The organism is Paraburkholderia sp. RL17-373-BIF-A (assembly GCF_046030175.1).
Lineage (GTDB): Bacteria > Pseudomonadota > Gammaproteobacteria > Burkholderiales > Burkholderiaceae > Paraburkholderia.
Genome location: NZ_JARESO010000028.1, coordinates 55,608 through 113,278, shown reverse-complemented (window position 1 = coordinate 113,278; position 57,671 = coordinate 55,608). Strand labels below are relative to the sequence as shown.

49 protein-coding genes and 2 pseudogenes (1 of these 51 only partly in view) are annotated in these 57,671 nt (G+C 61.0%); 21 read left to right on the top strand and 30 right to left on the bottom strand.

The features are described 5' to 3' along the window. Positions 1 to 128: the 5' end (the start) of a putative glycoside hydrolase gene (locus P0D80_RS29710; RefSeq protein ID WP_408289044.1), read on the bottom strand. 1,129 nt of this gene lie to the left of the window's left edge; the window shows 128 of its 1,257 coding nt (coding positions 1-128); it begins with the start codon at positions 126 to 128; its stop codon lies beyond the left edge, outside the window. Further along, positions 128 to 964, bottom strand: a complete 837-nt coding sequence (locus P0D80_RS29705) for a polysaccharide deacetylase family protein (RefSeq protein WP_408289041.1) — start codon at positions 962 to 964, stop codon at positions 128 to 130. Before P0D80_RS29705 ends, P0D80_RS29710 begins: the two co-directional genes overlap by 1 nt. 601 nt (positions 965 to 1,565) lie before the next feature. On the opposite strand from P0D80_RS29705, the gene P0D80_RS29700 reads away from it, so the two are divergent. The 5 genes from P0D80_RS29700 to P0D80_RS29680 all read left to right on the top strand — a co-directional run bounded on the left by P0D80_RS29700 (position 1,566) and on the right by P0D80_RS29680 (position 6,461). After that, on the top strand, positions 1,566 to 2,519 hold the full coding sequence (locus P0D80_RS29700; RefSeq protein ID WP_408289038.1) for a universal stress protein: 954 nt from the start codon (positions 1,566 to 1,568) through the stop codon (positions 2,517 to 2,519). Between the two features lie 93 nt (positions 2,520 to 2,612). After that, complete coding sequence (locus P0D80_RS29695; protein ID WP_408289035.1) at positions 2,613 to 3,101, top strand: carboxypeptidase-like regulatory domain-containing protein; 489 nt, start codon at positions 2,613 to 2,615, stop codon at positions 3,099 to 3,101. A gap of 2 nt (positions 3,102 to 3,103) precedes the next feature. Next, entirely contained in the window at positions 3,104 to 3,577 is a 474-nt protein-coding gene (locus tag P0D80_RS29690; RefSeq protein WP_408289032.1) for a cation-transporting P-type ATPase, read from the top strand. 132 nt (positions 3,578 to 3,709) lie between these two features. Next, complete coding sequence (locus P0D80_RS29685; RefSeq protein ID WP_494478663.1) at positions 3,710 to 5,611, top strand: HAD-IC family P-type ATPase; 1,902 nt, start codon at positions 3,710 to 3,712, stop codon at positions 5,609 to 5,611. A 199-nt stretch (positions 5,612 to 5,810) separates the two neighbouring features. Continuing rightward, a complete protein-coding gene (locus P0D80_RS29680; protein WP_408289026.1) occupies positions 5,811 to 6,461 on the top strand; it encodes a BON domain-containing protein in 651 nt (216 codons plus the stop codon). A gap of 121 nt (positions 6,462 to 6,582) precedes the next feature. On the opposite strand, the gene P0D80_RS29675 is transcribed toward P0D80_RS29680, so the two are convergent. From P0D80_RS29675 to P0D80_RS29630, 10 genes and pseudogenes are all read right to left on the bottom strand, one after another. Then, complete coding sequence (locus P0D80_RS29675; RefSeq protein ID WP_408289023.1) at positions 6,583 to 7,152, bottom strand: lipocalin family protein; 570 nt, start codon at positions 7,150 to 7,152, stop codon at positions 6,583 to 6,585. Between the two features lie 243 nt (positions 7,153 to 7,395). Continuing rightward, positions 7,396 to 7,823, bottom strand: a pseudogene (locus P0D80_RS29670) (hypothetical protein). A gap of 713 nt (positions 7,824 to 8,536) precedes the next feature. After that, complete coding sequence (locus P0D80_RS51895; RefSeq protein WP_459252764.1) at positions 8,537 to 8,800, bottom strand: hypothetical protein; 264 nt, start codon at positions 8,798 to 8,800, stop codon at positions 8,537 to 8,539. A gap of 61 nt (positions 8,801 to 8,861) precedes the next feature. Then, positions 8,862 to 9,440 (bottom strand): lipid-binding SYLF domain-containing protein, encoded by a 579-nt coding sequence (locus tag P0D80_RS29660; RefSeq protein ID WP_408289020.1) that lies wholly within the window; start codon positions 9,438 to 9,440, stop codon positions 8,862 to 8,864. Positions 9,441 to 9,615: 175 nt separating this feature from the next. Beyond that, entirely contained in the window at positions 9,616 to 10,278 is a 663-nt protein-coding gene (locus P0D80_RS29655) for an ABC-type transport auxiliary lipoprotein family protein (protein ID WP_408289017.1), read from the bottom strand. Next, a complete protein-coding gene (locus tag P0D80_RS29650) occupies positions 10,275 to 11,213 on the bottom strand; it encodes an MlaD family protein (RefSeq protein ID WP_408289012.1) in 939 nt (312 codons plus the stop codon). Before P0D80_RS29650 ends, P0D80_RS29655 begins: the two co-directional genes overlap by 4 nt. Before the next feature lie 123 nt (positions 11,214 to 11,336). Continuing rightward, positions 11,337 to 12,017: an ATP-binding cassette domain-containing protein gene (locus P0D80_RS29645; protein ID WP_459252763.1), complete on the bottom strand. Its 681-nt coding sequence runs from the start codon at positions 12,015 to 12,017 to the stop codon at positions 11,337 to 11,339. Continuing rightward, on the bottom strand, positions 12,011 to 13,141 hold the full coding sequence (locus P0D80_RS29640) for an MlaE family ABC transporter permease (protein ID WP_408289008.1): 1,131 nt from the start codon (positions 13,139 to 13,141) through the stop codon (positions 12,011 to 12,013). Before P0D80_RS29640 ends, P0D80_RS29645 begins: the two co-directional genes overlap by 7 nt. Before the next feature lie 513 nt (positions 13,142 to 13,654). Next, positions 13,655 to 15,022, bottom strand: coding sequence for a polyhydroxyalkanoate depolymerase (locus P0D80_RS29635; protein ID WP_408289005.1), 1,368 nt, complete (start codon positions 15,020 to 15,022; stop codon positions 13,655 to 13,657). 139 nt (positions 15,023 to 15,161) lie between these two features. Next, entirely contained in the window at positions 15,162 to 16,403 is a 1,242-nt protein-coding gene (locus P0D80_RS29630) for an acetate/propionate family kinase (protein WP_408289002.1), read from the bottom strand. Positions 16,404 to 17,586: 1,183 nt separating this feature from the next. Here P0D80_RS29630 and P0D80_RS29625 point away from each other — a divergent pair. The 5 genes from P0D80_RS29625 to P0D80_RS29605 all read left to right on the top strand — a co-directional run bounded on the left by P0D80_RS29625 (position 17,587) and on the right by P0D80_RS29605 (position 21,394). Beyond that, entirely contained in the window at positions 17,587 to 17,838 is a 252-nt protein-coding gene (locus P0D80_RS29625) for a universal stress protein (RefSeq protein ID WP_408288999.1), read from the top strand. 207 nt (positions 17,839 to 18,045) lie between these two features. Further along, entirely contained in the window at positions 18,046 to 18,243 is a 198-nt protein-coding gene (locus P0D80_RS29620) for a hypothetical protein (protein ID WP_408288996.1), read from the top strand. Between the two features lie 319 nt (positions 18,244 to 18,562). After that, on the top strand, positions 18,563 to 19,513 hold the full coding sequence (locus P0D80_RS29615) for a universal stress protein (RefSeq protein ID WP_408288993.1): 951 nt from the start codon (positions 18,563 to 18,565) through the stop codon (positions 19,511 to 19,513). 358 nt (positions 19,514 to 19,871) lie between these two features. Next, complete coding sequence (locus P0D80_RS29610) at positions 19,872 to 20,075, top strand: hypothetical protein (protein WP_408288990.1); 204 nt, start codon at positions 19,872 to 19,874, stop codon at positions 20,073 to 20,075. Positions 20,076 to 20,710: 635 nt separating this feature from the next. After that, positions 20,711 to 21,394, top strand: a complete 684-nt coding sequence (locus P0D80_RS29605; RefSeq protein ID WP_408288987.1) for a response regulator — start codon at positions 20,711 to 20,713, stop codon at positions 21,392 to 21,394. 178 nt (positions 21,395 to 21,572) lie between these two features. Here P0D80_RS29605 and P0D80_RS29600 read toward each other — a convergent pair whose 3' ends face one another. The 9 genes and pseudogenes from P0D80_RS29600 to ald all read right to left on the bottom strand — a co-directional run bounded on the left by P0D80_RS29600 (position 21,573) and on the right by ald (position 30,206). Further along, positions 21,573 to 21,908: a hypothetical protein gene (locus P0D80_RS29600; RefSeq protein WP_408288984.1), complete on the bottom strand. Its 336-nt coding sequence runs from the start codon at positions 21,906 to 21,908 to the stop codon at positions 21,573 to 21,575. Beyond that, the gene (locus tag P0D80_RS29595) at positions 21,905 to 23,281 is read right to left on the bottom strand and encodes an NAD(+) synthase (RefSeq protein ID WP_408288981.1); all 1,377 of its coding nucleotides are present in this window, start codon (positions 23,279 to 23,281) and stop codon (positions 21,905 to 21,907) included. The genes P0D80_RS29600 and P0D80_RS29595 overlap by 4 nt, the downstream gene beginning before the upstream one ends. A 210-nt stretch (positions 23,282 to 23,491) precedes the next feature. Continuing rightward, the gene (locus P0D80_RS29590) at positions 23,492 to 23,752 is read right to left on the bottom strand and encodes an acyl carrier protein (RefSeq protein ID WP_408288979.1); all 261 of its coding nucleotides are present in this window, start codon (positions 23,750 to 23,752) and stop codon (positions 23,492 to 23,494) included. Beyond that, complete coding sequence (locus P0D80_RS29585) at positions 23,749 to 24,330, bottom strand: 2-oxo acid dehydrogenase subunit E2 (RefSeq protein ID WP_408288976.1); 582 nt, start codon at positions 24,328 to 24,330, stop codon at positions 23,749 to 23,751. Before P0D80_RS29585 ends, P0D80_RS29590 begins: the two co-directional genes overlap by 4 nt. Before the next feature lie 178 nt (positions 24,331 to 24,508). Continuing rightward, positions 24,509 to 24,841: pseudogene (locus P0D80_RS29580) on the bottom strand (biotin/lipoyl-containing protein); the annotation flags it as partial. Positions 24,842 to 25,028: 187 nt separating this feature from the next. Continuing rightward, positions 25,029 to 26,003 carry an alpha-ketoacid dehydrogenase subunit beta gene (locus tag P0D80_RS29575; RefSeq protein ID WP_408288973.1) on the bottom strand — a complete coding sequence of 325 codons (975 nt, stop codon included), beginning with the start codon at positions 26,001 to 26,003 and terminating at the stop codon, positions 25,029 to 25,031. Then, the gene (gene pdhA, locus P0D80_RS29570) at positions 26,000 to 27,022 is read right to left on the bottom strand and encodes a pyruvate dehydrogenase (acetyl-transferring) E1 component subunit alpha (protein WP_408288970.1); all 1,023 of its coding nucleotides are present in this window, start codon (positions 27,020 to 27,022) and stop codon (positions 26,000 to 26,002) included. The genes P0D80_RS29575 and pdhA overlap by 4 nt, the downstream gene beginning before the upstream one ends. Next, positions 27,019 to 28,785, bottom strand: a complete 1,767-nt coding sequence (acsA, locus tag P0D80_RS29565) for an acetate--CoA ligase (protein WP_408288967.1) — start codon at positions 28,783 to 28,785, stop codon at positions 27,019 to 27,021. Before acsA ends, pdhA begins: the two co-directional genes overlap by 4 nt. Positions 28,786 to 29,090: 305 nt before the next feature. Then, positions 29,091 to 30,206, bottom strand: coding sequence for an alanine dehydrogenase (gene ald / locus P0D80_RS29560; RefSeq protein WP_408288964.1), 1,116 nt, complete (start codon positions 30,204 to 30,206; stop codon positions 29,091 to 29,093). Between the two features lie 755 nt (positions 30,207 to 30,961). Here ald and P0D80_RS29555 point away from each other — a divergent pair. From P0D80_RS29555 to fdhF, 4 genes are all read left to right on the top strand, one after another. Beyond that, positions 30,962 to 31,480, top strand: coding sequence for a flavodoxin family protein (locus P0D80_RS29555; RefSeq protein ID WP_408288961.1), 519 nt, complete (start codon positions 30,962 to 30,964; stop codon positions 31,478 to 31,480). Between the two features lie 273 nt (positions 31,481 to 31,753). Further along, positions 31,754 to 32,266 (top strand): hypothetical protein, encoded by a 513-nt coding sequence (locus P0D80_RS29550; RefSeq protein WP_408288958.1) that lies wholly within the window; start codon positions 31,754 to 31,756, stop codon positions 32,264 to 32,266. 138 nt (positions 32,267 to 32,404) lie between these two features. Further along, entirely contained in the window at positions 32,405 to 33,856 is a 1,452-nt protein-coding gene (locus tag P0D80_RS29545; RefSeq protein WP_408288955.1) for a complex I 51 kDa subunit family protein, read from the top strand. Then, on the top strand, positions 33,844 to 36,558 hold the full coding sequence (gene fdhF, locus P0D80_RS29540) for a formate dehydrogenase subunit alpha (protein WP_408288952.1): 2,715 nt from the start codon (positions 33,844 to 33,846) through the stop codon (positions 36,556 to 36,558). Before P0D80_RS29545 ends, fdhF begins: the two co-directional genes overlap by 13 nt. 61 nt (positions 36,559 to 36,619) lie before the next feature. On the opposite strand, the gene P0D80_RS29535 is transcribed toward fdhF, so the two are convergent. Together P0D80_RS29535 and P0D80_RS29530 are read right to left on the bottom strand one after the other, a co-directional pair. Beyond that, a complete protein-coding gene (locus P0D80_RS29535; protein ID WP_408288949.1) occupies positions 36,620 to 39,463 on the bottom strand; it encodes an AMP-binding protein in 2,844 nt (947 codons plus the stop codon). Positions 39,464 to 39,597: 134 nt separating this feature from the next. Next, the gene (locus P0D80_RS29530; protein WP_408288946.1) at positions 39,598 to 41,169 is read right to left on the bottom strand and encodes an AMP-binding protein; all 1,572 of its coding nucleotides are present in this window, start codon (positions 41,167 to 41,169) and stop codon (positions 39,598 to 39,600) included. 808 nt (positions 41,170 to 41,977) lie between these two features. Between P0D80_RS29530 and polX the strand changes: the two genes are divergently transcribed. The 3 genes from polX to P0D80_RS29515 are packed head-to-tail and all read left to right on the top strand — an operon-like array spanning position 41,978 to position 46,172. Beyond that, positions 41,978 to 43,720 (top strand): DNA polymerase/3'-5' exonuclease PolX, encoded by a 1,743-nt coding sequence (polX, locus tag P0D80_RS29525; RefSeq protein ID WP_408288943.1) that lies wholly within the window; start codon positions 41,978 to 41,980, stop codon positions 43,718 to 43,720. A gap of 18 nt (positions 43,721 to 43,738) precedes the next feature. Next, positions 43,739 to 45,124 (top strand): nicotinate phosphoribosyltransferase, encoded by a 1,386-nt coding sequence (locus P0D80_RS29520; protein WP_408288940.1) that lies wholly within the window; start codon positions 43,739 to 43,741, stop codon positions 45,122 to 45,124. Beyond that, positions 45,114 to 46,172 (top strand): hypothetical protein, encoded by a 1,059-nt coding sequence (locus P0D80_RS29515; RefSeq protein WP_408288936.1) that lies wholly within the window; start codon positions 45,114 to 45,116, stop codon positions 46,170 to 46,172. The genes P0D80_RS29520 and P0D80_RS29515 overlap by 11 nt, the downstream gene beginning before the upstream one ends. Here the strand turns inward: P0D80_RS29515 and P0D80_RS29510 are convergent. After that, positions 46,150 to 47,136 carry a ribose-phosphate diphosphokinase gene (locus P0D80_RS29510; protein WP_408288933.1) on the bottom strand — a complete coding sequence of 329 codons (987 nt, stop codon included), beginning with the start codon at positions 47,134 to 47,136 and terminating at the stop codon, positions 46,150 to 46,152. The two genes, P0D80_RS29515 and P0D80_RS29510, sit on opposite strands and share 23 nt — an antisense overlap. A 37-nt stretch (positions 47,137 to 47,173) precedes the next feature. On the opposite strand from P0D80_RS29510, the gene P0D80_RS29505 reads away from it, so the two are divergent. Further along, a complete protein-coding gene (locus P0D80_RS29505; RefSeq protein WP_408288929.1) occupies positions 47,174 to 48,184 on the top strand; it encodes an acetyltransferase in 1,011 nt (336 codons plus the stop codon). A 99-nt stretch (positions 48,185 to 48,283) separates the two neighbouring features. Here the strand turns inward: P0D80_RS29505 and P0D80_RS29500 are convergent, their stop codons facing one another. The 3 genes from P0D80_RS29500 to P0D80_RS29490 all read right to left on the bottom strand — a co-directional run bounded on the left by P0D80_RS29500 (position 48,284) and on the right by P0D80_RS29490 (position 50,596). Then, positions 48,284 to 48,859: a DUF1488 family protein gene (locus P0D80_RS29500; RefSeq protein WP_408288924.1), complete on the bottom strand. Its 576-nt coding sequence runs from the start codon at positions 48,857 to 48,859 to the stop codon at positions 48,284 to 48,286. Between the two features lie 44 nt (positions 48,860 to 48,903). Continuing rightward, positions 48,904 to 49,557, bottom strand: coding sequence for a BON domain-containing protein (locus P0D80_RS29495; protein WP_408288921.1), 654 nt, complete (start codon positions 49,555 to 49,557; stop codon positions 48,904 to 48,906). 247 nt (positions 49,558 to 49,804) lie between these two features. After that, complete coding sequence (locus tag P0D80_RS29490; RefSeq protein ID WP_408288918.1) at positions 49,805 to 50,596, bottom strand: CBS domain-containing protein; 792 nt, start codon at positions 50,594 to 50,596, stop codon at positions 49,805 to 49,807. Between the two features lie 676 nt (positions 50,597 to 51,272). On the opposite strand from P0D80_RS29490, the gene P0D80_RS29485 reads away from it, so the two are divergent. From P0D80_RS29485 to P0D80_RS29475, 3 genes are all read left to right on the top strand, one after another. Then, positions 51,273 to 52,201, top strand: a protein-coding gene (locus P0D80_RS29485; protein ID WP_408288915.1) for an IS5 family transposase whose coding sequence is annotated in 2 segments (ribosomal slippage) — positions 51,273 to 51,558 and positions 51,558 to 52,201 — 930 coding nt in all. Because the reading frame shifts where the segments join, the coding sequence is not laid out codon by codon here. A 284-nt stretch (positions 52,202 to 52,485) separates the two neighbouring features. Further along, entirely contained in the window at positions 52,486 to 52,722 is a 237-nt protein-coding gene (locus P0D80_RS29480; RefSeq protein ID WP_408288912.1) for a UDP-glucose 4-epimerase, read from the top strand. 340 nt (positions 52,723 to 53,062) lie between these two features. Continuing rightward, positions 53,063 to 55,315, top strand: a complete 2,253-nt coding sequence (locus tag P0D80_RS29475) for an FAD-dependent oxidoreductase (protein WP_408288909.1) — start codon at positions 53,063 to 53,065, stop codon at positions 55,313 to 55,315. 46 nt (positions 55,316 to 55,361) lie between these two features. Here the strand turns inward: P0D80_RS29475 and phaZ are convergent, their stop codons facing one another. The 3 genes from phaZ to P0D80_RS29460 form a co-directional block, all read right to left on the bottom strand. Continuing rightward, positions 55,362 to 56,597: a polyhydroxyalkanoate depolymerase gene (gene phaZ, locus P0D80_RS29470; protein WP_408288906.1), complete on the bottom strand. Its 1,236-nt coding sequence runs from the start codon at positions 56,595 to 56,597 to the stop codon at positions 55,362 to 55,364. A 348-nt stretch (positions 56,598 to 56,945) separates the two neighbouring features. After that, positions 56,946 to 57,341 carry a TraR/DksA family transcriptional regulator gene (locus tag P0D80_RS29465; protein ID WP_408288903.1) on the bottom strand — a complete coding sequence of 132 codons (396 nt, stop codon included), beginning with the start codon at positions 57,339 to 57,341 and terminating at the stop codon, positions 56,946 to 56,948. Between the two features lie 43 nt (positions 57,342 to 57,384). After that, a complete protein-coding gene (locus P0D80_RS29460; RefSeq protein ID WP_408288900.1) occupies positions 57,385 to 57,588 on the bottom strand; it encodes a dodecin family protein in 204 nt (67 codons plus the stop codon). Positions 57,589 to 57,671 lie beyond the last annotated feature (83 nt).

Below are 57,671 nucleotides of genomic sequence, written 5' to 3'. Positions count from 1 at the left end.
AGCGCTTGCGGGATTGGATTCCCGGTGACTTCATCGATGACAACGCCTGTTGCCGCGCCGCACGGAAGGCTCGCCACGAGAACGGTGAGCGCGATCGCGGCGCGGAGCAGGAAGTGATGGAATGCCATTATCGATTGCCACCGGAGTTGGAGTCTGGCCGCGGAGCCGGTTCGCCGAGCAGAGCGGCAAAGCCCGCAACGCCGTATGAGTCGACCATCAGAAAGCGCGGCAGGGCGAGCATCCGCGAATGCCGATCGACGCTGTGCGCCTCCAATGAAAAGGCAGCGATATAGCCCTCGCCGGCGGCCAGCGCCATTAACTCTTCATCGTAAATGCCGAATGGCCAGGCCAGCAGGTCGACACGGCCGCCCACTTCGGCCTCGATCCGCTGACGCGACATATCGAGCTGCGTCCGCACGAAATGCTGAAAATCCGCGGGCGACCGGCGGCGCCGTTCGATGTTGAAGTTGGGATGCCAGTACGTGTGCGACTGAACGTCAAACAGCCCGCTCTCTTTGAGCGTGCGCAACTGCGTCCACGTCAATGCATAGGAAGCGTTCGAGATCGCAGACGGGTAAATAAAGAGCGTGATTGGCAGGCGTTCGCGCCGAGCGATCGGCAGCAATTCGTCGAAGACCGACCGGTGTCCGTCGTCGACGGTCAGAACAATGGGACGTAGTGGCAGTTTTACGGATGAATCTGTCATCCAGTTTACGACATCCCTGAGCGGCACCACTTCGTAGCCGCGCTCCCTGAGGAATCGCAACTGCGCCTCGAAAGTGGTGACACGTACCGTCATCGAATCGTTTACGGCCGCCGCGAAGCGATGGTAGACCAGAATCGGCACTCGCGTACCCGGCGTTTGCGCGTGTGCTCCGAAAGCGAACCAGCACACGCCAAGAAGCACTGCGCGCCACCATTGGTCGCTGAAGCGGATGCGAAAGCGGGTTGCGGTCAGCGGCATGAATGTCCCATTTCAATGGCCAGGTGGCGCTTCATCTGGCCGTCGCACGGCATTGCGCTCAATCGGCACCGCTGCGCCGTCCAGGACATCGAGTCGGGCCAGTAGCGCTGACGCCCGCGCGGCCACCGGACTCGGTGTGTCGGGCCGCATTGCCACGGATTCAACGCGCGTGCGCCAATACGTTGGCTCAAACACAACGTGCGACGAGGGACGGGCTTCACGTTCGAGTAGTCGTTCGAGCATCCCGATCATGGAAGTGAGATGCGCGAGATCACGTTCATCAAGGTGGATTGGCACCATATATTTGACGGGTCTGATGGTAACTGGGCGGTGTCGTTTGAAGTGATCGCGACGCCACGGCGACATTGCTCTACCTCTATCAGAATAGGGGTGTGCTCAAACGGCCGGTTGATCCCCGTCAAGTGCACGCGATCAAAAGCGCGCGGGCAGTGCAAGGAGGGCCCCGTCTGGGCATTCCGGACGGGCATGCGGACCGCGATGGCGGCCGGTTGACATGCGTCAATTTTTGAAAAGGCGGTGCGAAGAGAATCAAATATCGAAACCAGTGCGCCGAATGTAACGCCTACATGGAGAACGGATCATGAGTACCGTGTCCGCCGACGGTAAAGCAGGTTGCCCCATTAAACGGGTAATCATCGCTGTCGACACGTCGCCAGAGTCGGCGCGTGCGACGGCTTACGTGCGTCACATGATGCTGCCGGGCGCTCGGATCCGGATTGTGAGTGTCGCTGAAAATCCCCGCGTCATTCTGCCCCTCGGGTCGATGACGGATGCCGAACTGCAGCTCGCGCGGAACGAGTTGGCCCGCGATGCCGCCGAAGGCGTGGCGCGTGCAAAAAATATATTCACGAATGCCGGCGTCGACGTGGAATCGGACGTCATAGAAATTTCGAGGCAAGGCGGCTACACCGCGAACGCGTTGATCGACGCCGCGGCTGAATGGAAGGCGGATTTGCTCGTCGTGGGGGCGCGTCAGCATCACGGCATGCTGCGCTGGGTCGAAGGAACCGTGTCGGAATCGGTCACCACGCAGGCGCCGTGTTCCATTCTCATTGTGCCTGCCAGCTACGAAGCCCCGATCGAGACGTCGCCGCAGCGGATACTTTTCGCGCTGGATGGGAGTGCCGCTTCGCAGGACGCGTTGAATTTCGGTTTGCGGCTGGCTACGCCCGAATCCCGCCTTCGTGCGATCTATGTGATAGATCGTGCCGTCCGGCTGACCGATCTCGCGCCGGTGCGTGTCCTCGAAGAGGCCTTCGTCCAGGAAGGAAAAGTGGCTCTGGCGGCGGCAGCGAGGGTGTTTGCCGGACTGTCGAATCAGGCTGAGACCGCGTTTGTCAAAACGGCGCAGATACGCGACGACGTACCGCATGCGATCGTCCGCGAGGCAGAGGAGTGGCGTGCGGACCTGATGGTCGTCGGCACTCACGGACGGCGCGGCGTCGCGCGCTGGCTCCTCGGCAGCGTGGCCGCCCGGACCGCGCGCCTTGCTCACACGCCGTTGCTGCTGGCGCGGCCGGGCCCCGGCGCGTGAACGGGTGGAGGACATCGCCTGAATACGCGCCATGTGAACGCGGATAGCGCCGGGCCGACTCCGGGCGTTCACGAATCTGGAGGTCTTTCCGACATGTCGATCTTTAATCCACGCCTGCTGCGCATCGCTATGGCCTTCGCGTTACTTGGTGTGAGCGCCGCGACTACCGCGCAAGCGCTGCCCGAGGCGGTCAGCCGCAACGGCGTGCTGTACATGACGGGCGGAATTGGCGAAGACGAGGCGAAGACATTTCGCTCGCTTGCGCCTCGGTACAGTCTGCGCATGACGTTCACCGCCGCCGCAGGCAACTATCTCTCCGATGTCGATGTGACGATTGCAGATGCGTCGGGCTGCGCCGTTCTTAACACCCTTACCGAGGGTCCGTTCCTGTTCGTGATGCTCCCCGCCGGGCGCTATCGTATCGTCGCGCATGCCGGGCGCACGAAGGTTACGAGGGAGGTTGAGATTCGGCGCCGCGGTGGTGTGGAACTTCGCATTGTCTTGCAGGAGCGCGCGACCGGCGATGCGCAGGCGAATTGTCCGCATTGCCACGCGTCAGTGCGGCGTCGGGGCGAACCCTGATCGTGGTGACTTCTGGCCCCGCGTCCGCAGCGACTATCGCTGCCGCGCCGCCGTCCACTGCGCCCTCGCCAAGGGCAGCAGGTGGACTAACCCAAGCCGAGGTCAGTGCGTTGCAGGCGCTACATGGCCGCAATGCGATCGCACCCGCCAATCGTCACCTCTGGTGGAGCACGATTCGCGGCGCGCTGACCGAGGATATGTTCCTGCTACTGCTCATCGCGAGCGGTCTGTATGGTCTCGTCGGCGACATGGCGGAGGCATTGACGCTGCTCGCTCTGGTCGCTGCCGTGCTGCTGCTCACAGTCGTCCAGAGCCATCGCACGGCGAGCGTGCTCGAAGCGCTGCGCGATCTGTCCGCGCCGCGGGCCCAGGTACTACGCGACGGCCAGCGGGAATACGTGCCGGACGGAGTTGGTGCCCGGCGACATCGTCTTTATCGAGGAGGGCGCGAAGGGTGCCGGCCGACGGCACAGTGACGGAAGCTTCGCGACCGCGATCGACTCACCAGTCAGCAATGATTCGTCGACACTCAGTTCGTGTGCTAGTTTGCCGGTTTCCCCAGCGAATCGCCGGTCGACGTGTCGCAGAGCCGCCTGATTTCGGGTTCGATGGCGGTGCGCGGTCAGGGCCGCATGTACGTCACGGCGACGGGCGCGCAGACCGACCTTGGCCGACTCGGCACGCGTCTTGCCACCGTCAGCGAACCTCCGTCTCCCCTGCAGGCGGAGATTCGGGGTTTTGTCAGGCGTTTCGCAACGCTCGCGGTGATCATCTGCGTGCTTCTCGTCTTCGCCTATCGTTGGCGAATGGGTGCGTGGATACCCGGCCTGCTGGCCGGCATCACGCTTGCGATCGGAATTTTGCCCGAAGAACTGCCGGTGATATTCACTGTCTACATGGCGCTCGGCGCGCGCCGGATCGCGAGAGTGGGCGTGCTGACACGGCGTCTGAGTGCAATCCAGACGCTTGGGCAAACCTCGGTGCTGTGCGTCGACAAGACGGGGACATTGACACAGAACCGTATGTCAGTGCGCGCACTCTATGCCGGCGGTGAGGAGCAGTGGCTAAAGGATGGCACGGTCAACATCGGCCCCGCGTTTCATGAACTGCTGGAGTACCTCGTTCTCGCAAGCGAAATCGAACCGCTCGACCCTATGGAGCGTGCGTTCCACGAGACAGGCCGTTCCTGCCTCGCTGGCACGGGCCGGCTGCACGAGCAATGGTCGCTCGTGCAGGAGTACGCCTTGACACCTGAACTGCCCGCCATGTCGCACGGATGGGAGACACCCGAACTCGATCACAGGCCGGTGGCGTGCAAAGGTGCGCCCGAGGCGATCTGTTCGTTGTGTCACCTCGAGTCCGGCGACGCGCGAGCGCTGATGGAGCGCGCAACGCATATGGCGGAAAGCGGCCTGCGTGTGCTCGGCGTGGCCCGGGCGCGTCACCATGGCGGAGGATGGCCCGAACAACAGCGCGACTTCGAGTTTTCGCTGGTGGGGCTGGTCGGACTGCTGGACCCCGTGCGCCCGGAGGTGGCAGGGGCGGTGGCGGAACTGACAACTGCGGGTGTAAGGGTCGTGATGATTACCGGCGACTATCCATCAACGGCGCGGGCCGTCGCGACGGAGGCCGGAATCGACAGCGCCCGAGTCATGACGGGCGCTGATCTCGAGGGCATGGACGACGCCGCGCTGCAACGCGCCATCGACAGCGCAAGCGTCTTCGCTCGGGTAAGGCCGGAGCAGAAGCTGAGACTTATCGACGCGTTCAGGCACGCGGGTGAGATCGTCGCGATGACAGGCGACGGCGTCAATGATGCGCCCGCGCTGAAAGCGGCGCATATCGGCATTGCGATGGGCACCCGGGGTGCCGAGGTGGCTCGCGAGGTCGCTTCTCTGGTGCTGCTGCGCGACGACTTGACGCCGATCGTGTCGGCCCTGCGGCTCGGCAGGCGCATCTATGACAATCTGAAGCTGGCTGTGGCGTACACGATTGCCGTACACATTCCGATGATCGCTGCCGCGACGGTACCTGTTCTGGCCGGCTGGCCGCTCATGCTCGCGCCGGTGCATATCGTGTTCCTCGAAATGATCATCACGCCTGTTTGCTCGATCGTCTTTGAGAACGAACGGGAGAGCCGTTCACTCATGCGTGATCCGCCGCGGCGAATCGGCGAACGGCTGATGTCTAACCGGACGCTTGCGCTGAGCATCGCGGTTGGATCCGGGGCCGCTCTGATCGTAGTTGGCGTGTATGCGTCGCTGTTGGAACGCGGATTGGAGGCCGTCGATGCCCGGACGGCGGCCTTCCTGCTGCTCGTAACGGGCAATATCGTGCTGATGTTTGCTGTGCGCGCCTTGCACCGGCCTGCGGGGCGCCGTACGCGCGGAACGAACCCCTACGGATGGGCCGTCGTGCTGGTTGCAGCGCTCAGCTTAAGCGCGTTGATGATGTGGCCCGCACTGGCTCGGCTGTTCGGTCTGCGTCCGTTGCTTGCCGTCTGGACGTGAATAGGTCGGTATCAGGGAGGCGCAGAGTCATCACCACGCTTGACCTTAATCAATCGCATCGCGCAGCGGAGCATTAGGCTGAGTGTGCGGCGCATTTTAGGTCGTACAGCAGGGGCTATTTTCTGATATTCGCTGCGCCGAATCAGTAGGCAGGAGCGCGTCTTATCCCGTTGCGTCGTAATTTCGGAGGGCAACAACCATGAAGCCGGACAGTCAACTGAAGCAGGAAGTCGAGGACGAACTGATGAGCAGTCCGGCCGTCGACGCAAACGGGATAGGCGTTGCCGTAGTCGACGGCATCGTTACTCTCACCGGACACGTTCCGGACTATGCGACGAAAGTCGCAGCGGAAAAGTGCGCGACCCGAATCGCCGGCGTCGTCGCGGTGGTCATCGGCATCGACGTGAAACTGCGCGAGTCGGAGCAGCGTACCGACGAGGACGTCGCCCTAGGCGCGCGCGCCGTTCTCGACTGGATGGCGGGCCTCGAGGAGAATGCGATCAAGATCAAGGTGGAGAAAGGCTGGGTGACGCTGAGCGGCGAAGTCCAGGACGGCTATCGCAGCCGCATTGCGGAGAAAAATATTGTCCACATGCGTGGCGTGACGGGAGTCACGAACAGCATCAGGATCCGGGGCTCGGCGTCCCCGCTCGACATCGAGTACAACATCCGCAAAGCCATTCAACGCCATACCGATCGTGAGTTGAAGCATGTGGGCGTCGAAGTCGATGACGGCCGTGTGATTCTGTCTGGCCGCCTCAGTTCGACCATTGAGCGCTCAATCGTGACGGGGGCTGCGCGCTCGACGCCTGGCGTAAAGGCGGTTGTAGACCGTCTTGTGGTCAGTTGACGACGCGGTGCGTTGACGCCGCGCTCACTACCATGTCCGGCGGTTTCATACGCGCCGCTTAAGTTCATGGTGACGCGTGCCCGGCATCCTTCCGCAGGCGGCCCCTATCCTGTCCGTGTTATCACTGAAAACCGGGCAGCCCAATTTGCCCCGCCCTTTGCGGCACCCGGCGCACCCGGTCAACGTTGAAGCCCATGCGGGCAAGCCGGTTGAGCATGTCCGAATAGGCGGTTTCGTCGATCGTCGGAGTGCGCGCGAGCACCCATACCATGTTGCCATCGGCCATGCACCGGATTGTATAACGATAGTCGGCGTCCACATACGCGGTGACGACCACTACTTCGAACGGCCAGATCAATCCCACCCGCCATGTGGTGTCACCGGTTCCAGGCATGACCTTCGCCACGAAGTGGCTTCCCGTGACGGGCTGATCGAAGCTGTGACGCCGGCCAAGGTACCTGTCGTCGATTTTGCCGTCGGCGCGCAACGTCCACTCATCGTAACTGCCAACGTAATCATGCTCGCTGAGAAACGGTGTGTCCGCGATAACATACCACTTTCCCATATACAGCTTGAGATCGATCGGCGGACCTGCGACGCATGCCGAGCGCGACGCCGTGACCGCGGGATCGTGCGCACACCCTGCCACCCAGATGGCGAACGCGGCGATGCACGCTATTGACCTGTGCATAGTGGTCTCCTGCTTGGTTCAAGGTGGTTAGGAACGACACGCGTTCCACCAACCCGATCATTCGACCTCATTTCCCGGAGACCCGATTGACAAGGGTCAACCGGATCCGAAGCCGCCCGCGAGACCACGCAGTCTGCCAGCGCGTCGAACGCGACTCGAGCTATCTGGCAGAAGGTTTTGCGAAGGCGCATACCAACCGGTCATGATTGACCGCGGCGACGGGCCGGCACCACCGCTTCAAATTCATGCCGCAAGACACACATGCACGCTGGTCAGGTCAAATTCCGTGGCGATCGGCAGCAACCTGTGACGCCATTCCCAGCCGCCGAATATGTCGTGGACATTTTGCAGACAACTCAACAGCGCGATCGTCCGTTCATCGTAGACGTTGATCCTTGCCTGCAACAGCGCCCTGCGCAGTGCGGCGATTCCGGCATCCATATAGGAGGACCGTCCGGTCGCTGCGGACATGAGATGGCGTACGCGGCACGCCTTCCATGGCAGACGTGTAGCCCGCCGCCCGGATAAAGCTGCCGACAGGACATCCGCCACACGGTCCTCGATACGCGGGTCCGCCTCTGGGCAGGAGAGGTTGCGCGTCGCTGTTCGAAGAGATGGTCGACGGCGCGATCAAAGATTTCCTGACCGGTCAAGAAATTAACGGTTCGCATGATATGTCTCCTGCACTGGGACGACGAACGCCCTCGAGGAATCGCGGCGGCCGGTTAATTCCAGTATTGTCGACAGAACCACGCGGAGAAATCAGTACAGCAGGAGATTGACGAAGGATTGACGGATCGCGGGTAGGATTTATCTGACGTGCCATCAGGAGTAATCCTGCTGTGCCGTCTGCTAGCGGCCGCGACACCTTCCCCGCAGTCCCGTGCAGGAATGAACCGCCTTCGTCAATGGACTGGATAGTCCGCTAAAGTGAACTATTTCCTTGCGAAGGCGTGGATGAAGACAGGCTAGCCCGAGAATGAGGAACGCGCCTGGTAGCATTAAAAGGCCAACGAGTACTGTACTTCTCAACATATCGCCTCCGATCCCGATTCGTTTCGCCACGGATCGAGCATAGAGTTCATTCGCTGTGAGAGATTGACGTGCGTCAAGGCTACCGGCGCACTCGCCCGATTGAATTCGACAACGCCTCATCACGCCTGCGTGCCTGCTTGCGCAGTGCGTTTTTCGCAATTCGAACCAAAATGCGAGCCATGAAGCGCCCCGGTCTGAAACCTTAGATAGCCGTGATAGCCAATGAGCAAGCGGGTTGACTCATGTCAATGTGGAGGACGAGTCAAGCAATAGAGTGAAACGGGACGTTGTCAACATGCGCCAATCCGGACGACCCACTGGCAGGGGACATGACGCGTCCGCGAAAGTACTACCAATCGTTTGAGGAAACATGCCTGTCCACAACGCAGACATCGGGGCCGTTTTCACCGAAATCGCTGATCTGCTCGAGATCCAGGGCGAGAACCCATTCCGCGTGCGCGCGTACCGCAATGCGGCACGGTAGTGGGCGAACTGAGTAGGAGAAGAGCTCGACGTGATGAATTCGTGCGCGAGTTGATGGCTGCGAGGCAGTGAACCGCCGGGTCGGAATAAGGGCCATCATCGCACCAAGTGCCACGAGCAACGTCTTCATCACGTGACACCACGCGTCACATCGGCTTGGCCTGGTATCGATCCCGCGGCATTTGCCGCGATTACACCGGCGCCTTTGAGAAATGCGTGCCCGTCAGCGACAGGTCGAACATCAGGCCTTCCTTGGTCTCGACAAAGCCCACGATGGCATGGCGGGCCGTATTGGTGTCGAACTTGCCGCTCTGACCACTCTTGGCGAAGGCCACAGATCCATCGACGCCGGCCGTCCAGCCCTTGCTGTTGCGGAACCGGTCGAGCGCGTTCTGGGTGAGGAACACGAGGATTACGCTCTTCGATTCGAAACCAAGTTGCGCCCCCACGGACGCGGCTTTTGCGTTGTAGTACGTGTTCGGCGCGCCGGGAACGCGCAGGACGCCGCGCCCATATTCAGCACCGAGTATCGCGCCACCGGCGCGGACGTCCGGAAGAATCAGGACGCCTTTTGCGCTGGCAATCAGTTCGCGGGTTTCGGGTGACTTGGTATAGAGGTGTTCCAGCGCGGCGCTTGCATCGACGTCCGTCTGCTGCAGCAATGCCACCGTGGTCTGTGGTTGTGCCGCGTCCTGCTGGGCGAAGGCGGCGGGCGCGATGGCAGCCGCAACGGCCAGTGCGAGGGCAGAGAGTGTCTGTTTGTTGAACATGGCGAATGTCTCATCGGGCAAAAGAAGGGTTTGAGGTGACGCGGCCCAAGCGCATTGGATCGGAGCGGACCGCATGTCGTGAACGGGCTGATGAAACGATTTTGTGTGGCGTGTCCGGGCTCGCGATTGACGCATGTCAACGGCGACGGGGGAGCGGGTTTTCGTGGCCGGCGTTTTATCCGCAGTGTGTCGCGATGCATGCCACCCAGCCGGCGAGGCGCCTGCTCAAGGCATCGGTTGCGTATCCGAACGACCGCACGACGCTGCCCGCATCGGCGGCGGCCGGAAAAGCCTCGACGTCGAACCGGTGCGTTGCGATCACGCTATGTGTACCGGGGTCGACGAGCCGAACGTCGAGTCCGACGTGCACCACCGGCTTGCCGTCGCGGTATTCGGTCTGAAACGCGCGAAGTTGCGCGTCGAGTTCGAGTGGGGCGCGCAGCGTGCCCTCGTCATCTGCCACGGCGATGAAGCGGTCGTCATTCGCGAACGCTTCCACCGGGCGGGTACGCACCATCGTCGGTGCAGGGTCGCTCCAGCGTGCGCCACGGTTGGCTTCGATCGTATCGGGAGTCGGCATCACGACGATCCTGTTGCCGGCCAGTGTGGCACCGATCGCGACGGTGCGGATGCGCAGCAGCATTGGGGCTGCGGCAGGCGTGCCGGCGGCCGGTGTGACGGGAGCGCCGTCTGCGGCTGTGGATGCCGACGAGGTGTTGTCGACGTGTTGAGCCATTGGCAACCCGTACACGTCCGGCGTGCGTGCGGGAAGCAGTGCGGAGCACGCGGCAAGCGCGCCGCAAAGAATAAGACGCAGGGCCGTCCCGGGCAGGTTCATGGCGAGAACTCGCGCAGCTTGTCGCGACCGAGCAGATAGGCGGAAGGATCGTCCTGAAGCTGCTCGGTCACCGCGCGCAGCGATGCGAGCGTCGCACGCAGCTCGGCAAGCGTGGGGCCGAGCTGATCGGCTGCGCCGAGTCCGGTATTGACCGACGCGCGGTTGGCCTGGATCAGTTGGTCGATGCTATCGCTCGTGCGTGCGAGTGAGGCGGTCAATTGCTGCACGTTCGCCAGAATCTGTTCGCCATGTCCCGACGCGAGCACATTGCCCTGTTCGATCAAACGGTCGGCGTTCTTCAACGCATGGTCGGCGTCGTGCGCGCTGGCCGTGATCGTCGAGAGCATCGCATGCATGTCCCCACGCTCATTCGCGAGTGCGCCGGCAACCTGTTCGATGTCGGCCAACGTGCGGTCGATCCGCGCAGTATTCTCCGGCGAGAGGACCCGCTGCGCCGCGCGCAGTACGGCATTGAGGCTGCTGACAAGATCTTCCCCGCCTTCGGCGAACGTCGACAGCGCGGAGCGCGACGCGACGATGACGGGCATCTCGCCATGTGATGCGGTGAGGCGTGGACTTTGAGGCGTGCCGCCGCTCAGCTGGATGACCGAGGTGCCGGTGATCCCGGTCATCGCGAGGCGAGCCTCGGTGTCGCGCTTGACGGGTGTCTTCCCGCCGGCGCGAATCAGCGCATGGACCTGGCGCGGATCCGTTGGGTCCAATGTGAGCGTGACGACGTCGCCGTCGTTGACGCCGCTGTACTGCACGGAACTGCCTTCGAAGAGACCGTAGACGGATTCGTGGAAGATGACGTCGTAGTACGTGAAGCCGCCGCCCGTCGGTCCCTTCGCGAGCCACAGTCCAAACAGCATTGCCGCCGAGACGATCGCGACCGTAAAGATGCCGATCAACACATGATGCGCTCGCGTTTCCATCTCAGAGGCCCTCGCGCAGTTGTGGCATCGCAGCGAGTGCGGCTTTGCCACGCGGTCCGCGAAAGTATTCGCCAATCCATGGGTCGGCGTAGTTCGCGACTTCCGGGAGCGGTCCCACGGCAATCACGCGCTGCTGGGACAGCACGGCGACGCGGTCGCAGATCGCACACAGCGTATCGAGATCGTGCGTGACCAGAAAAACCGTGAGTCCGAGCGCGTCGCGCAACGTATGGACCAACTGATCGAAGGCGGATGCGCTGACCGGGTCGAGCCCCGAAGTCGGTTCGTCGAGAAACAGGATCTCCGGATCGAGCGCGCCAGCGCGGCGCGTTTGATCATGCCGCCAGAAAGTGACGCTGGCGCCTTGTCCACCGCGTCGGGCGTCAGGCCGACCAGCGCGAGCTTGACGCGGGCGAGCCGTTCGGCGGCGGGGCGTGCGAGCGCGGTATGTTCGATCAGCGGCAGCGCCACGTTGTCCAGCACACTGAGCGACGAGAACAGCGCGCCGCGCTGGAAAAGAATGCCCATGCGCTCTTCGGCACGCATGCGCTCGTCTGGACGGAGTTCGGCGAGGTTCGAGCCGAACACACGGATGCTGCCAGCATTGAACTCCCGTAGCCCGATGATCGAGCGCAGCAGCACCGACTTGCCGCTGCCCGAACCACCTACCACGCCGAGAATCTCGCCGCGCATGACGTCGAGGTTCAGGTGCTCGTGCACGAGCTGCGTACCGAAACGGTTCAACAGGTCGTGCACTTCGACGACCAGCTCCCGACGCTCGTTAGGATGGTCGCCGTTCACCATCCCATCTCCATAAAAAAGAGCGCGGCAATGGCGTCGAGGAGAATCACGACAAAGATCGATTGCACGACACTCGACGTCGTATGCTCACCGACCGACTGCGCGCTGCCCTCCACGCGGAGCCCTTCGAGGCAGCCGATGCACGCGATCAGGAACGCGAACACGGGTGCCTTGCCCATTCCGATGAAAAAGTGCTGCACAAGGATATCCAGGCGCAACCGGCTCACGAACATCGTCGGCGAAATGCCGAAGCGCAGCATGCAGCCGAGTGCACCTCCGAACATGCCCGACATCATCGCGACGAACGTGAGGATCGGCAGCGCGACGACCATGGCGAACACGCGCGGCAGCACCAGCAGCTCGATTGGGTTAAGGCCCAGCGCGCGCATTGCATCGATTTCCTCGTTGGCTTTCATCGAGCCGATCTGCGCGGTGAATGCGCTGGCGGTGCGACCGGCCAGCAGGATCGACGCAAGCAGAATGCCGAATTCGCGGAGAAACGAGAAGCCGACGAGATCTATCGTATAGATGCTCGCGCCGAAATCGCCCAGCATGGTTACGCCGAGAAATGCGATGACTGCGCCGACCATGAAAGTCAGCAACGCGACGATGGGCAGCGGATCAAGCGCAGTCTGCTCGAGCTGCGCGACGACCGACGTGATGCGCCAGCGTTTCGGGCGCCACGCGGCGCGCACCAGCGACTCGAGGACGAGGCCGATGAACCCGACTAGCGTGAGTATGCGCTCGGCAAGCCGCAGAACGGCGGCGCCGATGCGCTCGGGCAGTTCGATCACGCCGTTGCGTCGTTGTACGATGGGCTGGTCCGGGACTTTCCCGACGGCGAGTGCAACCGCGTCGAGGAGGGCGAGACGGTCGCGGTCGAGGCCGGCGGCGTCGTGCAGCAGGCTTCGCAGGCGTTCGGGGCCAAGCGCCTGTGCAAGCAAGGCGGCGCCTGCCGTGTCGAGTCCGCCAAGCCGGGAGAAATCCAGCGAGCTGATGGCGCCCGGTGCGACCGGATGCACGCTCAGCGCATGCAGCGTGTCGTAATGCGGCAGCGTCCAGTTACCGACGATCGCCAGCACACCCGTTATGGATATATCGAGTCGTTGGGAGGACGAAAGGGACATATCGGGCACGCTGGTCGAAGGGACGGAACGAGACTCAGTCCAGTATTGCCCCGCGCATGATCCGGATACTGACATGCGTCAAACTTTGGGGCCACGTGGTGGGATGCACGAGCCGTTGAGTCAGTCCATATGAACGACCGAAGGCCAGATGAAGACGTTGAATCCGGCGTTTGATCGTCGCGGCGGCGCCGCTGGTTTTGTTGTTCGCGTGTGGTTTTGTACAGTTCTCGGGTTGGTGCATAAGATCGCGGTGATCCATCACTGGCCGCTCGCACGACGACCTGCCAGTCGGTGCCGTGTTTTTCTTCGGTTTTGCGATGGTGCTTTTCGGCCGAAGTGTGCGGGTACTGGTTAGTACGCGCTAGTGACTCGTGGTGCTGGTTGAACCGCGTGCCTGATTGGGGATGCCCAGGTTAACGATCCGCGTTAACGCCGGGTCGCGTGACCTCATGAACGACGCTGCCACATCGCATCTCCCGGTCTCGTCCGCTCGAATAAGACCTTGCGAAGCCGCTAGGATGGGTGCGGCTCAGTTGCATTTCCGTTGTGGGCAAGAATGAAATCTGCTATGCGGGGAGCGATTTCAGTACGAAAGCGTGAGCCGTTAAATACGCCGTAATGTCCCACGCCGGGCTGGAGCCAGTGTAAATGATGCGGCGGCGGGATACTTGTGCAAAGCTGATGAGCAGCCTCTGTCTGACCTACGCCTGAAATGTCATCGTGCTCGCCTTCGACTGTCATCAGCGCAACGCGGTGTATCTGTGACGGGTCGACCGGCAGCCCTCGATGCATCATCTCGCCTTTGGGTAGCGCATGACGAATGAAAACCGTGTCGCATGTCTGGAGATAAAACTCGGCACACAGATCCATGACTGCGAGGTACTCGTCATAGAAGTCATGATGCTTTTTAGCCGAGTCGCGATCGCCAGTGATCAGATGGTGGAACAGTTTCTGGTGCTCTTCCATATGCCGGTCAAGGTTCATGACCATAAAGCCGTAGAGCTGCAGGAAGCCCGGATAAACGTCGCGCATAAAGCCCGGATTGGGGAAAGGTACTTTGGCGATTACGTTTTGTCGAAACCATTCAAGGCCGCGCTTCCTTGCAAGCGTGTTCACCATGGTCGGATTAATTCGCGTGTCGATGGGACCACCCAACAGTATCATCGAGTGCGGGACTGCCGGGTCGCCGGCGCTCTCCATCAGAGCGATCGCAGCGAGTACGGGAACAGAAGGCTGGCATACCGCCATAACGTGTACGTCTCCACCCAGAAGCTGGATCATTGCGATCACATATTCGATGTAATCGTCTAGATCGAAGGGCCCTGCAATGAGTGGCACCATTCTCGCGTCTATCCATTCCGTAATGTAGACGTCGTGCGTCGGCAGAAAGGCCTGGACCGTTCCGCGAAGTAGCGTCGCGTAATGGCCGGACATTGGCGCCACGATGAGCAAACGCGGTTGGGGCTGGGGCGTGTGATCCAAAGACCGTTCGAAGTGAAGCAGACAGCAGAATGGTCGTTCCCAGACGGTAGTGATACGTACCGGAACATGCTTGCCGTCAACGGTCGTCGATACAATGTTCCAATCGGGCTTGCCATAGCGGCGCGTCGCGCGCTCGAACAGATCGAGAGCTGTGCCGATTGTCCTGCCTTGTGGCGTAGTCGCGATCGGGTTCATCGGTAATCCAAGGAAGCTTTGGCAGGCCCGCGTCCATGCCCGTACCGGACCGAGCATCGTGTGGGCCGTTTCGTAGACCAGGTATGCGAGTGCTGCCCGAGTCAGCGCCGGTTCGCCCGACTTTTCAGGACTGTTGCAAAACTCGCCGATAATGGGAGCCCCGCGCCGGGGACGCACTGAGGATGCCAGGTTTTTCTCATTCATTAGTTCACCTCGAAGTGCCCATGCTGCCTGTCTTGCCGGACGGCCAGGTTACCTGATTACATGCGTAGCCGGGATGTCTCGTGCGTTGCGGTGAATTCCGCGTTTGGTGAAGAACATTTACTCAACGACGGAACGCGGATCAAGCGGTCGTGTCGTTGCTGAAATCCAGGATTTTAAGCGCACCGCGTGCAGCAACCCATGCCTCGTTAGTCGGCTCAACCAGGACGTTGACGCGGCTATCGCCGGTCGAGATGGTCGGCCGGTTTGCATTGTTAGCCGCGCTGTCCAGCCTCACGCCGAGCCATGTAAGCGCCGCGCATACGCGTTCGCGCAACGGCGCGCAGTGTTCGCCAACGCCCGCAGAGAACACCAGCATGTCGAGTCCGCCGAGTATCGCAACGAGCCCACCAATTTCGTGAACGATCCGGTGGACATATAGCGCAAGCGCATCGCGCGCGCGCATATCCTGGGCTTCCTTTTCAAGCAATTCACGGGGGTCATCCGAAAGCCCGGATACGCCCTTAAGGCCCGCTTCGCGGTATAGCAGCGTAGCGAGGTCCCTGTGGGACATGCCGTGCACTTCCATCATGTGCAGGATTACACCAGGATCGAGCGCGCCGCAGCGGGTACCCATCATCAATCCGTCGAGCGCTGAAAAACCCATGGTAGTGGCGACGCTGCACAGATCTTTCAGCGCGCAGAGGCTTGCGCTGCTGCCCAAATGCGCCATGATTACCCGTCCACGCGCAGCATCGCCAAAGCGCTCCGCGATCACAGTGGACAGATAGTCATACGACAGACCGTGAAATCCGTAGCGGCGGACGCCGGCTTCGAACCACTCGAGGGGCAGCGGCAGCAGTTGTTCGCAGCGCGGCAGCGTGCGGTGGAACGCAGTATCGAACACAGCGATCTGTGGGATGCCGGGTAGCGCACGCCGCAGCCACTCGATCGCATCGACATTGTGGGTCTGGTGCAGAGGGGCGAGTGGAATCAGGGTGCACAAATCGTCGAATGCCGCCTCGGTGACGAGCATGGGCGCGCTATATCGTACGCCGCCGTGAACGACGCGGTGTGCAACCGCGACAAGATCGATAGTCCGGCGCCACCCGTCGAGCCAATCCAGAATTGGCGCGAAGGCGGCACGGTACGGATTTGCTCCCGTTTTGGGCAGGGCTCGCGGGGTCTGGTCTCCGGCGAACAGGATCGACGGCGCGCTGCCAATACCGACAATTTCGCCGGCGGACAGTGGACTCCGGGGCAGCTCGCGCAGGTCTGGCGTGTGTGCAACCACATGCGGACATGAGAAAAGCGCGAACTTGATGGTCGACGATCCGGCGTTGATGACAAGGACGGCGCGGGTACGAGAAGGCGGATTCGGCATTGGGGGCCTCGGTGCGACGTGACGCGACGCCGGTTGCGCATCCATGGGCGTACTCACTCACGTCAGGATTTGCACGGTGAGCCGGCGAGGGCGCCGACTAAACATCCGGACAAGTCGACATGCGCGAGCTGATCGGCGTGTCGGCAAAGTCAGGCCATCACAACAGTGTGTCGGGCTGCGCTGAATGCCGGTTGACGCAGGTCAAGCGTTGGAGCTTGACTCGAGGTGGTAGCGTCGATCGTCGGTAACCTGTCGGCACGCCAGCGCTGCCTGGCAATGCGCAGCCCGCAATTATTGCTCGGCGCCTGCTCGATCAAGGCCTGCTGTCGTCCGTCCGGAAAATGGCTTCGCCAGCCAATCAGGAATTGCCGATGCTATTGCATCGGCGGGACGAATCGGCGGCTCACGTATCGGGAACCAGCAGTACGGCACATACGAAGGGAGGCGTGCGCGACATGCATCCACCGCCGGGCACCGTTGTTAGCACGGTCGCCGATGCGAACGATGAGCCGCTGCAATGCCAGCTACGTGTTACTGGCTGCGGTTGTGGATGCGGCGGTGAGAACATGAGGGTGTCTGCTGAGATCGATGGGGTGCTTCGATCAACGCAACCGTCTTTATCAGAGATGAATACCGCAATGGGCTCTGCGCTGAACTCTGGCAGGCGATTGCATGCCCCGTCGCCACGCTGTGGCTCAAAGCCAGACCGGGCAACTCTTATGCGTAAATATTTATAACAGACGCCACTGATGGGACAACTTGATCTGGATCATCCAGATACCGACCGGTCAGGATTTACTATGTCCCACGTGGCAAAGCGGGATCGCGCACCGGAGAGATGCATGAATTCACTCAAAGCGCTGAGGTCGGACGTCGAACAGGCGCCGCATCGGGGGCCGCACCGCCCAGCGGGGCCTATCGACGGATCGTCACTCGGTGCCTGGGATGGAAGATTTCCGGCCGGGCTCATTGATTATGGTTCGGCATGGGCGGATGGCGACACCGTTCTGCATGTCATCGCAGCGTTCGCACCCCCTGTCGACGGCAACTCGCGCCCTGGCAACGCGGATGAAGTGCGCCTCGCCGGATCTTCGTTGCAAGCGACGACAGCGATGCGTCGCACGCAGCTGTCAGCGAGGCTGCCCGCATTGGTGGAGGGCGCGCAATCCTGGGGGTCGGCTACGTGGCATGTTCGCCGCGGGAAAGATTCGATCCGGCAGATCACGATGCCGTGGTGCTTGAGGCTGAACACGCGGGCGACAACATCGGACACGCTATCGGGCGGGCCGCGCAGGAATGCCACGCGGACCTGCTCGTGATTGGCACACATGGTAACCGGCCGACCGGAAAATGGCGCTTCGCCAGCGTTGCCGGGCAGATTTCCGCGCTTGCAGTATTGCCGCTGCTGCTGGTGCCGTATGCGCAAGATATTTGATAGAAGAAGTGGCAAACCGTCAGCCCAGCGAGATTGGCCGCCTATACCACCCGGACCGTCTCAGCCGGGTTTGTGTCGCTATTGCCAATTCAGACTGTGATGCTTTGAGTGGGCTTGCGGAAACTCGTCTGGAGTGACTTTTCAGGTCCTCCGGTCGATCGTCACCATCTGCTAGTTTCATCAATCGGATTACCACGGAGACGAATCATGTTGAGTCCACACGAGTTCGCCACACTGATGCTGATCAAAGCTGGACAGCCGTCGACCTGTCTCGATCGAGTTGAACTGGATGTGCTGCATCAACGGCAACTGATTACGCTGGAACGCAAGCGGAGCGAGTACGTGCAAGCGCGGTTGACCGCGCGGGGTGATTTCATGCTGAGGGCTGTGACGCAAGTTCGCTAGAATGGTTCTGCCAGTGCTGCAAGAAAACGCTTTGCGCGATACCCGCCAAGGCGGGTCGAGCCGGAGTCGGCCTGGCTTTCTGCGAATTTGAGCGCGCTGACACGCAAACTGGTTTGACCTTTGTCAACAACGGGGAAACACGTTAATCCAGACTCGATACATCCACCATGCGCCATTGGCCACAGAAGCTTCGCGCCCCGGGCTCAGGCGCAAGTTAGATAGTTGAACGGGTTGCTGACGTGTGTTCTTGCCGATCCTTCGACAGATAGCGCAGACTGCCCGGACTCCAGCGTGGGAGAGACGGTATGGAGCATTCGCCATGAAGCCCGCCAGTGCAGAGCACGTTGGCCACGAAGCCGCAAGCCGCATTCTGCTTGCAGTGGACTCTTCATCCGCCTCTTTGCGCGCTGCGCACTATGTTCGGACTATCGCGCTACCACAGGCACATGTACGGATCGTGAGCGTAGCTGAAGACCCCTACAGGCTGATTCCGCTGGATCCGCTTGTCGGCATGGATCTCAGTTCGGTGCAAGCCGCACTTTTGCGCGCTGCCGAAGAGGCCGTGATCCAGGCACAGACCATACTGTCAAACACCGGGACCGTCGTCGACGCGAAGGTTATCGACCTTTCGAGGCGAGGTGGGGACGTGACATCCGTGTTGCTTGACGCCGCCCGGACATGGCAGGCGAGCCTGCTGGTCGTGGGGACACGTCAACACCACGGATTTCTTGCCTGGCTGGAAGGGGCCATATCTGAACCACTGGCGCGACTGTGCCGGTGCGCTATTCTTGTCGTGCCTGCATCCTATGAAAGAGAGGTCGAGCAAGGTCCGCGGCGAATACTCTTCGCCGTCGACGGCAGCGCGCCATCGCAGTGCGCGCTCCAGTACGGTGTGCAGTTCGCGCGACCTCAGACCTTATTGCGGGTCGTACACGTGCTTGACCAGCCGGTGGATATGGGCGATTTCGTACCAATTGCTCTATTCGAGGACGTCCTTGTCAAAAAGGGCGAAGCAGCGTTAGCTGCGGCTGGGACGACGCTTGCACGCTTACGTATCACGGCGGAGTCCGCAATGATCAGGACAGATAGGACTAGCTACGATGTGTCCCATGTAATAGTGAAGGAAGCTGATCATTGGCGCGCGGATCTTGTCGTCATGGGTACGCACGGTCGGCGTGGCCTCTCGCGTTGGCTGCTCGGCAGCGTGGCGAGCCGCGTGCTGCGCATTACGCACGTGCCCGTGCTACTGGTCCACCCGGTCGATGGCTGACTATCCTGACAAGCCCGCCACATGGCGAGCAGTATGGCAACCACGACCGGCCCGACGAAAGGTCCGATGAAGCCAAACGCCTTGACGCCGCTGGGATCAGCGCCGCCAGCATGGTGACGACTGTCAGGAGCAGCGGCGGCCACCACGCAATCCCCCAGTTCTGCGAGCGCGCCTTGCACCGTCGCAGTGAGTAAGCACACTTTGGAGAGTTTTGATGAGCAGGAAATCGTTTTCTGACTACGCCAGCGACTCGAACGAGACAACGGAACAGGCGTTGGTGGCATTGACACTACAGATCAGGGAGTTCGTCTAGGCCAGGTCGCTAGATAGCCGGTTTGCTGCGAAACTCGTAAAGCGATTGAAGAAGGAAGCTGATGCCATTTCTCAAAGCGGCAATGCGACGAAGCTTGGGCAGAAGCAGCTAAAGAGGGCTTTCGACTCGGTGGACGAAGTGCTGCGTTACCACGATGCAGCATTGTTAGTCACGGCCAACGCGGCGCTGCGCGAGACGGACAACACCGCCGGTAGTGAGAAGCCTCAGCAACAGCCAACGGAGGGCTGACCAGGCCTCTGCCTGTCAAAAGCGTCCAGATTCCACGGGCAGATACGGTCGCTGACAACCAGGTACATCCTACAACGAGTGCGTTTATCTGAACGTGCTGTGGAAATGAATGCGCTGAGGAAACGGAGCTCGCATCTCCTCGGAAGCCTCGCGCGTCCTCCTCGAAATGCCTGGCCGGCTGACTCAGGGCGTGAAGTGGCCGCCCCCCTTCTGCGCACGTATGCCTGGATTAGCCGAAACGTCAAAACCATCGCAGCAATGTCACACGTTCATCATTCGTCATACTTCGCACTGCGACCGGATTTACCGTCGGAGCTGATCGGTTCCTGTGAGAGATGGTACGGGGACGGTCAGATCACGAAAGTTGCTGCGCCGTATTCGACGGCGGAAGCAGATCGATGACACTCCGTGGGGTCAGGCAGGTGCTGGCCAAGAAGTAGCGTCCGTTCTTCAAAGTCCGATCCCGTTCCGGCACGCGAGATCAGGCCGCTCGCTTGCCCCCGAGGCATCTTATTGGATTGCAATTTGCCCCAGCGGCTGCAAGAAAAGTAATTTTTCACGCGAATGGATCGAATTTGATCGGTATCTTCGCGTTACAAACGACCAGTCGACATGCACCCGCGTAGGAGCAAAACTTGAAAAATGTCTTCCTTCAGGTGCGCGCCATGATCAAGGTCGCGATTTGCGATGCATATCTCGCCACGGGGGATAGGGTCCGGAACGAACTCGCGCGCAGTGGCGACATCGCGTTCGTCGGCAGAGCGTTTGATAGCGACATCATGACGCTTATTCGCTCGACGGAGGTCCACGTCCTGGTGCTGGCATTTGCAGCGCCTGCTGACCGTGGACTCGAACTCATCAAGCGGCTCAGGAGCGAGAAGCCATTACTACGTATTGTCGCCCTGACAGCCTATTCAACCGAAACCGGGGATGCTATCCGAGCGTTCCGGGCTGGCGCGTCCGGGTTTCTCATCAGATCGAGTCCACCCGAGGAGCTTCTTCATGCGATCCGCAAGGTCGCGTCAGGCGGAATCTATGTCGGCTTGGGGACGCCGGTGGACCCCACGGCGAGTTCTGACGAAGCGGCCGGCACCTCGCCGCATCTGCGCCTTTCCGATCACGAATTCCACGTGTTTCTCCGCATTGCATGCGGGCAAGCACTGCCAGAAATCGCGGAGACCCTTGGCACGGACGCGACGGCCATCTGCGAAGAACGCGCAAACATTCTCCAGAAGATGGAACTGCCGAACGACGCGGCCCTCACGCGCTATGCCGCGATACGCAAACTTATCGCAAGGGAATACTTTCGAACCCGCTGAAAACGGAATGGTTACCTTGCAACAGTCGAGTTTTGATTCCGCGCCGCTTCTGGAATGTCTGGCCAATCGCCTTGTAAGACGTCGTGCCACGCAGTCCATGCGAGGAATGCGAGTTTGGACGGGCGGTAGCCAAAACGCAGCTCGTAATACAGATTGAAATCCTGCAGCTCGTATGGTCCTACGATGTCCTCCGAACGTTGTGCGGGTCCGGCGGTGCTGATTCCGGGAATGAGTTCGGGACTGATTCGGTGTTCAGTACATCCTGCAATATCACCTGGAGTTTCTCGCCGCCGAAGCGTGAACGGGACGTCCAGCGAATCAGGTGCGGGATGAGCGTTTTAGGGATGCCGGCATTGACCGCGTAGTGAGACATCTGATCGCCGACGCCATATGTACACCAGCCAAGCGCGAGTTCGCTCAGGTCGCCTGTCCGGACGACAAGGGCGGAGTGCAGATTGGCCAGCCGGAACAGATGGCTGGTCCGTTCGCCCGCCTGCACGTTTTCGAACGTCACATCGTGGACCGCTTCCCCCCGGGAAATGGATGGTCGATGTCTTTCAGCATCTGCATGCAGGCAGGGCGGATGTCGATTTCGTTCACCTGGCAGCCGAGCGTCCCGATCAGCTGCCGGGCCAGACTTGCCGTCCGTTCGCTCGTAGCAAAGCCGGGCAGCATGCAGGCAATGACATGACTGCACGGTCGATGCATCATCTCCATCGCCGCTACACAGACGAGGAGCGCCTGAGCGGAGTCGAGTCCCCCAGAGACGCCAATCACCAGTTTCTCCACGCCAGCGGCCCGCATACGCGTAACGAGTCCCTGAACCTGTATCTCGCAGGCTTCGCGGCACCGGGCATCGAGGGTTGCCGGGTCGGAAGGCACGTAGGGGAAACGGTCGTAGCTGCGCTGCAAAGGTAGGTGACTCTTTCGATCAATGGCTGCGTCCACGCGTATCGTCCTGAAAGCCGTGCATTGGTCGCGGTGCCGTTGCGCTGACTGGCCGACGCTCGTTTGCCGCATACGTTCCGCGCTGAGCCGGTCGAGATCCACGTCGGCGGTGATGAGTTGCGCCGTATCCAGGAAACGATGGGTCTCCGCGAGTGCGGTCCCGTTTTCATAGATCATGCCGTGCCCGTCCCACGCAAGGTCGGTCGTAGACTCGCCGGATCCTGCCGCACTGTATGCGTACGCGGCGAGACAGCGGGCCGACTGACCGCACACGAGTTGTCGGCGATAGTCCGCCTTGCCGATTGTTGCATTCGACGCCGACAGATTGATTAGCAGCGTCGCGCCGGCGAGCGCCACAACGGAAGAGGGGGGAATTGGCACCCATAGGTCTTCGGAGATCTCGACGTAAAAGCGCAGGAGCGGCTGCTCGTCGATCTCGAACAACAATCGGTTTCCGAACGGGATTGAAGACTGGCCGCACAACTCGATGTCATCCTTGAGCGCAAAGTCTCTGGGAGCAAACTGGCGACCTTCGTAGAATTCCCGGTAGTTAGGCAGATAGGTTTTCGGCACGACGCCGAGTATGTTTCCGCGGTAGAGGATGGTTGCGCAGTTGAACAGCAGGTCGCCGATCTGAAGCGGCAGCCCCAGCACGACAATCGATGGAAGATCGCAGGAGGCCGCAAGTACTAACTTTAGCGCGGTCTGGCACGCGTCGAACAGCACCTGCTGTTGCAGGAGGTCGTCGCAGGACCAGGCGGAGAGGCCCAGTTCGGGAAAGATCGTGACCAGTGCATTGCGTTCAACCGCTTCCTTCAGTAGAGCGATGGTCTGATCCGCGTTGAACGCGGGATCGGCCACCTGCACCAGGGGCGTTGCAACCGCAATACGCACGAAGTCATGGCTATGAAGATTTAAGAAGTTGGGGGTCGTTTTCATGACACGGGTCACCGCGTTCAGGTTCTGGATTTCGCACATCGATGGCGCATTCTCCCGCACGGTCAATGGCGCGCTTCGTGGCGATCAGGCAATTACTTTTGTCTGACGCGGGACGTTTATTGCGCCTCCGTTTAAATACGTCACTGCCGATCGCGTGGGGTATTCCGTGAAAATTCCTGTGGCTGGCGTCATGAAGCGTGGGCGTATTCGTCAACGTTTCTGCTGCAGCGTCTGCGCTTTTGCAACGTAGGCCACCACGTTATCAAGGGTTGTCAGACGAGCATAATCGGATTCGGGAATCTCCACCTTGAGCTTTTCGTGCAGACCCAGCAAGAAGTTGAGCCAGTCCATGGAGTCAAGGTCCACCTGAGCGCGCAACGGCCGGTCGGTGCGCAGTGAGCGCTCTTCGATCTCCGGCGCGATCGATTTTAATGTGCTAAGGACTACTGTGCGGATGTCTAAATCGTTCATCGGGACAACTCCTCGGGATGCTGCAGTGTTTCGCGCAGCTCGATCAGGAAGCGTGCGCCGCGATGGCCGTCCGAGACGCGGTGGTCTGCCGACAGGCTGGCGGTCACGGCAGGCACCACCTTCAGGCCGCCGTTCTCGGCCCAGGGCTGCTCCATGATCCGGCCGAAGCCAACCAGCGCGACCTGAGGCGGATAGATGACGCCAAAGACCTCGGTCGCGCCCTCGTCGCCGAGGTTCGTCACTGTTACCGTGGGCTCGGACATCTCGGAGCTTCGCAGTGAACCGGCGCGGCAGCGCCTCACCAGGTCCGCTAGCTCCAGCATCATTTGCGTCAGCGGCTTCGTATCGGCATCCAGCAGTGCAGGCGCAATCAGGCCGCCCTGGCGCAGGGAGATCGCCACGCCAACGTGAACGCTATCCGCCGCATGAAAGATACCCCCGCGGCAAAAGCCATTCAGTTCGGGGAAGCCTTTGAGCGTGACAGCGACGGCCTTGAGCAGCAGCACGGCAGGCAACAGGCGCTCCGCCATGGAGCGCCTCGCGTTCTCTGCTACGAGCCAGGCGAGCGCCGTTCCCATCGGAATCATCTCGGGACACGTAGTAGTGGGGTATTTCGCGCTTGGACCGCTCCATCGCGCCAGCGATAGCTTTCCTCATTTCCGCGGATTTGTCGCTAGGCATGGGGCCTGCTGCCTGGGTCGTCGCCCGCTCGACATCATCGAGCGTCACCGCGCCACCTGGCCCGGTACCCGCAACGGTGTCGATATCGATACCGCATTCCCTGGCATGCTTGCGCGCTGCGGGAGAGATCTTTCGGCGCGACGTTGCCGACAGCGGCGTAGTAGCACCAGGAGGCGTGCGCACGCGTCTTGTGGCGCCGGGCGCTTCGCCGGGTTCGAGGAAGGTTGCCATCAGCGTGCCCACCGCGAACTTCTCGCCTGGCTTGACGATCAGCTCGTCGACGGTGCCTTCCTGCCAGCTTTCGACATCCACTGCGGCCTTGCTCGTGTCCACGACGGCGATCACTTGCCCTTTCTTCACCGTATCGCCGGGCTTCACCTTCCATTCGAGGAGTGTGCCCGCGTCCATGTCCGCACCCATGGACGGCAACTTGAATTCGATCATGCTGTTTCCTTCCGGGAGCCCGAACGGCGTGGGCAGGTTGCGTTACGATGGCAGCCGCGCAGGACACCGACGCGTCACGCGATCCGGTGGTCACCGAGGTGAATATCGGTTCTGCCTCGTCCTGACAGGGAGGGTGGGGCGAGCAGGGCATTCATGCGAACAATTGTTTCGCTGTGACGATGATTTTGTCGACCTGGGGCAACGCTGCCTCCTCCATATGTTTCGCATAGGGTATCGGCACGTCTTCCGAGCATACCCGCGCCGCCGGCGCATCGAGCTCGTAGAACGCCTGCTCGACGATGCGCGCCATCAGTTCGGTGGCGAGGCTGGCGCTGCGCCAGCACTCATCGACGATCACTGCTCGGCGGCACCTGGCCACCGACGCCATGATTGTCGCGTCGTCCAGCGGGCGCAGAACTCGCAAGTCGAGCACCTCGGCCGAGATGCCATCCGTGGCGAGCGCCTCGGCAGCCTGCACAGCTTTAGGGAGCGAGCCGCCATAGGCGAGGATAACCACGTCATTGCCAGCACGGCGCACCTTCGCGGTGCTGATATCCACGCCTGACACGTCGGGCAATTCATCCTCCATGTTGTAGAGCCCTGCGTGTTCGAAGATCAGGACCGGGTCGGGATCGGCGAGCGCCGGCGCCAGCATGTGGCGGGCATCCTCAATGGTGGCCGGGGCAAGCACCTTGATACCCGGAATGCCGGCATACCAACCTTCGAAACTGTGCGAGTGCTGGGCTGCCACCTGGCGCCCGGCACCCGAGGCCATGCGCACAACCAGCGGCACGGAAAACTGCCCTCCGGACATGTGGTGGTAGAGCGCAGCGGTATTCACGATCTGGTCGAGCGCCAGCAGGCTGAAGTTCACGGTCATTACCTCGACGATGGGCCGCATGCCACCCAAGGCCGCGCCGATGCCGGCACCCGTGAAACCGAGTTCGGAGAGCGGTGTGTCGCGGATGCGCTCGGGGCCAAACTCGGCAAGCAGTCCCGTGGACACTGCATAAGTGCCGCCGTAGCGGCCCACGTCCTCGCCCATCAGGAAGACCCGAGGGTCGCCCGCGAGCGCCTCGCGCAAGGCCTCGCGCAGCGCTTCGCGATAGCTGAGACGCCGGCTCATGGAGCTGCTCCCGTTGGCGTGTATACGTCCTTCAACAGGTCTTCGACTTGCTCCCACGTGCCGGCCTCGGCAAACGCAACGGCCTTGGCCACTTCATCATTCACCGCGGCATCGAGGGCGAGAAATTCCTCCTCGCTCAGCTTGCCATCGGCCTTCAACCGTGCGGTAAAGGTGTGGATTGGGCCGCGCGTTTTCCACTCTTCCACCTCGGCTTTCTGGCGGTAGAGCTCAGCGTCGTACATCGAATGCGCACGAAACCGGTAGGTGCGCAGTTCCAGAAATACCGGTCCCCCGCCGCTCCTGACGAGCGCTGCTGCCTGCTTCGCCGCGTCGTGTACCGCGACAATGTCCATGCCGTCTGCCGCCACCGCGGGCATGTTGTAAGACGCGGCCTTGATGCAGAGGTTGGTCTGGGATTCATAGCGCTCCAGTGCCGTACCCATTGCATAGAGGTTGTTCTCGCAGCAGAAGAGCACCGGGAGCTTCCACAAGGCAGCAAGGTTCATGGATTCGTGGAATGCACCTTCGGCCATCGCGCCGTCGCCGAAGAAGCACGCGGTGACACGTCGGCCGGCTTGCATCTTCTCGGCAAGCCCGAGTCCCGCTGCCACCGGCAGTCCGCCCCCGACGATCGCGTTACCGCCGAACAGCCTCGTCTTCCGGTCGAACAGATGCATGGAGCCACCGTGCCCGCGAGCGCAGCCTTCCCGTTTGCCATACATCTCGGCCATCAGCACGCCCATGTCCATGCCGCGCACCAGCGCGTGGCCGTGTTCGCGGTAGGTGGCGACGATGTTGTCCTCGGGTGTCAGCGCGTGTAGCGCGCCGACACCCACTGCTTCCTCGCCGATGTAGAGATGCAGGAACCCGCGTATCTTGCCAGCGCCGTACAGTTCGGCACATTTTTCTTCGAGCCGGCGGATGCGCAGCATGTCGCGCAGCAGGCTGAGTGCGAAGTCCTTATCATAAGGCACCGGGCCGCTCGGCGGCGGCGGGGCTGGGTGGTCGACGGGTGTCATGCGTCGGTTTCCAGTGTCGATGTATCGCCTTCGGGCAAGCCCAGCTCACGAGCCTTCAGCAGCCGGCGCATGATCTTGCCGCTCCGTGTTCGCGGCAGTTGTGCCAGGAAGGCGATCTCCTTCGGCGCAACGGCTGCGCCGAGGCGTTTTCTCGCGTGGCCCAGCAGTTCCATGCGTAGCGCTTCGCTCTGCTCGAAACCTTTGTTCAACGACACGAAAGCCTTGACCACTTCGCCTGCCACTGGGTCCGGCTTGCCGATCACGCCGGCTTCGGCAACGGCTGGATGCTCCATCAGTGCGCTTTCGACCTCGAAGGGACCGATCAGGTGGCCCGCCGACTTGATGACATCGTCGGCTCGGCCGACGAACCAGTAGTAGCCATCAGCATCCCGCTGCGCCAGATCCCCGGTCAGGTACCAGTCGCCGGCAAAGCTTTTGCGGTAGCGCTCTTCGTTGTTGAGATATCCACGGAACATGGATGGCCAGCCACGTTTGAGGGCCAGTTCACCTTGCTTGCCAGGCTCGTTGATCACCTGCACGCTGCCGTCCTGCTGCCGCTGTACGATCGCCGCTTCGATACCCGGCAACGGCCGGCCCATCGAACCGGGTTTGATATCGAAGGCCGGCGTGTTGGCGATCATGATGCCGCCGGTTTCCGTCTGCCACCAGTTGTCGTGGATCGGTAGGCCCAGCGCTTCTTTGCCCCACCAGACCGCCTCCGGATTCAGCGGCTCGCCAACACTGGCAACAAAGCGTAGTCGCGGAAATGTGTACTTCTTTGCGACGTCGGCGCCAGCCCTCATCAGCATGCGGATCGCCGTCGGCGCTGTGTACCAGATGCTCACCCCTTCGTTCTGAAGAATGCTGTACCAGCGTTCGGCGTCAAACTCTTCGCGATCGACGATCGAAGTCACACCATGGAGCAGCGGGGCGATGACGCCGTAAGAAGTGCCCGTTACCCAGCCCGGATCGGCGGTACACCAATAAGTGTCCTCGGCATGCAGGTCGAGCGCATAGCGGCCGGTAGCCCAGTGAGTCGCGACGGCGGCATGCACATGTACCGCGCCCTTGGGCGTGCCGGTTGTGCCGCTGGTGAAGTGCAACAGCGCCATGTCTTCCGCTGCGGTCGGTGTGATCTCGCATGCGTCCGGCGCGTCTGACATCAGCGTCGCCAGATCGAGCGTGCCCGGCACGGTCGTGGTGCCGCCATCTTCCGCTACCAGCAACACGTGCCTCAGGCTCGGCATGCGATCGCGCCAGCTGGCGACCTTGCGATCATAGAGCGCGTCCGTTGTCACCAGTACGGTCCCGGCGCCGAGATTGACGCGCGTGGCGATGGGCTCGGGGCCAAACGCCGAGAACAGGGGCGAAACCACGGTACCGTTTTTCAGGCTGCCGAGGAGGGCGATGTAAAGCTCCGGGATACGGCCCGCGAGAATGAAAATCCGCTCGCCCTTGCCGACGCCAAGGGCACGCAGCACGTTGCAGAAGCGGTTGGTGAGGGCGGACAGTTGCCCGTAGCTGAGAACCCGAGCCGGTGCACCGTCGACAAGGAACCGGAAAGCAACTTTTTCGCGCAAACTGCTGGAGGCATGACGATCCACCGCCTGCCATGCCATATTCAATTCGCCACGCGGCTCGTCCGACAATGCGTTAGCCACGGCCTCCCAAGAAAAGTGGTCTCGTTCGCCTTCGTAATCGGCGAAGTTGGGCGCGGCCCGCAGATCAGCGGCGGTCTTACAGATGATCGATGACGAGTCCATCTTTCCTCTTTCTGGAGGTGCACCCCCGCTGCGGCGCTGCCGACCGTGAGCCGACGGCCTGAGGAGCGTGATCGTGTCAGTCGAAGGTTATGACCATGCAGCCAGAACCATTCATTAAGTCTAGGTATGGTCCCAGGTCGCTCCTTGACATGCGTCAAGCCCGATTCACCGGCAAGGGACCTCCGCGATCAAGGGCGTTGAGGACGGCACCATGGCGCGACAGACGAGGCGCCATCGCATGCAACCGGACGCCCCCCTCTTTAGGCGCGAAACGATGAGTGGTCTTCGAACGGATGGCACGAACCTCAGGTAAGCATCAGATCTGCCGGCGCATACGCGTAGCCGTGCGCCCTTGCCACCGCTTCGTACGTGACATGGCCAGCGCAGACATTCAAACCGGACCTGAGGTGTTCGTCTTCGGCCAGCGCGCGCTTCCATCCCTTGTCGGCGAGTGAGATTGCGGGCCCGATGGTGGCGTTGTTGAGCGCAAACGTGGACGTGCGGGCGACAGCCCCTGGCATATTCGCAACGCAGTAATGGATCACCCCGCCGACGATGTAAGTTGGCTCGGTGTGTGTGGTTGCATGGGATGTCTCGAAGCATCCGCCCTGGTCGACCGCGACGTCGACTACGACCGCACCGGCTCTCATCTTCGCGACCATAGCGCGCGTGACCAGCCTTGGTGCCGTGGCACCCGGAACGAGCACTGCACCGATCACCACGTCGGCGGCCAGTACAGATTCCTCGATGCTGTGAATGTTAGAGTAGAGCGTGGTAATACGATTGCCGAAGATCATATCGAGCTGGCGCAACCGGTCGACGTTCCTGTCAAGTATCGTGACTCTTGCGCCCATTCCAACGGCGACCTGCAGTGCGTGAGATCCGACGACACCGGCACCGATCACGACCACGTGTGCAGGCGCGACGCCCGGCACGCCAGACAGCAGCAGGCCCATTCCTCCCTTCGATTTTTCGAGGTTGGCAGCAGCCGCCTGGATCGACATGCGACCAGCGACTTCGCTCATCGGCGCGAGCAGCGGCAGGGTGCCGCCTGGTCCAGTGATGGTTTCATAGGCAATGCAGACCGCGCCGGATTTCACTAGCGCTGCCGCCTGGTCGGGATCGGGCGCCAGATGCAGGAAGGCATAAAGAATCTGCCCTGGACGCAACATGGCGCGTTCCGCTGCTTGCGGCTCCTTGACCTTGATGATCATGTCGGCACGCGAATAAATCTCGCCTGCATTCTCACACATGGTCGCACCGGCTGCGACATAGGCTTCGTCCGCAAGGCCGATTTCCGCGCCGGCTCGGGACTGAACCATTATCGTATGCCCACGGCTTATCAGTTCCCGCGTGCTCGCTGGGGTTAGTCCCACGCGATATTCCTGATCCTTGATCTCCTTTGGCACACCGATCAGCATGATTCATCTCCCGATATTGGTAGCGCGGATGTTGAACTGACGATATGCGTGTTCAACCATCTGGACCCGATCCCGGATGGATCGCGCAGAATCCGTCGTTGCGTGAGCAACCGCCGGTCGTCGCGCCTGCTGACAACGCAGATTTAAACCGTCGCGAGGACGGCGCCTCAAGCCACGATCAGATGCCCGATGGTCATGTTCCGGGAGACTCGACTAATCGCTGTTGTCGACGAAGCGCGTGCCTTCGGCGCAGACCGCACCGCGCGACGCAGACTCCGGCTCCTTCGCCAGCCTTGGACCAATACGTGGTCGGATGCACGGGGCCGGTGACGCGAAGATTCCGCTAAGGTTCGCTGTCGGCGGCCGTTCGGATCCCGTAACTGTGGCAATGTGTCCAGAATCGCGCGCGACGCTTCCCGCCGGATTGATCTGCGTCAAGCGGATTGAAGGGTCTTTTCAGGCATAGCGGCACGGCCGGCGCGGAAGGGCAGTGGGCAAAGCATGCTTCTCTGTGGATCTACGTTAACCTGAATCTCAGCAACGAATCAGAGGGCGATTCGCGTGAGATATGCTGGAGTAGCCTCGACAATCGCATGCCCACGCGGAGGGATTCCCCCCCGTGCTCCGACGCGAACGCGCATGCAGTGTCCCTCTTGATGTGGATCATGAACTGATGCAATCCGACCTCTATTCTGTGATTAAGCGTTCCTGGCGCCATTCGTTCGGGCGCGATTCAGCTTTGCAGGAGTGTCGAAATGGCAGAGAAGAGAATACTGGTCGTCTATTATTCCCGATCGGGCGTTACCCGCACAATCGCCTTGACGCTCGGCCAGATGCTGGACGCGGATGTCGAAGAGATTCTCGATCGGCGTGACCGTGCTGGCCCGTTTGGGTATTTGCGCTCGCTGGTCGAGGCGATGAATCAGCGTCCCGCCGATGTTGTGCCGGCCAGGAAGGATCCTTCGTCGTATGAGTTTGTGATCGTCGGAACCCCAATCTGGGCCGGATCGCTGGCATCGCCGGTTCGCGCCTACCTTATCGCGAATAAATCAGGACTGCGCCACGTCGCGTTCTTCTGCAGCCTGGGAGGGCGTGGCAGCGAATCCGCCTTTGCGCAGATGCGCGCGCTCGTCGGCAGCCCGCCTGTTGCCCAATGCAAGATAACTGCACGCGAAGCGAAACGTGGCGAAACCAGCCAGTTGCTGGAGGATTTTGTCAGCAAGGTACAGCGCGCACTCGCCGAGCAGCGAGGGCCGGAAAAATCGCCATGTTGATGGAGTCGGCGGCGTGAGGTTCACATTGGAGGCGGACATGGCGCATGCTGAAACCATTAACAATGGATTTCAATACTCAATTCGGACGCTTGCGAAACGCGACTGCATGTACTGACCGAGGGGTTAGTTTGCTTAATCGCGCACAGATGGCCAATGAATGTGCGTACCTCATCGCCGGATGAAAAGCGCAAAAAAGACTAAAGAATCCCCCTCAGGCACAGGGGCAAAGGCTCGCTGGTGTCTTCTCGCCCCCTCACATCGAAGGAGGTTGTGATGGAACTTCATTTTCACGAAGGCCAGTTCAAGCGCCGAACTCCGGATTGGTGCGCAGCAACAGTCTCGGGCATGATCGCGGCAACTGTTCTGATGTGTTCTGCCATAGGTGTGATCATCGCAGATGGCGGGATCGTGTGGGGAGCGATCCGCATGGTCGCAGCCATTGTGATGGGAGACAGTGTGTTCGTGGAGCCGGTCTCACACAATATCGCAGTGCTGGTAGAGGCGCTCACTGTTTACCTGGCGCTGGCGATCGGGTATTCACTTGTTCTTGCCGCGCTCATTGAAGTGTGTAATGTCTACTCCGACTTGTTAATGACGTTGATCGTTGGGGCAGTGTTCGGTGCATTTCTCTACCTCGTGAATTTCTACGTCATGACAGCGGTGTTTGCGTGGTTCATCGACGCCCGAACGTGGACCAATTTTAGTCTGCACATTCTTTATGGTCTCGTGAACGGGATCTCTTACGTGCAGATCGCAAGGCTTCGAAAGTCGCGACCAGTAGCCTAGCTCCTGAGCAACGCGGGAACTGTTATCGTGCCCTCGGCTGTGCGACCGTAGCCTGCCAACTCCGGACGAGACGTTGCTGACGTTACACGGTAAGTCATTTCAACGGCGTACCATGTGCCGGTACGCAAGGAGCACGAGATGAAGCCGATGCAACGCCATGCCGCGGCCGGTAGCTTCTATCACCTGGCCGGCATACCGCTAACAGGCTGTGCCTGCAACGGTCTGGCCTGCTTCGCCGCCCGTGCGGACAACCCCGGGCGGTGGGCCAGGGCGTGTCAGCAGCGCTCACCCGTCTATTGCCTGGGCAAGTGCTATGCCGCGCCCAGTGACGCCGACCACGATACATCGCCGCACATCGCGGTCCACAGCCGCCGCAGTGTGTTGCTAGAAAATGTGCGCGCGGGCGGTGTGCGTGGGCTGGCCGAATACCAGGAACGTGGTGGTGGCGCGGCGCGCCTCGCCGCGTTGGCCATGCCGCCGGATGATGTGGTCCGACTGATCGACAATGCGCAATTGCGCGGTCGTGGTGGAGCAGGTTTTCCGGCCGGCCGGAAATGGGAAGCCATGGCTGCGCAGCACGCGTCGCCCAAATATCTGGTCATCAATGCAGACGAAGGCGATCCTGGTGCATTCTCAGATCGCTTTCTGCTCGAGCGCGATCCATTTCGCCTGATTGAAGCCGCCACCATCGCCGCCCATGCGACGGGTGCGACGCACGGCTATATCTACCTGCGCAAGGAATACCCCGATGCCGCACGTGTGCTCGCCAGCGCATTGCATGAGGCACGGGCAGCCGGCTGGCTGGATGCGCAATTCGACCTGGAATGCGTGATAGGCGAAGGCAGCTATCTGTGCGGCGAAGAAACTGCATTGCTCAACGCGCTGGAAGGCCGCCGGCCGGAAGCACGAATGCGGCCGCCGCAGCTCACTGAACACGGACTGTTCGGACTGCCGACCTTGGTGCAAAACGTGGAAACCCTGTGCGCCGTACCCTGGATCGTCACACAAGGGGCGGATGCATACGCCGGATTAGGCTTCTCGCAGAGCCGCGGCACCAAGCTGCTGTCCCTCAATTCCTTGTTCCGCAGGCCGGGAGTGTACGAAGTGGAGTTCGGGATTCCGCTCGAGCGCGTGGTCGACGAACTCGGCGGTGGGCTGCGGCGCGGCCAGCTCAAGGGTGTCATGGTGGGCGGGCCACTGGCCGGCATCGTGCCGCCCGCGTTGCTCGGTACCCCGCTGGGTTACGAGGAAATGCAGGCAATCGGTTGCGCGGTCGGTCACGGCGGCGTGATTGCCTTTGCCGACGATACACCGCTGGCGGCCATCGTCGAGGAGGTATTCCGCTTTGGCGCGCGTGAATCCTGCGGCAAATGTACGCCGTGCCACCTGGGCACACCAAGGCTGGCGGCCATGTTCGCCGCCGTTAGCGAAGGCGGGTCGAGGCGCGGCGGTGATGATGCGGCCCAATGTGATGCGCTGCTGGAAGCGCTCGCTGCCACAAGCCTGTGTGGGCACGGGCGCGGCCTGGCCGAGTTCGCTCGCGCCGTGCAGACTCACTACGCCGGGGAGTGGTCGGCATGCTTCGGATAACAATCAACGGCGTCGAGCATGATGCGCGGCCCGGCGCGTGCCTGCTGGATGCCCTGGAGCAGGCCGGTGTGGTGGTGCCGCATACCTGTTACGACAGACGCTTGCCCGCTGCCGGCGCTTGCCGCCTGTGTGTGGTGGAAATCGACGGCCAACCCCGGCCGGTAGCGAGTTGCGCCGCGATCGTCGAGGACGGCATGCAGGTGCGTACTCATACGCCGGCGCTGGAGGCGCTGCGTCGAACCAATCTGGCGCTGATCGCGACGCACTACCCGCCGCAGGCCGTCGTCGACGAACCCACGCGGCCCTTCCACCAGCTGCTTGCCCACTACAACCTGACGGCAGGTGGGGCGACGCGCGGTTCCCTGTTCCGTGACGACAGTCACCCCTATCTCGGCGTGGCAATGGAGCGCTGCATTCATTGCTATCGCTGTGTGCGGATCTGCGAAGATGTGCAGGGTCAGTTCGTTTGGGAGACCTGGCAGCGCGGCGAAGAAACCCATGTTGCGCCGGGCAGGGGGCCGACCTTGCTCGATGGTGGTTGCGTGAGTTGCGGCGCCTGTGTGGATACCTGCCCGACCGGCGCGTTGTTCGACAAGCGCAGCCCGAACAAGCCGATCGACTGGACCCGCACCACCTGCGGTTACTGTGGCGTTGGTTGCCAGATGGACGTGGGCAGCAGCAATGGCGAGGTCGTGGCGGTGCGGCCCGCCGATCATCCGACCAACCGGGGCCACCTGTGCGCGAAAGGTCGGTATGCCTTCGAGTTCAACCATGCGGCGGATCGCATCGTCACACCGATCATCCGCCGCGACGGTGAATGGCAAGCGGCAAGCTGGGACGATGCGCTCGATTTCGTCGCCACCCGGCTGCGCGCGATCATCGCGACCGCTGGGCCGGACGCGATTGGCGTACTGGGTTCAGCCCGCGCCAGCAACGAAGAAAACTATCTGCTGCAGAAGTTTGCCCGCGTGGTGCTCGGCACCAACAACGTCGATTGCTGCGCGCGCGTCTGCCATACACCCAGCGCCAAGGCGCTCAAGACCATGCTGGGCACCGGAGCCGCGACCAACTGCTTTGACGACATCGAAGTCGCCAACGCCTTTCTGCTGTGCGGCGCCAATCCGACCGAGAACCACCCCGTCGTCGGCGCGCGCATCAGGCAGGCTGTCCTGCATGGAGCCAGGCTCGTGGTGGTGGACCCGCGCAGCACCGAACTTGCACAGCTTGCCGACGTTCATCTGGCGGTGCGGCCCGGCTGCAACGTCCCGCTATTCAACGCCATGGCCGCGACGCTGATTGAGGAAGGCCTCGTCGATCAGTCCTTTCTGGCTGAACGGGTGACCGGCTTCGAGGACTTTGCCGCCTTCGTCACGAAGTACACCCCGGAACTGGTTGCCGATGCTTGCGGCGTTGCCGCGGCCGACATCCGTGCCGCCGCGCGCATTTATGCAGCCGCCCAGCCGGCGATGTGTTTTCATGGCCTGGGCGTGACCGAGCACCTGCAAGGCACAGAGGGCGTGATGACGCTCATCAATCTCGCCTTGCTGACCGGCAACCTCGGCAAGTCCGGCGCCGGCATCAACCCCATGCGCGGCCAGAATAACGTGCAAGGGTCAGCGCAGATGGGCTGTGACCCGGCAACGCTGACCGGCTCTCAACTGATCAAGGACGCCGGGTCGCGCTTCGAAGCCGCCTGGGATTGCCGGCTACCTGCCACGCATGGCCTGGATCTGCTGCAGATGATGGATGCTGCGCGTGACGGCAAGCTCAAGGCATTGTGGGCGTGTGGCTACGACGTCTACCTGTCGCTGGCCAACGAAACGGCGACCCGCGATGCGCTGGCGAAACTGGACCTGGTGATCGTGCAGGACCTGTTTGTCAACGAGACCGCACGCGCGTTCGGCACCGTGTTCCTGCCAGCGGCGTCGTTCTTCGAAAAAGACGGCACCTTCATGAACGCGGACCGGCGGGTGCATCGCATCCGCGGCGTCGTGTCGCCGCCAGGCGTTGCCAGGCCGGACTGGTGGATCGTCCAGGCACTCGCTGCCAGGCTCGACCACGCGCAAGGCTTCAGCTTCGATAGCCCAGGCGCCATCTGGAACGAGGTGCGCACGCTCTGGCCGGAGGCCGCCGGTCTGACCTACGACCGGCTGGAACGGGAAAGCCTTCACTGGCCTTGCCCAAGCGAGCACCACCCGGGCACACCGGTCTTGCACCGGACGAACTTTCCGATCGGCAAGACCGCTGCGTTGGCACGAATCGACTTCATACCCACGTCCGAGACCACCGACGATACCTATCCCTTGCTTCTGACCACCGGCCGCACGCTGTATCACTTCAACGTCGGTACGATGACCTGCCGCACGCCTAACGCACAGCTGCGCCCGACCGACACGCTCGACATGTCCCCGGCGGATGCAGCGCAACTGGGGATGGCGGATGGTGATTCGGTGCGCGTGCACAGCCGCCATGGCACGACGGCGCTGCCGCTACGCGTTACCGGCCGTGTCCCACCGGGACAACTGTTCGCCACTTTCCACCGCCCAGAACTGTTCGTGAACCGCCTCACGTCTCCCGTGCGCGATCGGCAGGTACACGCTCCCGAATATAAGGTAACTGCCGTGCGGGTAGAGCGAGCGACGGCCGTAGATGATTTCGGCGCAGTGGTGGAACTCGGAGACCCTTCCGGTTATAGCCGTTGACCCGCGTTTGCTTTCAGACGCGGTTATAAGGGCATTGATTTGCGCATCGCGAATATCGTAGTCAAATAGCGTCGTGACGAGTGGGTATGTCCAGTGGGGAAATGTCACTTAGAACCCGCTCTCCGCAATGGCCTGCTATTGCATCGCGTGCGGCGTCGCGCAGGCCCGCAGCAGCCTTCATGTCCTCTCCCGCTGGTTTAAGAGCGGGGAGCACGGTAACCGTCACGTCGGCTCGCGTTGGCATCCACTGTCCATCCGGAAGCACGATGCGCGTGCCCGCGATTGCGACTGGTATGACGGGCCGATGCGATGCGCAGGCGGCCACAAAGGCGCCGAGACGAAACTGCCGCAGCCCGGCGGATCTGACAAATGTTCCTTCAGGAAAGAAGAGCAGCGAGGCGCCAGCCGTCGCCTGCTTCACCAGTTCGCGTTCGTCCTCGGCCATGCGCTGGTAGTCGACGCGCTCGACGAAACGCGTGCCTATTGCCCGAAGAAAGGGACCCATCAGCAATCCGCCAGCCAGCTCACGCTTGGCGACCATGCCAAGTGGCATTGGGATGGCCGCCAGCAACACAAGGCCGTCAAGATAGCTCGCGTGATTCGCAACGAAGATGGCCGGCCGCGCCACGTCGATGAGATCGACACCGCGTACCGTCACGCAAATACCTGCAAGCCTCAGGGCTAACCGTGCCGCGCGCGATGCAACTACCCAGTTTCGCCTGGTGTCCGGATGCCATACGGTCATCAACCATGTGGGTATGACTATCAGGGTTGCGATCAGCCAGCACCATGCGCCGTAGGCGGTCTGCGTGACGGCGGCTCGAACCCGTCGGCCAATCGGCCGTACGGTGTTCGCTCCGATGTCGAACCACTGAAGCCACGCCGGGCGTGGCAGGAGATTCCCGCGGCTACGCAGGTACAGCTCCAGCGTGGCCGAGTGGCGGATCTTGCCGCTGGATGTTTTCAGAATGCTATGCGGCGGGACGAGAGCGACTTCTTCTGGTGGAGCGCCCAGCAGAGCCACGGAGGCTTCGTTAATGCCCGTGCGCATCGCCGCGAGTGCCTCAGGCGCAGTTTCGCGAGTTTCCGCAATCAGGATCAGGCGATCGGTACCCGTCTCAACGTCAGGCGTTCCACACACTGCGACACAACCGGCGCGCACGCCAGGCAGATGGCCGACGGCCGCTTCCAGTTCATACGGGAAAAAGTGGCGCCCGGCGCGAATCACCAGATCCTTCACCCGGCCAGTGATAAACAGCTCTTCATCGGCCATGTATCCCAGATCGCCGGTATCGAGCCAGCCATCATGAACCAGCCGCGCGGTCAGCTCCGGATTCTGAAAATACCCGCAGGTCGCGGATGAACTTTGAAATTCGATCCTCCCGATCGCTCTTTCAGATACGTCTCTTCCGCCAGCGTCAACGATACGGATCTGGTTGCGGGGTAACGCGCGTCCACATGAAACCAGTTCGAGTACATCGTCAGGCGATTCCGCTTGTGCTGCACGCTGTGAGTCAGCCAGTCGGGAACGACTGATACAGTCGGTCCTCACCCCTCGGCCCGGTTCTGAAAAAGCCAGTCCGAGCGTGTTTTCCGCCAGACCGTATACGGGAGTCAGGGCGGTCCCCCTGAATCCATGGCCGGAAAAGCGTAAGGCGAATGCCCGCATGGTTGGCGCGCTGACGGGCTCCGCTCCGCAGAATGCGAGGCGTAACGAGGACAGGTTGACGCCTTCGAGATCGGTGTCGTCGATCCGGCGCGTGCATCGTTCATAGGCGAAGTTGGGCCCTGCGGTGATGGTGGCCTGGTAGTGGCTGATTGCCTGCAGCCAGCGTGCGGGACGTGCGAGGAACGTCAGCGGGGACATCAGAACCAGCGGGATACCAAAGTAGAGCGGCCCGAACCAGGCTCCAATCAGGCCCATGTCGTGGTACAGCGGAAGCCAGCTTGCGAAGATGTCGTGTTCCTCGATCCCGGCAGTCTGGCCCATCGCCCGGATATTGGCGAGCAGGTTGGCGTGCGTGAGTACCACGCCCTTTGGCGCACCGGTGCTGCCGGAAGTGTACTGAAGCAATGCAATGTCTTCCGCGCGAGGGACATACCGTTCATTGTCCGTCTCGCCCATCAGTTGATCCGTTGCAACGATTTCGCGTAAAGTCGGTACCCGCGCCTTGGCCAGAAGGCTTGCTACAAGCGTGTGTGAGGGCACGATCATGACGCGCGTACGCGCATCCGACAGAATCGCCGCATGGCGTCTCAGATGATCGTCCATCCGCGCGGAGTGCACAGGCGGATACACCGGCACGACTATCGCCCCGGCGAGCAGGATGCCTGCAAAGCAGGCGAAATAGTCGCTGCCGGTCGGCAACATCAGTGCGACCGTGTCGCCGGGGTTCACGCCGAGCCTGCGCAATCCGCTCGATACCCGTAAGGCGGCCTCGTAAAGCGCCGCGTACGTCATCGCAGGTGACGGCGCGTCCTCGTCGAGAAACACGATGTGCGTGCGTTCAGGTCGTCGGGACACGTGCCACTGCAATGCCTCGACCAGCGTTTGTGCGTCAATCGGCGGGTCCAGCGCACCAGTCGGCGCTCGAAGCTCGACGGCGCCGATGGCGTACCCGGGTCGCCCGGATGCTTCTCCTTCGAGTGCGCGCAGTAAATCGCCGGGTGTCACCGCCTGCCCGAACAACGCAAGCGGAAAATGCACGCCGAGCGTCTTCTCGATGCGGGTCAGCAGTTCGGTACGTGCAAGACTGTCGAGGCCGAGATCACGCTCGAACTCGCTGTTCAGCGTGACGCCATGCGGCCTGGATCCCCGTGGACTCACTTCTGTGGCGAAAGCATCGACTATCTCGAGCATCCTTTGGGCGTCGGTCGATGGGCGGCGGGTGACGTCTTCGTTCATATCGCACGACTGCTTCAGCGTCGGGATTCCAGCATAGGTGTGATGGGGTGGAGAACGCTTGATCGTCGTCAATCGCGGAGTTGCGCCTGTTGGTGGAATTCAGTCGTCGCCTCCACGATCGCACGTCATTTCCGTCAAATCAGCGCGCGGCGAAGTACCTTGCCGAGCTGGTTCAGAGGCAAGGTGTCACGGAACTCGATGAACCGGGGAACCTTGAAGGCGCTTAGAGTGGCCCGGCAGTGCTCCAGCACGGCAGCGGCCGTAAGATCCGCAGAGGACCGGACGACGAATAGTTTCACGGCTTGCCCGGTCCGTTGATCCGGCACGCCGACTACCGCTGCGGCGCTCACGCCCGCAAGCGCGGACACTATGGCTTCGACTTCCGAGGGATAGACCTTGAAACCAGACACGATGACCACGTCTTTCTTGCGATCCACCAGGACGAGCGTCTGCGCGGAGGTGAGGTAACCAACGTCCCCGGTGCGAAGCCAGCCCTCGGGCGAGATGACTTCTCCAGTCTCGGCGGGGTTCATCCAGTAGCCGCGCATGACCTGAGGACCCCGGACCCAGACTTCGCCGATGACACCCGCGGCGGCCACTGCGTTGTTGTCGTTTCGGATACTAATTTCGGTTGAAGGCAGTGGATACCCCACTGATCCGGAAAAGTGCTTTGCATCCATCGGATTGACGCAGACGACTGGCGATGCTTCAGTCAATCCGTATCCTTGGATGATAGGCACACCCGTTGCAGCCTGCCATCGATCTGCAACTGAAGCCTGGATTGCTGCGCCGCCGCCGATGACGAGACGCAGGCGTGACCAGTCCGCAGCATTGAAATGTCGTTCAGCGAGAAGGGCATTGAACAGCGTATTCACACCTAGCAGGGCGGTGGGTCGTGTGCGCCGCAAGGTTCTGACGAGCGCAGCAAGATCGTGGGGATCGGTCACCAGCAGATTGTGCCCGCCGATTTCAATAAACGTCAGCAGACTAGCGGTCAGCGCGAATATATGAAAAAGCGGCAGTGGCGTGACAATGGTCTGAGGCGCGGAACAAAACGGCTCGCCAAGCCACGCACGGATCTGTGCGACGTTCGAGCTAAGGTTTCGATGCGTGAGCATCGCGCACTTCGGTGTGCCTGTCGTTCCTCCGGTGTATTGCAGCAGCGCAACATCGTCGAGACAGGGGCGGGTGTGGTTTCGCCCGTTCGAATACTGGTGCGACAACGCGGCACCGAATGTCCAGTATTCCCTTTTGGCTGGCGGAATCGAGTCGCGCACCACGCGCTGCACGAAATCAATTGCTACGCGCCTCGGCAGCGGAAGCAGGTCGCCCACCGCGACCGATACAACCGATTTCGCCTGCTTCTCATTGAGGATTTCATCCAGTTTGAAGGCAAAATTCTCCAATACGACCATCGCTGAAACTGCCGCCGTGGCGAGCTGGATCTGAATCTCACGGACAGTGGCCAGCGGGTTGACGTTGACGACGACGAGCCCGGCGTCGAGCACGCCATAGAAGGCGACAACATAGGGTAAGCCGTTCGGCAAGATGAGTGCCACGCGCTCGAACGGCTCAAGTTTGAATTCGTTGACCAGAAAGGCGGAGAAGCGGTGCACATATCGCGCGACGTCCCGGTATTCGAGCGTGTGATTAAACGAACTGAATGCGGGGCGTCCGGCGTAACGCATGCAGGCAGTCTCGAACATTTCGGGCAATGTTCGAACGCTTCTGGCATCGATAGCTGCGACAGGCGGCTGGGACGGGGGGGTGTCCACTGTTTTTGGGCACTTCATGATCGATCGAAACGTTGCCGGATGGGGGAGACGCGCGGACAAAAAGGTCTGCGCATTCAAGGACCGCGTGTCCCTATCCAGCCTGGTTGGCTTCGCGGCGTCCCGGCTGGACGCCCCGGATGCAACAGCAGCCTTGTCCGAATTCCTGTGTACGCGCGACCCGCTTTTGCCAATGGACTGGACAGCCCGCCGAGGCGAACTATCTCCTTGCGAAGGCGTGGATGAAGACACGCCAGTCCGAGAATGAGGAATGCGCCTGGCAGCATTAAAAGAGCAACGAGTACGGTATTCCTCAACATATTTCCTCCAGCACCTGATTCGTATCGCTATGGATCGAGCATAGGGTTCGTTCGCGATGACAGATTGATGTGTGTCAAGGCTACCGGACGGCCCCACGGATCGAATGCGATATAGCCTCATCATGTCTGCGTTCCTGCCCGCGCAATGCGTTCGTCGCAATCGATTTCTGCCGGGGCGCGCAATCGGGCGCTATTGGAATTCGAACCGCGATGCGACGCATGGAGTGTGCCGTTCTGACGCCTTCGAATAACCTCGATAGCCCGTGAGCGAGAGGGTTGACCCAGGTCAACAGGGAGGATGATTCGCGGAATAGAGTGAATTGGGGCGTTGTCAACGGACGTCGATGCGGACGACAAACTGGCAGGGCACATGACTCGCCCGCGAAAGTTCAACGAAAGTACAACCAGTCACCTGAGGGAACATGCCGGTCCACAACGCAGACGTCGCGGCCGTATTCAACGAAATCGCCGAATTGCTTGAGATTCAGGGCGAGAACCCGTTCCGCGTGCGCGCGTACCGTAATGCGGCACGGTCAGTGGGCGAACTGGGACGCAGTGTGCAAACCATGATCGCGCAGGGCGAAGACCTGAAAATCATTCCCGGCATCGGTGACGATCTCGCGGCAAAGATCCAGGAGATCACCGGCGGTGGGACGTGCGCGCTGCTTCAGCGTCTGCGCAAGGCGTTGCCTCCGGATATCACGGAGTTGCTACAGATTCCGGGGCTGGGCCCGAAGCGGGTTCGTGCGTTGCACGAGGCACTCGATATACAGACGCTGGAAGAACTCGATCACGCTGCAAGGCAGGGGCGAATCCGCCTGCTGCCCGGTTTTGGTGAAAAAACCGAGGAGCGCATCATCGATAACATCGAGGCGCGTCTGAACAAATCGCGACGCTTCAGGCTGGGTGTGGCCGCACAGTACGCCGAGCCTCTGCTTGAATACCTGCGGGCCGTGCCAGGCGTAGAAGCGGTACTCGCCGCAGGTAGTTTTCGTCGCATGCGGGATACCGTCGGCGATCTCGATGTCATTGTCGTGGCACGCGACAGCGCCAAGGCGACACGGCGCTTCACGCACTATGAAGAAGTGAAAACGGTGCTTGCGAGTGGTGCGACCCGCTCGAGCGTGGTTCTGCGTTGTGGCATACAGGTCGATCTGCGTGTGGTTGCGCGGCAGAGCGTCGGTGCGGCGCTGGTCTACTTGACGGGGTCGAAGGCGCACAATATTGCGCTGCGGCGCATTGCTCAGGCCCAGGGGCTCAAGATCAACGAGTACGGTGTATTCCGGGGTGCCCAGCGCATCGCCGGAGAGACGGAAGAATCCGTCTATCAGTCGATTGGGCTCGTGTGGGTCCCACCGGAATTGCGCGAAGATCGCGGTGAGGTGGAGGCCGCGCGTACGGGACATTTGCCGACCTTGATCGAACTTGGTGACCTGCGCGGTGATCTGCACGCCCATACGAAAGCAACAGACGGCCACGACAGCCTGCGTGACATGGCACTTTCCGCGCGGCAGTGCGGACTGAGTTATCTCGCGATTACCGAGCACTCGCAGCGGCTTGCGATGGCACATGGACTCGACGCGGTACGCCTCGCGAAACAGATCGATGAGATCGACCGGCTGAACGCGGCACTGGGAGGCATTACGCTGCTCAAGGGGATCGAAGTCGACATACTCGAAGACGGCAGTCTCGACTTGCCGGATTCCATCCTTGCCCGTCTGGACATTGTGGTAGGCGCGATTCATAGCCGCTTTGATTTATCTCGTGCGAGGCAGACCGAGCGCGTATTGCGCGCGATGGATCATCCGTATTTCAGCATCCTTGCCCATCCCACCGGACGCCTGATCGGTGAGCGGGAGCCGTACGACATCGACCTGCTGCGAGTTATCCGCAAGGCGCGGGCGCGCGGTTGCTATCTGGAGTTGAACGCGCATCCCGAGCGGCTCGATCTGCTTGATACTTACTGCCAGATGGCTAAGGGAGAGGGCGTTCTGGTCGCGATTAATTCGGATGCGCACAGTCGCCTGGAGTTTGGCAACCTGCGTTACGGAATCGGTCAGGCCCGTCGTGGCTGGCTGGAGAAAGCCGACGTACTTAATACCAGATCGCTTGCGGAGTTGCGACCGCTACTCGCGCGCACGCTCTGTGCCGCGGAACCGACATGAAGACCTGTGAATACCACCATGACTGAGCCGCTTGCCAGCGTGCTGCTCACCGATCTGTACGAACTGACGATGCTACACGCGTACTTCGACTGTGACATGAACAACACTGCCACGTTCGAATTTTTTGTTAGCAGGCTCCCCCAGCAACGTAACTTTCTGCTTGCAGCCGGACTTGCGCAGGTGCTCGACTATCTTGATGGACTGCAATTCTCGACGGATGACATCTCCCTTCTCGCAGGCATGAGGCGCTTCAAGCATGACTTTCTGAAATCGCTGGAGGGTTTGCGTTTCACAGGGGATGTCTACGCGATGCCGGAGGGCCCCGCGTTTTTCACGGATGAGCCGATATTGCGGATTTCCGCGCCGATACGCGAAGCGCAACTCGTCGAAAGCCGGGTGATGAATCTGTTGCATTACGAGACGGTGGTGGCGAGCAAGGCGGCCCGCGTCGTACTGGCATCGCCAGATAAATCGCTGGTCGACTTCGGGCTGCGGCGCGCGCATGGGGCCGAAGCTGGCATGCTGTCGGCCCGGGCGAGCTACCTTGCGGGCTTTTCCGGCACTGCGACGGTGCTGGCCGGTAGCCGCTTTGGCATCCCGCTATTCGGCACGATGGCGCATTCGTACGTTCAGGCGCACGCCGACGAAGCTGACGCTTTCGAACATTTTGCACGCTCGCAACCGGAGAATGCGACGCTCCTGATCGACACCTACGATACGGAAGCCGCCGCGCACAAGGTGGTGAGCGTTGCGGCGAGGCTGCAGCGGGACGGCATCGCGATCAAGGCGGTGCGCATCGACAGTGGAGAGTTCGCGGAGCACGCGCGGCGGGTTCGCGCGATTCTGGATGCCGGCGGTCTGCAACACCTCACGATCTTCGCGAGCGGCAATCTCGACGAATTCAGGCTGCTTGAGTTGTTGAAGGCCGGGGCGCCCATAGACGGGTCCGGCGTGGGAACGCGAATGAACACATCGTCGGATGCGCCTTATCTCGACTGCGCATACAAGCTGACGGAATACGACGGACAACCGCGCCGTAAGCGTTCGGAGGGAAAAGCCACATGGCCGGGCCGCAAGCAGGTATACCGGCACTACGATGAAAACGGCATCATGACCCATGACGAGCTGACCGTCGATAACGACGCGCGCGGGGGAGTTGCAATGTTGCAGCCCGTGATGGTAGCGGGGATCCGTACATCGCCGTCTCCAACCCTGATGGAAAGTCGGACGTATGCTCGCGGCCAGCTGGATGCCTTGCCCGAACGGATGCGTAGCCTGACTCCGTCGGAACCGTACGCGGTCATCGTGTGCGAACCCCTGAAGGCTCTGGCGCGGAGCGTGGATGCCGGCTTGCGCTCCAGCCGGAATTCGGGGAATGGGATAGGCGGACGCGATGTTCTGTGAGGCAATCCCGACTGCGGCCAAGGTGGCGCAACTCCGCAAGGCGGCGACGTATCCCGGGCAGCCGCCCGCGGTTGATGTGATCGAAACTCACATGTCATGGGTTTTTCTCACCGATCAATATGTTTACAAGCTCAAGAAACCCGTGCGGTACGATCGCCTGGATTTCACAACGCTTGAGGCACGGCGGTTCTATTGCGCCGAAGAATTGCGGCTGAACCGCCGTCTTGCGGAGTCTGTTTACCTCGACGTCGTGCCGCTGGTCGAGACTGCCAACGGGACCATCCAGCTTGGGGGAGAGGGAGCGGTCACTGACTGGCTCGTGAAGATGCGCAGGCTTCCCGCGGACCGCATGCTTGACTGCGCCATTACACACGGCAGTGTGGGTACCGACGACGCCCGTGCAGTGGCAAAGCGTTTGGGCGAATTCCACATGACGCTGCCTCCTGCCCCCATCACGCCTGTCGAATATCGGCGTCGCTTGCGGCAAGGAATTGATGAGTGTGAGCGCGAGCTGTGTGATCCTACGTTTGCGCTATCCGTCGGGCAGGTGCGCTCGCTATGCGTTGCACAACGTGAGCTGCTGGAGCGCAATCCGGATAGCTTCGACCAGCGCGTGCACGAAGGTAGGATTATCGAGGGGCATGGCGACCTGCGACCTGAACACGTTTGTCTCGCGCCACCGCTTGCGATTATCGATTGTCTCGAGTTCTCGCCCGAGTACCGTACGCTCGATACAGCCGATGAGCTGGGCTTTCTCGCGCTCGAATGTGAGCGGCTAGGCGCACCGGAATTCGGTCAGGTGTTGCTGGAAGCGTACGGTGCGGTCACAGGAGACAGGCCAGTCGCTGCGCTCGTTCATTTTTACCAGAGCTATCGGGCCGGGGTGCGTGCAAAAGTTGCCGCGTGGCATCTGCGGGAGGAGGCATTCCGTGATTCTCCGAAATGGCTGGACCGGACGCAGCAATACCTGCAATTGGCGCAGCGACACTTACACGCTGCGGAGAACGCGTTTCAAGGCGGGGACGTCAGGTTTCCAGCAGTTCGCTGATCGAGCCCCCGGTATGGATGCGCCTGATTGCTTCTGCGAACAAGGTCGCACCATCCAGAACGACCAGTTTGTCCCTGACCTTGCCAGCCGGCAGCCGGAACGGCGGTACCGTGTCAGTGACCACGATCTGCGTCAGCGCGTCATCGGCGAGTACTTGCGGCGCATCGCCCACGAACAGGCCATGCGATGCCGCAGCATGGATCTGTGTAGCGCCAAGGGCGCGGCAGGCCTTCACCGTGCGGGCAATCGTCGTGCCCGTGCTGATCAGGTCGTCCACGATGATCGCGCATTTGCCCTGCACGTCCCCAACGATCAGATTCCCGCTCACAACCCCCTGGCTGCGGTGCTTCTCGGCAAACGCGGTGGCAACTGGCCGGCCAAGGTCGTGGCTCAGGCGCAGCCGGAATTTTTCAGATCGTTTGATGCCACCGGCGTCGGGTGCCACGGCGACGACCTCATGATCGCCCACGAGCGGTACGAAATAGGCTGCAAACAGCCCGGTAGCCTGCAGATGATCGGTGCGGCAGCGAAAGGCATTCTGGTAGGCGGCGAGATTGTGTACGTCCATCGTAACGAGCCGGTCGGTACCGACAGCCTCAAACATCGCAGCGACGTAGCGCGTGGTGACCGGGTCGCGGATTTGCGATTTCTGGTCCTTGCGTGCGTAGCCGAGATAAGGAACGATCGCAGTCACGCATGCCGCGGAGGCGTCCCTGAGTCCGCCAATGAAAAAGAGCAGTCTGCAAAGCTTGTCATTGACGGTTTGACTGTCATCTCCATGCAGCGATTGCACGACAAAGACGTCTCGCCCTCGCACATTGACGAGCGGGCGGGCTTTGTGCTCGCCGTCCTCAAAGGCTCGCTCTTCGTGCGGACTCAATGCAACGCCCAACTGGCGGCTCACGCTTTCGCCAAACGCACGCGTAGCATCGAGTGCGAACAGCAGCAGGTCAGAATCAGTCATGGTTTGGTAACGCTCCGTTCATGGTGGGTGACAGGGCATGAAACATTTCGATGTGTTTAACGGTGATGCCGACGGAATCTGCGCGTTGCATCAGCTGCGATTGACGAAGCCACTGAGGTCCTTGCTGATCACAGGTGTCAAGCGCGACGTACAACTGCTCGCCCGTGTTCCAGTCAGGTCAGGCATCTCTGTGACCGTGCTGGACATCTCACTGGACTCCAATCGGGCCGCGTTGCTCGCGTTGCTTCGACAGGGAGTCGAAGTGGAGTACTTCGATCATCACTTTTCCGGAGCAATTCCTGAACATCCGAACCTGCGGCCATACATCGATACGACGCCTGAAGTTTGTACAAGCCTGCTCGTGGACCGTCATGTGGGAGGGCAACACCGGCTCTGGGCGATCGTCGGCGCCTATGGCGACAACCTCTCGCATGCGGCCCGAACGCTTGCTGAGAGCCGCATGCTCCAGCCTGAGCAGGTCGAACAGTTGCGTGAACTCGGAGAGTCGATCAATTACAACGCCTATGGGGACACTGAGACGGATCTGTTGATCCCACCCGCCAAGCTTTACGAAATTTTGCTCCCTTATTCCGATCCGTTCAATTTCACGGCGAACGAGCCGATTGCGCAGGCGCTCCACGACGCGCGACGCCAGGACATGGACCTGGCCCAGAGACTGCCGCCGCATGCTACTCTCATGTCCGGAGCAATCTATGTATTGCCGAATGAGCCATGGGCACGAAGGGTGCGCGGCGCTTTCGGCAACTTCCTGGCGACCAGCTTTCCTGATCGTGCCTACGCCGTTCTGAGCCAGACCGCTCAGGGAGATTACACGGTGAGCGTGCGCGCGCCACTGGCCAACCCTTACGGCGCCGCTGACCTGTGCATGCGGTTCGCAACCGGAGGAGGGCGGGAGGCTGCAGCGGGTATCGGTCGGCTTCCGCATGATCATCTGAGGGAGTTTACTATCGCATTTGAAGAAGCGTTCGCCGGCGGTTCGCGGGCTCGTGCCGTTTCCGCTCAGACTGAGCGACCATCCTCGCGATGAAGGCTTGCGGACAGCGGCGCTGGCTGGTTTCTGAGCATCCTGACTTGAGCCTCCGGATGGCGACGAGCCACACCCAGATCAGGAGACGATGATCCACATTCACACGCAATCGGAGCGCCCACTCAGGCTGACCCGGAAGTGACCGCTGTGCAGTAGCAGTTGCTTCGTGTCCACCACATGCAGAAGATTGCGCGCGGTGTTCTCAATTTCGGCGCGGTGATGGTTGAACGCGTCAAGCAGGTCTGTAGAGGACGGTGACGCTGCGCCGAAATGGTCTTCGAGCGCCTCCGCCGAAATCGCGCAATCAATGCTCTTGCCGTCGACCTGCGCATCAAATCCGACGGTCAGATTCGAGCCGCGATACTCAGGTGTAGTGTGAGGAAAGGTGATGCGCATGACTGTTACTCCTTCCAGATGAACTGCTGTCCTGGATTGTGCGAGGCGCTGGAACGACGCGATCAACGTTGCTTTGAATTCTTCCCAGTTCGCGCTCCATGGTCCGACAGATGTGACTTCCGCCAGATCTACTTGCGTTCCCGCGCGTCCCGGCGCAGGAGCCCAGGTTGAAACGCCGACTTCGCAGCCCATCTTGCCCCGATGGCCGATTCCATCGAGGCCCAGGCGGGTTGCGTCTGTGGTGAGCGTTAGGAAAGACGCTTTCGCGGCGCGTGGCAACTTCGTGCTATCGACGACTCATCAACCCCAGCGAGGCAAGCCGCTCACGAGCCAACCGACAACCGCTCGACCACCTGACGCACGCCCGGCGCTGACCATGCAGCATTGCGTGCAATGGCCTTGTCAGAAAACGTGTTCACTTTCCCGGACAAGGTTACCGTTCCATCGCTGACGGATACCTGAATGTGCTTGGCTTCCTGTTCCGCGTGCCGCTTCAACGCATCTTCGATTTTGGCAGCGATATCGCCCGGTACAACGCGCGTGTGCACACTGATGTTGTTAATGACCGCGATGACGCCACGCAGACGGAAAACGGCATCTTCCGCGGCACTGCTTTGATAACCCCACTCCACCTCGCCGGAGAGCGTCACCACACCTTTTTCGACCCTCACTTTAAGGGCGCTTTCTGGCACGGCGACTGTCCATAGAAGTACCGATCGGACAGAAGAGGCGATCTCCTCGTCAGTTCGGGTATCACCATGAGGCACGCGAACATCAAGTTCAACGACCACCGCTTTCACGCCTTCGACGCGCTGCGCAGCCTTTTCGGCTGAGATCTTTTCCGCATAGCTTGCAAGATGGCCTGCCAGCGTAACCACACGGTCATGCACTTCGACACCAATGCCCGCCGCATTGACAGCAGGATCCCATTCCAATTCCTGTTCGACGTCCAGCTTGAGTTGCTTGTCGGTCTTCATCTTTCCACCTCCAGATTTCCTGCTATGTTGGCCGCATTCACTGGCGGCACTGGGTCAGCAGCATGGTACCGGTCCATGTTCCGTTTCAGCCTAATACACGTGAGCGATCTCCTGTTGATCGTAGTCAACCACGTGCAATGCTAGCGGACGAAAAATCCGCAGTCGTCCGATGGAAGACCGCGACTATCTGCAATGCGTGCAATGATCACGTGGCTGGACGCGAACGCGTCAATCGTCGAGCAAGCGTTCACATATGAAGCGGTGTCTGCACACTTGCCGACCGTTCGCGATTCTGCTCGCAACGCACGATACCCGCCAGCATGGCCCAATCGCGCGCAATTGCATCGATGAGATCATCCAGCGAGAGGATTCCGACGATTTCCTGCCCGTCGCGCGTCACGACCAGTCGGCGTACGCCGTGAGTGGACATGGTTTGCGTCGCAACGGTGACGTCCGCATTCTCGTTGATCGCTACGACGCTAGTGGACATGACGTCCGCGACTGCCGTGCATTCCGGCGATGCACTTGATGCAACCGCTTTCAGAACGATGTCCCGGTCGGTGACAATGCCGATCATGCGACCGGACGCACCTCTGTCGGTGATGACCAGTGCGCCGACGTGCTGTTCGCGCATCTGTATTGCAGCTTCCCGAAGGTTGCAGGTCATGGGAATGTGGACCGTTCCCTGGCTATGGATCTCATTGACTTTCACTTTAAGCTCCTGATTGTTCGACATGTCGACTCGAATTGACCCAGGCTTCAGACACCGGCGGTGGCGCCATTGTGTCGACTGCATGCTGGGTGGTACGCAATGGCCTTGCATTGGATGTTTTGGAACGAAGACGAATACTTTGCTGCGGACGCAGGCTTCCGGGCGAAATGCGATGGACCTGGTTAGATCGGTCTGGCGATCGCTTCGCCCGCGATGCGTATGCCATGTGAGCAGCAGTGAGCCAAATTGAATCTGATCATCTGACGAATAGGGGCTATGGCCTTCTCGTGTGCCTGCATTTCCATCATCCATGATCGAGGGTGTCACGCTTAACCCTCTTCACATTGACGATGATCAAAGGACTATCGGTTTCAGGATTGGGGTTCAGCACGTTACTTTTCGGCTCGTGCGTTTGGCGCGCAGGGACGTTGTCTCGCCAGATTGAAAGGAAACTGCGTGCGCCACGTTCCTCTCTGGGTCTTGATCCGGTCCGGTTCCAGATGAGTTCGCCATACCTGCGCTTTCATACCGCCAGATGTGCGGGGCTACCATCACAGAGCAATAGGGCGGCGTATTGATGGGGCGCTTTATCCCAGTTCATCCACATTCCCGGTCATGGTGATGATGGGATTCGTCCATCGAGACGTCGACCACCTCGCTTACATATGCAATTGCTTTCCAGCTCGTTGTTTGCGGAGCGGCCCACTTATGGCAGCACGACACTACGATGAAACCTTGATTCACATCACTCGGGCGGTAAGAAGCGGTGGCAACATGGGCACTCAAGGTGAATACGGGTGTGGTGACAGCGAATTCGAGGAGATTGGGTACGAAAGTGGCAAGCCAATTGACGCAGCAGGCCGGAGAGCCGCGGATGGGTTCAGCGCGTCGGCGATTCAAATATTAGGGAAGGTCTGCAAAAGTCCTGGCGTCGACGTACGGGTGGACTATCCTGGTAGATAGGAAAGTTTAAGGGGTTCTTCGATGACGCAGCTTGGTCTGGATGTGTCAACGAAAACGTACACGCAAACGGGAATTTCTCGACGAGATGAGGCGCGTTGTGCCATGGTCGAGGTTGATTGCGTTGATCGAACCGCACTATCCGAAGGGTAAGACTGGACGGCCACCGTTCCCGATTGCGACGATGCTGCAGATCCACTTCATGCAGCAGTGGTTTGGTCTGTCAGACCCGGCGATGGAAGAGGCGCTTGATGACGTACCACTGTATCGTGAGTTTGCGGGGCTGGACGAGGGGATGACGCGTTTGCCGGACGAGAGCACGATTCTCCGTTCCGCCACCTGCTCGAAACGCACGGCCTGGCTGCGCAGATGCTCACGCTGGTCAATGAGATCCTGAGCGAGAAAGGCTTGATGCTTAAAACAGGGTCGGCGGTCGACGCTACCTTGATCTCTGCACCCAGCTCGACGAAGAACGGCTCTGGTACACGAGACCCGGAAATGCACCAGACGAAGAAGGGAAATCAGTGGTACTTCGGGATGAAAGCGCATGTCGGCGTGGACGCAGAGTCGGGGCTGGTGCACACCGTCATCGGTACTGCGGCCAACGTTCACGACATCAACGCGGCCGAAGCGTTGTTGCACGGCCAGGAAACGGATGTGTACGCTGACGCCGGATATCAGGGTATCGAAAAGCGCTGCAAGGCAAACGCGGTTCGCTGGCATGTCGCGATGCGGCCAGGCAGGCGTAGACAACTGGACCTGAACGATCGTCTGGACGCGATATTCGATCAGATTGAACGTCTGAAGGCCGGCATCCGCGCCAAGGTCGAACATCCGTTCCGAGTCCTCAAACAGCAGTTTGGCTACACGAAGACCCGGTACCGGGGTTTGATGAAAAACACCGCCCAGATCACGACACTATTTGCGCTGGGCAACCTGTGGATGGCACGCAAGGCTTTGCGGAAAGCGTGAAATGCTCGGAGATTGAGGCCACAAGTCTCAGCAAACAAGGGGCGTCGCGGTTCAAAAGCCGGACGACCAACCTGTCGGCAGATTCTCATCGCTGACTCGGTCCAAGTGGCAAGAGATCGGCGCTCTGAAAACGCGTTGTGCAGACCTTCCTTAGCAATCAGCATCGACCTGGCTAAATAGTGCCGGACTCGAGGCATGGATGTCATGCAGGCGATATCGTGCTGCGCGGGCCGCGGCCAGCCGGCGTGACGTATTGAAATCAGTAACGCAGCGAGGTATTTGTCATGACCGTATCGAGTGATGTTTGCGAAGGCGACTGGTCGGTTTCGGTAGAAACGAACCAGGCGGCTGGCGGCTTCGACTGCCGGATCCACATCCACCACAGCACGCCAGAAGGTCCGGTTGAGCATGAATTCAAACACAGCAGCATTTTTCCGACCGAACGCGAAGCGGTTCTCGCTGGTTTGCGTGAGGGCATGGGGTGGATTGAGCTGAAGATGTCGAAGTCGCTCAACCGGTAGGCCCGAAGCCTGTGCTGCCGGTGGCCGTGTTTCGAAGCAGGTTGACGTTGTTGTCCTGTTTGTCGAGCTTCGCCGGCTGGCCGGGACTGAGTATCCAGAGCAAGTTGGAATCAGGCACGGGCGTAAAGGGCGGCGGCGATGGAGGTTGCGACAACGGCATGCAGGTCAGGCAGGACTTGACGCGACTGTCCGTCGATCGCAAGAGGCCGCGCTGCCTCAAAGCGTTCTTTGTACCCGCCTTTGAGGGTTCGCCATCGGAGTTGTCAAACGGCTAGCCAGCGCGCAGAACGAGCTTGATGGCCGCAATGAGCAATGCTGAAAGTCACATGGAGTATCCTGGATGACGACCCGCAATATCGACTATCTGCTGCTTGGTGGGGGCGCGACCAGCGCAGCTGCGGCGCGTGCGCTGCGTAGAGAAGACGCGGCGGCCAGCATTGTGATCTTGTGCAGCGAGACGCTCGCGCCTTATCAGCGCCCGCAACTGACAAAAGGGTTCCTCGGCGGCACCCTCGACGCATCGCAGATGGCAATTCATGCGCCGGGGTTCTACGCGGAGCGCCACATCGAGCTTCTCCTCGGCGCGCGCGCCGTCAGCGTCAACCTCGCCGCCCACACGGTGCACTCCTCCGACGCGCGCGCATTCCACTACCGTAAGTTGCTGATCGCCACCGGAGCGTCCGCGCGTGTGCCGGATTTGCCGAACGCGACGCTGCGCGGGGTCCATTGTCTGCATAGCGTCGCCGACGCTGCGGCGATTCGCGAAGCTGCCACAGGTGCCGGGCGCGCCGTGGTACTCGGTGCGAGTTTTGTCGGACTGGAGGTGGCGGCATCTCTTCGGGCGTTAGGGTTGACCGTCACGGTGATCGAGCGTGGGCGGAGGGTTTTGCCGCTGTTAGGCACGCAAATCCTGTCAGACTACTTCATGCGTCGATGCGCTGAGCGGGGCATCGACGTGCTGCTCGATCGGAACATTCGCGAGTTCGTGGGGAGCGCCGCCGTCGAAGCGGTCGTGACCGACCGCGGCGAATCGATGGAATGCGACCTCGTGGTGGTGGCGATCGGAGTCACGCCGAACTGCGAGTTTCTGCGCGGCAGCGGCCTCGTGCTCGAAGACGGTATTGTGGTGGACGAGTTCTTGCGCACGAGTGACCCCGACGTGTTCGCCGCCGGCGATGTAGCGAGCTTTCCGGATCCGGTCTTCGGCGTGCGCCGGCGAATCGAGCATTGGGACAACGCGATCCGGCAGGGACGGCTCGTCGCGCGGAATATGGTGGGCGGCAGTTTTCCGTACCAGGACGTGTCGATGTTCTATGGCGACGTGTTCGATATTTCATACAATTTCCTCGGCCGCGCGGAAGACATCACGCAGACGGTCGAGCGGGGAACGCTTGATTCACACTGCTACTCGCTGCTCTATCTGAAAAACGACGTGCTGCAGGCAATGTTCTCGGTGGGCCGCACCGCGGAAGAAACCGCGGCAGCCGAAGAACTGATCAGGCGGCGGGTCAATCTGCATGCGTCGAAGGCGCGCCTGCACGATGAGGGTTTCCTGCTCGATACGCTTCCGTCGCAGACCGTGCTGATCCTGCAGGGCGGGGGCGCACTCGGCGCGTTCGAATGCGGTGCGGTGCGCGCGCTCGAAGAGCGCGGGGTGCATCCGGATGTGGTGGCGGCGGTGTCGATCGGCGCGTTCAACGGCGCCATCGTGGCGAGCCATCCGGGACATGCGGCGGCGCCCCTTGCCGAGTTCTGGCGCGAACTCTCGATCTCCCTGCCGGCCACGCCTGATCCATGCGTTCATCAGGCGCTGTTGTCATGGTACGTGCTGTGCATGGGCGTGCCCAACTTTTTCCAGCCGCGCTGGTGGAACGCGCTGCCTGGCCGGGACGCACTCATTCCGTGGTGGACCAGTCTCTACGACCCGACGCCGATCACCCGGTTGATCACACGCTACGTGGATTTCGAGGCGCTCGGTAAAAGTCGGGTGCGCCTGTTGCTGAGCGCAGTGGACGTGGCAACCGGGGAGCGGCGCATTTTCGACAGTTACGTCGACCGGCTGACGCCGCAGCATCTGCTCGCCAGTGGAAGTCTGCCGCCCGGTCTGCCCTGGACGACGGTCGACGGCAAGCAGTATTGGGATGGCGGGATTGTGAGCAATTCACCGCTCGATCTCGTGATCGAGCGATGCGGCTCAATCGGCAAGCGCGTATTCGCGGTCGACCTGTTTTCCGGTACGAGGGCGATGCCTGCCAACCTCCTAGAAGTTATGCTAAGGCGGGACGAAATTGTCTACACCGATCGCGTGCGCAACGACCTGCGTTTCGAGGAGTACGCAAACGACTTCAGCGAGCTGGTTCAGGACATTCTGTGGCGTGTAGATCCGCTCGAGGCACGCCGCATCCGCCAGAATCCGCACTACATTCGCTTGATGGGAAACCGCGCGCCGATCCACTTCTCAAGAATCGAGTTGCGCGAGGGAGCCTCAACCTCGTTCGCGCGGGACTACGATTTTTCGGCGGCCACCGTGCAGCAGTTGCAGGAGCGAGGCTATCAGGCAGCGCTCGCGGCGGTGGCGCGTTCGCGACATTGATATCGATCTGCTGCCATATCATTGTCTGCGGAGCGCGTAAGCACGGCTAGCCAGGAGCGCGCCAGAAGGCGGCTAAGGCGGGGTGGATGACCTCCTGCCATCTCGGTCCGGTGAACAGGTCATAGTGGTCGCAATCCGCGACCGTCAACATTTGCCGCCGGGCCGCCGGGACCGCGCTGCAGAGCGTCTGCGCAGCATGGGTTTGACCGGCTCCGGTGATGTCATCGCGAGCGCCCTCAACGGTGCACAACGCCGCATACGAGAGATCCTGCGGCCGGACGGGATTCGTGCCGACCTTCCAGGTTCCGCAGGCAAGCCGGTGTTCCTGAAACGACACGCGGATCGTGTCGACAAAGTAGTCTTCGGCCATGTCGAGTACGGCGGCATACTCGTTGAGCCGCCGCAAATCACGGGCGATCGCTTGCGCATCGCCCGAACACAGGCTCATCCAATAGCGGGATTCGAGTGCCCATTGGCGATGGGGGTGCGCGGCGACGATCGCTGCATGCTGGATGAAGCCGGGATACACGCGGCGTCCGGCGCCGGGGTGGGGGGGCGGGACTGTGTCGATTACCGTGGTGCGAAACCAGTCGAGACTATGGGTTTGAGCAAACCGGTCGACCCGGGTCGGATTGAGACGAGCGTCGATGGGTCCCCCCATCAGCGTCACGCTGCGCGGAGGCGCTTCGCCCGCGCTCGCCGAGAGTGCAGTCGCTGCAAGCGTTGGTCCGGTTGCCTGGCAGACCGCAACGACATGCAGGCCGGTACTGCCCGCAGTGCGCAGAAAGCGCTGGATGGCGAGAACGTAGTCGTCGAGTCCGAATGATCCTGCTGCAACCGGCACGTCGCGTGCGTCGGCCCAGTCGGTGACGTACACGTTGCCGTCCTGCAGCAGCGTTTCAACGGTTTCTCGCAACATGACGGCATGGTGCCCGGCGAGCGGCGCGCAGAGAAATATCTCCGGAGCCACCGGAGCGCGGAGCGTAGTTGTCGACGCGGCAGAGGGCAGTGCGCGCGTGAACTTGCGCAGTGCGCAAAACGGTGTGCTATCGACCACCTGCTCGACGACTGGCACTTCCTCGCCAGCGATCTGAATGGTCGAAATAGCGAAAGGCGGCGGCTCCAGAGGCGGTTGAATCAGACGGTACATCCAGTCCCAACCGGCTGCGGCCACCCGTGAATCTCGCGATTGCGCCGGTGCGCTGCCACTTTGAGCGCGTGTCGCCCACTCACTGAGCATCTGCATCAGGTTGCGTTGTGCTTCCAGCCAAGCGTACCACATGCTGTCTCCTGCTTACCGTTGCTTCGGATGCGTCGGGCGCCGCCGGTGCGCGTTTCTTTGTGCTGCCACGAAAGGTCACGCGCGCTGTTTTGCGAGTTCGGGTTGATCGGGCTCCAGTTCGGTCAACGTGCTCACGACGCTCAGCGGTCGACCGGGAAAGGCGCAACCGCAATGGTTGTCTCGCAAGTCAGGCGCACCTGACGCCGGCTCGGCCGAAAGCACCGTGACCTGCGGGGGACTGCGGGCCTTTGCGGATAGGAAACTTTCGGATCACACCGCATCGTCCCCCGGCCGTTCCAATCATGCGGATCTGGGCCTGCAGAGAGGTGCCTGTCGCCACGCTACAGACTACATTGACGGATGCGATTCCTGTCCATAGGTGCGGTCGTGGATCGTCTGGCAATGCTCGCAACGCTGCGCAGTCGGACAGGCGAGCAGACGCGGGAAGCTGATATCCCGATGACAATCGACGCAGACCCCGTACTTCCCCACGTCGAGGCGAACGCGTGCCTGCGCGACAGCACCGAGTTCACGCACCAGGTGAGCCGTCATCGCCAGATTTTCGTCCATTGCCTGCTGGGCGGAAGCGCGCTCTCCTTCATCACCAACTGGCGTGGCGAGTTCGCTGAACGATTCGTTGCTGCGTTGTGCACCTTCGCGCGCGAGCGCGGTACGCGTTGCCGCTTCCCGCTGGTCCAGCAAATGGCGCAGCCGGGTCGTTTGCTGGCGCGTGAGCGGCTTCATTGCCATCTCCTGTCAGTTGAATTGAGACCAACTAGGCGCGCGGCTATTCGAGCTTGAAAGTCAGCTTGGCGGTAATCCTGTAGTTGACGATCTTGCCATTGTCGACTTCCGCCGACATATCCTTGATATAGAGCGATCGGACGTCGCGCAAAGACTTTTGCGCGACGCTGACTGCTTTTGTCGCTGCATCTTCCCAACTCTTGGGGGATTCGGCGAGAATCTCGATGACCTTGACGACGTCAGACATAGAACCTCCTGGCTAAATTGGCCACAGCACAAAAGCTTCGTTCACGGCGGAATCCATTGACCGTTTTTGCTGCCGTGTCATCC

Coding starts and splice junctions, on each gene's coding strand:
- P0D80_RS29705 (WP_408289041.1), bottom strand. CDS start 964: ATGCCGCTGACCGCAACCCGCTTTCGCATCCGCTTCAGCGACCAATGG.
- P0D80_RS29700 (WP_408289038.1), top strand. CDS start 1,566: ATGAGTACCGTGTCCGCCGACGGTAAAGCAGGTTGCCCCATTAAACGG.
- P0D80_RS29695 (WP_408289035.1), top strand. CDS start 2,613: ATGTCGATCTTTAATCCACGCCTGCTGCGCATCGCTATGGCCTTCGCG.
- P0D80_RS29685 (WP_494478663.1), top strand. CDS start 3,710: ATGGCGGTGCGCGGTCAGGGCCGCATGTACGTCACGGCGACGGGCGCG.
- P0D80_RS29680 (WP_408289026.1), top strand. CDS start 5,811: ATGAAGCCGGACAGTCAACTGAAGCAGGAAGTCGAGGACGAACTGATG.
- P0D80_RS29675 (WP_408289023.1), bottom strand. CDS start 7,152: ATGCACAGGTCAATAGCGTGCATCGCCGCGTTCGCCATCTGGGTGGCA.
- P0D80_RS51895 (WP_459252764.1), bottom strand. CDS start 8,800: ATGAAGACGTTGCTCGTGGCACTTGGTGCGATGATGGCCCTTATTCCG.
- P0D80_RS29660 (WP_408289020.1), bottom strand. CDS start 9,440: ATGTTCAACAAACAGACACTCTCTGCCCTCGCACTGGCCGTTGCGGCT.
- P0D80_RS29655 (WP_408289017.1), bottom strand. CDS start 10,278: ATGAACCTGCCCGGGACGGCCCTGCGTCTTATTCTTTGCGGCGCGCTT.
- P0D80_RS29650 (WP_408289012.1), bottom strand. CDS start 11,213: ATGGAAACGCGAGCGCATCATGTGTTGATCGGCATCTTTACGGTCGCG.
- P0D80_RS29645 (WP_459252763.1), bottom strand. CDS start 12,017: ATGGTGAACGGCGACCATCCTAACGAGCGTCGGGAGCTGGTCGTCGAA.
- P0D80_RS29640 (WP_408289008.1), bottom strand. CDS start 13,141: ATGTCCCTTTCGTCCTCCCAACGACTCGATATATCCATAACGGGTGTG.
- P0D80_RS29635 (WP_408289005.1), bottom strand. CDS start 15,022: ATGAATGAGAAAAACCTGGCATCCTCAGTGCGTCCCCGGCGCGGGGCT.
- P0D80_RS29630 (WP_408289002.1), bottom strand. CDS start 16,403: ATGCCGAATCCGCCTTCTCGTACCCGCGCCGTCCTTGTCATCAACGCC.
- P0D80_RS29620 (WP_408288996.1), top strand. CDS start 18,046: ATGTTGAGTCCACACGAGTTCGCCACACTGATGCTGATCAAAGCTGGA.
- P0D80_RS29615 (WP_408288993.1), top strand. CDS start 18,563: ATGAAGCCCGCCAGTGCAGAGCACGTTGGCCACGAAGCCGCAAGCCGC.
- P0D80_RS29595 (WP_408288981.1), bottom strand. CDS start 23,281: ATGAAAACGACCCCCAACTTCTTAAATCTTCATAGCCATGACTTCGTG.
- P0D80_RS29590 (WP_408288979.1), bottom strand. CDS start 23,752: ATGAACGATTTAGACATCCGCACAGTAGTCCTTAGCACATTAAAATCG.
- P0D80_RS29585 (WP_408288976.1), bottom strand. CDS start 24,330: ATGGGAACGGCGCTCGCCTGGCTCGTAGCAGAGAACGCGAGGCGCTCC.
- P0D80_RS29575 (WP_408288973.1), bottom strand. CDS start 26,003: ATGAGCCGGCGTCTCAGCTATCGCGAAGCGCTGCGCGAGGCCTTGCGC.
- pdhA (WP_408288970.1), bottom strand. CDS start 27,022: ATGACACCCGTCGACCACCCAGCCCCGCCGCCGCCGAGCGGCCCGGTG.
- acsA (WP_408288967.1), bottom strand. CDS start 28,785: ATGGACTCGTCATCGATCATCTGTAAGACCGCCGCTGATCTGCGGGCC.
- ald (WP_408288964.1), bottom strand. CDS start 30,206: ATGCTGATCGGTGTGCCAAAGGAGATCAAGGATCAGGAATATCGCGTG.
- P0D80_RS29555 (WP_408288961.1), top strand. CDS start 30,962: ATGGCAGAGAAGAGAATACTGGTCGTCTATTATTCCCGATCGGGCGTT.
- P0D80_RS29550 (WP_408288958.1), top strand. CDS start 31,754: ATGGAACTTCATTTTCACGAAGGCCAGTTCAAGCGCCGAACTCCGGAT.
- P0D80_RS29545 (WP_408288955.1), top strand. CDS start 32,405: ATGAAGCCGATGCAACGCCATGCCGCGGCCGGTAGCTTCTATCACCTG.
- fdhF (WP_408288952.1), top strand. CDS start 33,844: ATGCTTCGGATAACAATCAACGGCGTCGAGCATGATGCGCGGCCCGGC.
- P0D80_RS29535 (WP_408288949.1), bottom strand. CDS start 39,463: ATGAACGAAGACGTCACCCGCCGCCCATCGACCGACGCCCAAAGGATG.
- P0D80_RS29530 (WP_408288946.1), bottom strand. CDS start 41,169: ATGTTCGAGACTGCCTGCATGCGTTACGCCGGACGCCCCGCATTCAGT.
- polX (WP_408288943.1), top strand. CDS start 41,978: ATGCCGGTCCACAACGCAGACGTCGCGGCCGTATTCAACGAAATCGCC.
- P0D80_RS29520 (WP_408288940.1), top strand. CDS start 43,739: ATGACTGAGCCGCTTGCCAGCGTGCTGCTCACCGATCTGTACGAACTG.
- P0D80_RS29515 (WP_408288936.1), top strand. CDS start 45,114: ATGTTCTGTGAGGCAATCCCGACTGCGGCCAAGGTGGCGCAACTCCGC.
- P0D80_RS29510 (WP_408288933.1), bottom strand. CDS start 47,136: ATGACTGATTCTGACCTGCTGCTGTTCGCACTCGATGCTACGCGTGCG.
- P0D80_RS29505 (WP_408288929.1), top strand. CDS start 47,174: ATGAAACATTTCGATGTGTTTAACGGTGATGCCGACGGAATCTGCGCG.
- P0D80_RS29495 (WP_408288921.1), bottom strand. CDS start 49,557: ATGAAGACCGACAAGCAACTCAAGCTGGACGTCGAACAGGAATTGGAA.
- P0D80_RS29480 (WP_408288912.1), top strand. CDS start 52,486: ATGACCGTATCGAGTGATGTTTGCGAAGGCGACTGGTCGGTTTCGGTA.
- P0D80_RS29475 (WP_408288909.1), top strand. CDS start 53,063: ATGACGACCCGCAATATCGACTATCTGCTGCTTGGTGGGGGCGCGACC.
- phaZ (WP_408288906.1), bottom strand. CDS start 56,597: ATGTGGTACGCTTGGCTGGAAGCACAACGCAACCTGATGCAGATGCTC.
- P0D80_RS29465 (WP_408288903.1), bottom strand. CDS start 57,341: ATGAAGCCGCTCACGCGCCAGCAAACGACCCGGCTGCGCCATTTGCTG.
- P0D80_RS29460 (WP_408288900.1), bottom strand. CDS start 57,588: ATGTCTGACGTCGTCAAGGTCATCGAGATTCTCGCCGAATCCCCCAAG.